Below are 46,185 nucleotides of genomic sequence, written 5' to 3'. Positions count from 1 at the left end.
TTCGTTTCTCTTTCCCCCGCGATGCGTTACTGCCTGGACTCCACCCCCAGTTCATCCCACACCGACTCGGCCAGATGGAACGTGGCATTGGCCGCCGGGATCCCGCAGTAGATCGCGCTCTGCATGATCACTTCCTTGATCTCCTCACGCGTCACGCCGTTGTTGGCGGCTGCGCGCAGGTGAAGTTTGAGCTCGTCGTTGCGGTTCATGCCGATCAGCATGGCGATGGTGATCAGGCTGCGGGTGTGCCGGGGCAGGCCGGGGCGGGTCCAGATATCGCCCCAGGCGTGCCGGGTGATCATCTCCTGGAACTCGCCGTTGAAGTCATTGAGCTTTTCCAGGCTGCGGTCCACGTGGGCATCGCCGAGCACCGCGCGGCGCACCTGCATGCCGGCATCGTAACGTTGTTTCTCATCCATGGCAGGTTCCTCAGCGGGCCAGCAGGAAATCGAGCACACGGGCGCTGAAGGCCGCGCCGATCTCGACGTTGGACAGGTGCGCCGCCGGGAATTCGGCATAGGTCGCGTTGACGATGCGGCGCTGCATGAAGCGGCCATGCTCAGGCGTGGTCACCACGTCCGCAGAGCCCGCCACCACCAGCGTCGGCACCTGGATGCGCCCCAGCTGTTCGCGGTAATCGGCATCACGTACCGCCGCGCAGTTGGCGGCATAGCCTTCTGGATTGGTGCGCGCGAGCATCTGGCAGATGCGCTGGGCCTCGTCCGGCCGCGCCTGGGCGAAGGCCGGGGTGAACCAACGGGGGATGGAGCCGTCGCGCAGGTCCGCCATGGCCTGCTGGCCACCCTTGAGCACCGCGTCGATGCGGGAGTTCCAGACCTCGTCGTTGGCGATTTTTGCCGCAGTGTTGCACAGGGTCAGGCTGTGCAGGCGCTGGCCGGCGTTGATGCCCAGCCACTGGCCGATCAGGCCGCCCATGGACAGGCCGACGAAGTGTGCATGCTCGATGTCCAGCGCCTCGAGCAGGGCCAGCACGTCGCCCCCCAACTGCTCGATGCTGTAGGGGCCTTGAGTGACCAGCGAGCCGCCATGGCCACGGGTGTCGTAGCGCAGCACGCGAAAGTGTTCGCTCCAGGCGGGAATCTGCTCATCCCACATGCCCAGGTCGGTGCCCAGGGAGTTGGAGAGCACCAGCACCTGCGCATCGGCCGGGCCATCGAGTTGGTAGTTCAGTACGCCATCGGCCAGTTGCAAATGCGCCACAGCGGTCTCCTTTCAGGCAGTGAAACGTTGATGTTCGGCCACGGCGCGCGCCACCCAGACGCGGGCCTGGCCCAGGTAATGGGTGGGGTCGAGCAAGCGGTCGAGCTCCTCGCCGGACAACTCGGCGTTGACCTGCGGCTCATCACCAAGCACTGCACGCAGATGGCGCCCTTCGGCCACGGCGCGCTGGCAGCACTGCTCCAGCAGGTGATGGGCCCGGTCGCGGCCCAGGCGCTGGGCGAGGACAATACTGACCGCCTCGGCCAGCACCAGGCCCTGAGTGAGGTCGAGGTTGCTGCGCATGCGTTCGGCGTCCACCTCCATGCCCTCGGCGATCACCTGGGCCTGACGCAGGGCACCGGAGACCAGGCAGCAGATCTCCGGCAGGGTTTCCCACTCGGCATGCCACAGGCCAAGGCTGCGTTCGTGCTCCTGGGGCATCGCGCTGAACAAGGTCGAGAGCAGCCCGGGCACACGGGTGGCGGCGCTGATCAACACCGCCGCCCCGACCGGATTGCGCTTGTGCGGCATGGTCGAGGACCCGCCCTTGCCCGGCGCGGCGGGTTCGAACAACTCGCCCGCCTCGGTCTGCATCAGCAGGCTGACGTCACGGCCGAACTTGCCCAGGCTGCCGGCGACCAGGCCCAGCACCGAGGCAAACTCCACCAGGCGGTCACGCTGGGTGTGCCACGGCTGTTCGGGCAAGGACAGCTTCAGTTGCGCGGCCAGGGCCTCGGCCACCGGCAGCGCTTTGCTGCCCAGCGCCGCCAGGCTGCCGGAAGCGCCACCAAACTGCAGCACCAGCAGGCGCGGACGCAGTTCCTTGAGGCGTTGGCGATGGCGAGTGAGGGCGCCGAGCACACCGGCCAGCTTCATGCCCAGCGTCACCGGCGTGGCATGCTGCAACCAGGTCCGCCCCACCAGCGGCGTGTCGGCATGCTGCAATGCCTGATGCGCCAGGGTGTCGGCCAGCTTGCCGAGATCGTTTTCGAGCAATCCCAGCGCATCGCGCAGTTGCAGCACCAGGCCGCTGTCCATCGCATCCTGGCTGGTGGCGCCCAGGTGCACGTAGCGCTCGGCCTCGGGTACGCCACTGGCGACCACCTTGCCCAGGGCCTTGACCAGCGGGATCGCCGAATTGCCGGCCACCGCTATGGCGTCGGCCAGCGCCCGGGCATCGTAGCGCTCGGCCTTGCAGGCCGCCTCGATGGCAGCCACCGCCGTGTGCGGCACCAGCCCGGCGGCCGCCTCGGCGCGGGCCAGGGCCGCCTCGAAGTCGAGCATGCCCTGCAACCGGCCCCGGTCGGAGAAAACCTCGCGCATGGCCGGGGCGGTGAAGTAGGCGTCGAACAGTTGGTTGCTCATGCAACGTCCTTAGTGATCGTGGTGCAGGTACGCCGCCTGCTTCGGCAGGCGCAGGCTGAACAGGAAGGCCACCGCCATCATGGCGGTTACGTACCAGTAGAAGGTGTTCTCCATGCCCAAGGTTTTCAAGCCCAGTGCCACGTATTCGGCCGAGCCGCCGAACACCGCGTTGGCCACGGCGTAGGCCAGCCCCACGCCCAATGCGCGAACCTGTGGCGGAAACATCTCGGCCTTCACCAGGCCGCTGATGGAGGTGTAGAAGCTGACGATGCACAAGGCCAGGCTTACCAGCACGAAGGCCATGAACGGGCTGGTCACGGTCTTCAGCGCCATCAGCAAGGGTACGGTGAAGAGCGTCCCCAGGGCGCCGAACAGCAGCATCGAGTTACGCCGGCCGATGCGGTCGGAGAGCATGCCGAACAGCGGCTGCAGGATCATGAACAGGAACAGCGCGCCGGTCATGACGAAACTGGCGCTCTTGGCGTTCATGCCGGCGGTGTTGACCAGGTACTTCTGCATGTAGGTGGTGAAGGTATAGAAGATCAGCGAACCACCAGCGGTATAGCCCAGCACCGTGATAAACGCGGCAGCGTGATTGCGAAACAGCCCGCTGATGCTACCGGCATCCTTGTCCTGGCGGGTCTCTGCGCTGCTGGTCTCCTTCAGCGAACGGCGCAGCATCAGCGAGATCAACGCGGCAATGGCACCGACCACGAACGGGATGCGCCAGCCATAGGCGCGCAGTTCGTCCTCGGTGAGCAGTTGTTGCAGGATCACCACCACCAGCACCGCCAGCAACTGGCCGCCGATCAGGGTGACGTACTGGAACGAGGCGAAGAAACCGCGCTGGCCACGCAGCGCCACTTCACTCATGTAGGTGGCGGTGGTGCCGTACTCACCGCCCACCGACAGCCCCTGGATCAGCCGCGCCAGGAGCAGCAGCGCTGGCGCCCAGGTGCCGATGCTGGCGTAGGTGGGCAGGCAGGCGATGATCAGCGAGCCGCCGCACATCATCAGCACCGAGATCATCAGCGAGTTCTTGCGCCCGTGACGGTCGGCCAGGCGGCCGAAGATCCAGCCACCGATGGGGCGCATCAGGAAGCCCGCGGCGAACACGCCGGCGGTGTTGAGCAACTGCACCGTGGGGTCGTCGGAGGGGAAGAAAGCCGGGGCGAAATAGATGGCGCAGAAGGCGTAGACATAGAAGTCGAACCATTCCACCAGGTTGCCCGACGAGGCGCCGACGATGGCGAAGATACGCTTGCTGCGTTCTTCGCCGGTGTAATAGGTTGAGGTCATGGTGCGTTTGCTCCTGGAGGGTCACAGGTAATTCTAGACATACCTGGTTACACACTCGTTCCGCCTTGCCCGTGCGTCATGGCTACCGGCCTCATCGCGGGGCAAGGCCGCTCCCACGCTGCCTGGCAGGCATGCTCGTGCAAGCGGAGGGTTCCAAAGGATCAGATCCTTTCTATGGCCAACGCCAACCCCTGCCCAACGCCCACGCACATGGTCGCCAGGCCCTTGCGCCCGCCGCTCTTCTCCAACTGATGCAACGCCGTCAGCACCAGACGTGCCCCGCTCATGCCCAGCGGATGCCCCAGGGCAATTGCGCCACCATTGGGGTTCACCTGCGGTGCATCGTCTGCCACACCCAGCTCGCGCAGCACTGCCAGGCCCTGGCTGGCAAAGGCTTCATTGAGTTCGATGACATCGAAGTCGGCCACGGCAATGCCAAGGCGCTCGGTCAGCTTGCGCACCGCGGGCACCGGGCCGATACCCATCACCCGTGGCGCCACACCAGCGCTGGCCATGCCCAGCACCCGGGCACGTGGGGTCAGACCGTGCGTCTTCACCGCCTCGGCCGAAGCCAGAATCAGCGCGGCGGCACCGTCGTTGACACCCGAGGCGTTGCCAGCGGTAACGGTCTTGTCCGGGCCGTTGACCGGCTTGAGCTTGGCCAGCGCCTCCAGCGTGGTCTGCGGGCGCAAATGTTCGTCGTGCTCGACCACCGTCTCACCCTTGCGGTGCTGGATACGCACCGGGACGATTTCCTCGGCGAAAAAGCCGGCGGCCTGCGCGGCGGCAGCCTTCTGCTGGCTGCGCAGGGCGAAGGCATCCTGGTCGGCACGCGATACCTGGTAATCATCGGCGACGTTGTCGGCGGTCTCGGGCATCGAGTCCACACCGAACTGGGCCTTCATCAACGGATTGACGAAGCGCCAGCCGATGGTGGTGTCCTCGAGCTTCATGTTGCGCGAGTAGCCGCTCTCGGCCTTGCCCATCACGAACGGTGCGCGGGACATCGACTCGACGCCACCGGCAATCGCCAGCTCCATCTCGCCGCTGGCGATGGCCCGGAAGGCGCTGCCAACGGCGTCCATGCCCGAGGCGCACAGGCGGTTGAGGGTCACGCCTGGGACGCTGTGCGGCAAGCCGGCCAGCAACAGCGCCATGCGCGCCACGTTACGGTTGTCCTCGCCGGCCTGGTTGGCACAGCCGAAGAACACTTCGTCGAGCTGATCCCATCGCACATCCGGGTTGCGCTCGATCAGCGCCTTGAGCGGCACTGCCGCCAGGTCGTCGGCGCGCACGCAGGCCAAGGCCCCGCCGAAACGACCGATAGGAGTACGCACAGCATCGCAGATAAAGACGTCTCGCATCAGGCTTCTCCTGCCGTCTGGCCATGGGCGGCGGCGGTGCGCGCTTCGAGGTCGCGCAGGGCGGCCAGTTCTACCTCGCTCGGAGCCGTGGTTTGCCGCACGTCGTCGGCGAAACGGATCGCCCAGCCAGTGGCAGCGATGATCTGCTCGCGGGTCACGCCTGGGTGGATCGAGGTGACCACGAACTCATGGCTACCCGCCTCCGGCTCCATGATGCACAGGTCGGTGATGATGCCGACCGGACCTTCACCCGGCAGCCCCAGGCGCTGACGTGAATCGCCGCCTTCGCCATGCCCCACCGAGGTGATGAAGTCGAGCTTGTCGACGAAGGCCCGCGGCGACTGCTTGAGGATGATCAGCACCTGCTTGGCGGAACCGGCGATCTCCGGGGCGCCGCCGGCACCTGGCAGCCGGGTCTTCGGCGCGTGGTAGTCACCGACCACGGTGGTGTTGATATTGCCGAAGCGGTCAACCTGGGCAGCGCCGAGGAACCCTACATCGATGCGCCCACCCTGCAGCCAGTAACGGAAGATCTCACCGGTAGGCACCACGGTGTCGGCGGTCTCGGCCAGCTCGCCGTCACCGATGGACAACGGCAGCACGCTGGGCTTGGCACCGATCGGACCGGACTCGTAGATCAACACCACGTCCGGCGACGAGGTCAGGCGCGCCAGGTTGGCGGCCTTGGAAGGCAGGCCGATGCCGACGAAGCAGACGGCGCCATTGCGCAGGCGACGGGCGGCGGCGACGGTCATCATTTCGGAAGTGGAGTAGCTCATTGCGCGGCCTCCGCGGTGCTGGCCAGCCTGGCCTGGAATTCGGTGAAGTCGGCGGTGCCACGGATATAGGTGTCGACCCAGGCGGTGAACGACTCACGGTTGCGGGCAATCGGGTCCCAGGCCTGGTAGAAGCGGTTGTCGCGCTCGTAGTAGCCGTGGGCGTATGAAGGGTGGGCGCCGCCAGGCACCAGGCATACCGCGCTGAGGGCCCATGTGGGCAGCACACAGGCATTCATCGGCGCCTGCAGGTCATCGACGATCTCCTCGACGGTGACGATGCAGCGCTTGGCTGCCAGCGCCGCTTCCTTCTGCACACCGAGGATGCCCCACAGCAACACATTGCCCTTGCGATCGGCCTTCTGCGCATGGATCACGGTGACGTCCGGGCGCACGGACGGTACCGCGGCAAGTACTTCGCCAGTGAATGGGCAAGTGACGGACTTGATCAGCGGGTTGACCTTTGGCAGATCGGAACCGGCGTAGGCGCGCAGCACCGCGAATGGCAGGCCGGAGGCACCGGCGACATAGGCGTTGGCCAGGTCGGCGTGGCTGTGCTCCTCGATCTCGATCGCGTGGGGCCACTGTTTCTCCACCGCGTCGCGCAGGCGATGCAGCGAGCCCACGCCCGGGTTGCCGCCCCAGGAGAAGATCAATTTGCGCGCGCAACCGGCGCCGATCAGCTGGTCGTAGATCAGATCCGGGGTCATGCGCACCAGGGTCAGGTCGCGCTTGCCCTGGCGGATGATCTCGTGGCCGGCGGCGGTCGGGATCAGGTGGGTGAAACCTTCGAGGGCGACACTGTCGCCATCCTGGATGAACTGCTTCACGGCCTCGTGAAGCGAGAGGATTGCTGCCATTGGAGACTCCTGGTCAGGTCGAGTCGGGTCAGTGAGCAGCGGGCCGATGCATCGCTGCGATGGGCCCAGATTAAGGAGACTGAGGGGGTTATCTCAATCCGATAATCGCACTTTTGTGCGATTATCGAACAATTTGTTACCCTGCTATTTATACGATCCTGCAGGAGCGAGCCACCAGACCTCAGGTCGCATCCGCGTGGCTGACCAACCCTTTCACCACGACAGCCACCGCGGCCAATGCCGCCGGCACCAGCAGTGCCGTCAGCACCTGCTCGAAATTCCAGCCCAACCCCAGCAGCGTAGCCCCGCTCCAGGCGCCGAGAATCGCGCCGAAGCGGCCGATCCCGAGCATCCAGGAAACGCCTGTGGCACGGCCTTGGGTCGGATAGAAGCGCGCCGCCAGCGAGGGCATGGCCGATTGCGCGCCGTTCACGCACATGCCGGCAACCAGCACCAGAGTCGCCAGCAAGGTGATGTTGCCCAGGCTCTGTCCAACGGCGTAGGCGAACACACCTGCCAGCAAGTAGAAGATGCCGATCACCTTGTGCGGGTTGAAGCGGTCCATGGCCCAACCCACTGCCACCGCGCTGAGCACCCCGCCAAACTGGAACAATGCGCCGATAAAGGCGGCCTGCTCCATGCTTGCGCCGCTGTCTCGCATCAGTGTCGGCAGCCAGCTGGTCAGCAGGTAGACGATCACCAGGCCCATGAAATAGGTCAGCCACAGCAATACGGTGCCCAGGCCATAGGTACCCGAGAAGATCACCGCAAACACGTTGCGCGCCGCCACCGCCTTCTGTTCCGGCACGCTGAAGCTCGATGCCTGGGCCACCTGTTCAGGATTGATCGGCGCCAGGGTCTTGCGCACCTTGTCGGCGCCGCGGTTGCGCACCACAAGGAATCGCGCCGACTCCGGCAACCAGGCCAAGAGCACCACTGCCAGCAGCAGTGGCAGGACACCGCCGATCACCAGCAGGCTGTGCCAGCCATATGCCGGGATCAGCTTGGCCGAAATGAAACCGCCGCCGGCCATGCCCAGGTTGAAGCCACAGAACATGCTGGTCACCAGCAGCGACTTGAGGCGCTCCGGAGTGTATTCCGACAGCAAGGTGGTGGCGTTGGGCATGCCAGCCCCGAGGCCCAGGCCGGTCAGAAAGCGCAACACCAGCAATTGGTCGACATTGCTCGCGTAGGCCGAGGCCAGACTGAAGCCACCGAACACCAATACCGCGCCCACCAGCACGCCCTTGCGTCCGAAGCGGTCGGCCAGCGGGCCGGAGCCGAGGGCGCCGAACACCATGCCGATCAGCGCGGCGCTCATCACCGGGCCGAGGCTCGCCCGGTCGATGCCCCATTCCTGAGACAGCGCCGGGGCGATGAAGCCCATGGCGGCGGTGTCCAGACCGTCGAGGAAGACGATCAGGAAACACAGGATCACCACCCGCCATTGATAACGGGACAGCGGCTGGGCATTGATGAAGGATTGGACGTCGAGGCAGTTGCCGACAGCGGATTGTGGCTTGTTCATTATTGTTATCCGGGAGTTGGGCGCAGGCAGGCTACCGCGCGGGGCGGATGCACTGGAACAGAAAACAGCGGATAGGTCGGCCGTGCTCAGCCGGAGTGCAGCAGCACCGTGCGCGGGTGCGACCGCGACAGCGAAGGGACAGTGGTCATGGGGATGCCCTCGGGCCTGTTGTTATTATCCGGTCGGCGCAGCCGACAGGTGCGACAGACATTAATCAGCGGGCGTGGGCGGCGCAATTCGTCGAGAGCGACATTGTGCGTTTATCGAACAGGAAACGGTATGGCGTGTTCAACGTTTCCGCGTATGAGCAACTGTCTTGTGTTGTTCGTAATCGCCTCATCGCTGGCAAGCCAGCTGAGCACGGTCGGTGTGGGAGCCGGCTTGCCGGCAATGGGGCGCAACGCGCCCCGGCGGGCTCAGCCAAATAGCTGATGGCACAAGTCCCTGCTGGCCGCCAGCAGGATCGGCAGGAAACGCTGCTCCAGTTCCCCGCGGCTGACGCGGCCGACATGGGTACTGACATTCAGCGCCGCCAGCACTTGACCCGACGCGTCATAGATCGGCACGGCAATCGAACGCAAGCCTTGCTCCAGTTCCTGATCCACCACGCACCAGCCCTGCTCACGCACCTGCTGGATACACGCGAACAACGAGGCCGGGTCATGCAGGGTACGGCTGGTACGGGCCTTGAGGTCGGCGCGTTCCAGGTATTCGTGCAGGCTGGCATCGTCCAGTGCCGCCAGCAGGATACGGCCCATCGAAGTGCAATAGGCCGGCAAACGCCCACCGACCGAGAGGTCCACCGAGATCAGCCGTTCGACCGTGGCGGAGCGCGCAATATAAAGGATGTCATCGCCTTCCAATGTGGCCATGTTGGCCGCTTCGTGGAGCTGGTCGCTGATGCGATCCAGGTAAGGCTGGGCCGACACCGCCAATGGCGTGGATGACAGGTAGGCATGACCAAGGGTCAACACTTTGGGCAACAGCGAATAGGTACGCCCGTCAGTGGTCGCGTAACCCAGCTTCATCAGGGTATGCAGGCAGCGCCGCACCGCGGCCCGCGGAATCTCCGTTCGATGGCTGATCTGGGCGATGGTCAGGTGGCGCTTGCGCTCCTGAAAGGCTTGGATCACTGCCAGGCCACGGGCCAGGGAGGTCATGAAATCAGGGTCACCGGTGAATGCCTGGATACGCTTGGCAGCCGACGCCACGATCGGGGGTGCCAGGGTGGGGCTGGTACTGCGTGCGGGCTCGTTGGCTGACTGGCCGCTGGTTTCTTCGCTCATGGACATGCCTCAAAAAAATCGCTACCTCGTGCGATTATCGAACGAACGGCCGATAATCGCAATTGACCGCTGACACTTTTGCTTATACCTTTCCCCTGCCACATGTGGCTTCTTTGGAGAGACTGGTCAGGTACCCACCGTAGAAGTCCCAGGCAACGGCCTCGCCCCTCAGCGAGGCCGTTTTCATTTCTGACAGTAGACGGCGAACTTGCTTGGCACATCGGCTTGAACCTTTTGAATGCCGGCACGACAAAGGGTTTATAGACTGCACAATAAACTTAAGGTCTATTGTCAGTTGCAGGTAAAGAACGATAGCCTTCAACCGGGCGATTGCTATAATTGCCGGTGTTGATTGCAAGCACCGTTTAACGGATCCAATCAACGCACTTTCGTTGCCTTGCGACTGCCAGCCCTGTCTTTGCAGTGGCTTGCCGTGCGCTGCACAGCAGCTTGCCAACTCATGCATTGCCATTTCGGTGCAATGAATTGTTGGGCTTGCCGACATATCCGCATTCTGCGTGTGTATTTAAAGGCTGACGCCCCACTTCAACCTATTCAGGTATTACTGTGACGAAAGAAGAACTGCGCGCGGAACTCGAGCGCCAGGCTGAACGTTACAAGGATGTTTACGGTGGTGAAGTCACCACGTATGCCGCACAACCCGACCCGGAACGCAAACCCTGGCGTAAGCGTGCCAGCGTTCTCGACCAGGCGTTCGCCCAGGAAATCGAGAAGATCGAAAAGGAGCTGCGCAGCGACGACAATTGAAGCCGCTCAGTGCCAATGCGCCATCACCCAGGAAGGGTGTGCGGCGAAGCATGCCGGCGAAAAACTGTGATATGAAATGGAATCACACAAATTTCATACAGTCGTTTTAATTGCGCAAGCCCAGTAAAAATCACTTCAAATAGCTGATTTTTCTGAATTTTATCGATTTTTAACGGCGTTTTTTTGCGATTACCCGGCACGTGAGTGCTCGTGCCATGCCGGCATTCTCCTGCCATCGGTCAGCGGCAGGTGCATCGATTGCCATGGTTTTCTGGCATAATCCGCCCCCCCTAAGACCGCCAGACAACCTTCATGATCGATTTATTCAGCGGACTGGATGCCTGGGTTATCGTGAGCTTGACGCTCGCTCTGACCTTCGTGCTCGCCTTCGAGTTCATCAATGGCTTTCATGACACCGCCAACGCGGTAGCCACCGTCATCTATACCAAGGCCATGCCACCGCACCTCGCCGTGTTCTTCTCTGGCGTGTTCAACTTCCTCGGCGTTCTGCTCGGTGGTGTCGGGGTGGCCTATGCCATCGTCCACCTGCTGCCGGTCGAACTGCTGATCAATGTGAACACCGGCCACGGCCTGGCCATGGTCTTCTCGTTGCTGGCCGCCGCCATCACCTGGAACCTGGGCACCTGGTACTTCGGCATTCCGGCGTCCAGCTCGCACACCCTGATCGGCTCGATCCTCGGCGTCGGCCTGGCCAACGCCCTGCTCAGCGACATTCCGCTGGGTGACGGCGTCAACTGGCAGAAGGCCATCGATATCGCCATGTCCCTGGTGCTCTCGCCAATGGCCGGCTTTGCTGTCGCAGCCCTGGTGCTGATTGGCCTGAAATGGTGGCGCCCGCTGTCGAAGATGCACAAGACCCCTGACCAGCGCCGCAAGCTCGACGACAAGAAGCACCCGCCGTTCTGGAACCGCCTGGTGCTGGTGATCTCGGCCATGGGCGTGAGCTTCGTGCACGGCTCCAACGATGGCCAGAAAGGCATCGGCCTGATCATGCTAGTACTGATCGGTATCGTCCCGGCCAAGTTCGTCCTCGACCTGAACAGCACCACCTACCAGATCGAGCGTACCCGTGATGCCACCTTGCACCTGAGCCAGTTCTACCAGCGCAACGCCGCCACCCTGGGCGAGTTCCTGGCACTGGGCAAGGCGCAGGCAAGCGACCTGCCGGAGCAGTTCAGCTGCAATCCGCAGCAGACCGAGCCGACCATCGCCGCGCTGCAATCGTCGCTCGCCGGTGTGACCGACTATCGCGCCCTGAGCGCCGAGAAGCGCGTCGAAGTGCGCCGCTACCTGCTGTGCCTGGACGACACGGCGAAGAAGGTCGGCAAGCTGCCAGGCCTGGAGCCTCGCGAAAAGGCTGACCTGGATAAACTGCGCAAGGACCTGACCGCCACCACCGAATACGCCCCGTTCTGGGTGATCGTCGCTGTCGCCCTGGCCTTGGGCCTGGGCACCATGGTCGGCTGGAAACGCGTGGTGCTGACCGTTGGCGAGAAGATCGGCAAGCAGGGCATGACCTATGCCCAGGGCATGTCGGCCCAGATCACCGCGGCCTGCGCCATCGGCATGGCCAACGTGTTCAGCCTGCCGGTGTCCACCACCCACGTGCTGTCGTCTGGTGTCGCCGGTACCATGGTCGCCAACAAGAGCGGCCTGCAGGGCGGCACCGTGAAGACCATCCTGCTGGCCTGGGTACTCACCCTGCCGGCGTCGATGGGCCTGGCGGCTGGCCTGTTCTGGCTGGCCACCAAGGCCATTAGCTGAGTGCTGATGCAGTACTGAAAAAGGCGCCCCTTGCAGGGCGCCTTTTTCGTGGGAGCGGCGGTGCGCCGATGCGATTTGTCCCGAGATAGGCCCATTGAGGTTTAACGTTTCTTCCCACCCAACAGCGACCCCATCAACCCACGCACCAACTGGCGCCCCAGCTGATTGGCCGCCTGGCGCACCGCCGACTTTATCGCCTGCCCCGCCGCGCTCTGCAAGAACTCGCCGGCCTTGTCGGCGAAGCTGTCGTCCTCGGCCTTGGCCTGGGGTACCGGCTCCACAGGCTCACCCTTGCGCTGCGTGAGCATTTCATAGGCCGACTCACGATCGATCGGTTTGTCATAACGCCCTGACAACGGTGACGCCGCGATCAGCGCACTGCGCTCAGCCGCGCTCAAGGGTCCGATCCGCGACTGTGGCGGCGCGATCAACACCCGCTGAACCATGGCTGGCGTGCCCTTCTCCTCCAGGGTGCCAACCAAGGCTTCGCCGATACCGAGCTCAGTGAGCACCGCCAGGCTGTCGAACGCCGGGTTCGGCCGGAAACCATCAGCCACGGCACGCAATGATTTCTGCTCCTTGGCGGTGAAGGCGCGCAGGCCATGCTGGATACGCAACCCCAACTGAGCCAATACCGCATCCGGCAGATCTCCCGGCGACTGGGTGACGAAGTACACCCCAACGCCCTTGGAGCGGATCAGCCGCACCACCTGCTCCAGGCGGTCCTGCAACGCTTTGGGCGTACCATTGAACAGCAGATGCGCCTCATCGAAGAACAGCGCAAGCACGGGCTTGTCGGCATCGCCGCGCTCCGGCAATTGCTCGAACAGTTCAGCCAGCAACCACAACAGGAACGTCGCATAGACCTTGGGAGCGTCATGCACCAGACGGCTGGCATCGAGCAGGTGGATGCGGCCGCGCCCGTCGCCCTCCGGGCGCAGCAGATCTTCGAGCTGCAGCGCCGGTTCGCCGAACAATGCCTCGGCCCCTTGTTGTTCCAGCGTCGCCAACCGGCGCAAGAGCGCCTGCGTGGAAGCGCTGGTCATCAACGCGCTGTCCTCGCCCAGCAATTGCGGGTTGTCCTTGAGGTGCGCGAGCAGGGCCTTGAGGTCCTTCAGGTCGAGCAGCAGCAAGCCCTCCCGGTCGGCCACCTTGAACGCCGCATACAAGGCAGCCTGCTGGCTGTCGGTGAGCTCCAGCAGGTTGCCCAGCAACAGCGGCCCCATTTCACTCATCGTGGTGCGCAGGGGGTGCCCCGATTGCCCCGCGACATCCCACAGGCTTACCGGGTAGCCCCGGGGCGTGTGATTCAGCCACGGCATGCCGGCGATCCGCTCGGCGACCTTGCCCTGCGGCGCGCCCGCCGCTCCGAGGCCACACAGGTCGCCCTTGACATCCGCGGCGAATACCGCCACCCCGGCGTCACTGAACAGCTCGGCGAGGTGCTGCAGGGTCACCGTCTTGCCGGTGCCCGTGGCTCCGGCCACCAGGCCATGCCGGTTGGCCAGGCGCATGGCCTGGGATACCGGCTGACCATCCGGCCCCGCCCCTACAACCATTCGTAAGGAATCTGACATCTTCTTTCATCCCCTGCTCAAGTTCTGCCGCGTGACAGCCGATATTTCAAAATGATTCTTACCAGAAAGACAGTAACAACCCGAAAAGGACCCACGGGACTTGTTGCACTGTTTTCCAGCCGTGCTTTGTGCGAACGACCCGATAAAAACCTTAGCGGACACGATCACGTTATGAACAAAAGCCTTCGTTTCAGCCACAAGATTCTTCTGGCGGCATCACTGATCGTGATACTCGCCTTCAGCCTGTTCACCCTGTACAACGACTATCTCCAGCGTAACGCCATTCGCGAAGACCTGGAGAACTACCTGGCCGAGATGGGCGAGTCCACCTCCACCAACATCCGCAACCTGTTCGAAGGGCGCATCAAACTGGTCGACAACGTCGCCCAGAACCTCGCCCAGTTCCCACAGAACACCGGCACCCTGCTGGGCCAGAGCGCGCTCACCTCAAGCTTCCTGACCATCTACCTGGGCCAGCCCGACGGCACCTTCACCGTGCGCCCCGACACCAAGATGCCTGACGGCTACGATCCGCGCGTGCGCCCTTGGTACAAGGACGGCCTGAACGCCAGCGGCCCGATCCTCACCGAGCCCTACATCGACATGGCCACCAACAAGATGGTCATCTCGATCATCAGCACCGCGTCGCGCTCGGTTGGCGTGGTCGGCGGCGACCTGGCCCTCGACGGCCTGGTGGAGATCATTAACTCGCTGAACTTCGGCGGCATGGGCTATGCCTTCCTGGTCAACGACCAGGGCAAGATCCTGGTGCACCCGGACAAGAACCTGGTGATGAAATCACTGACAGACCTGTTCCCGCAGAACACCCCTCGCCTGTCCCGCGACCTGACCGAAGTCACCCTCAATGGCGAAACCCGCCTGCTGACCTTCACCCCGGTCAAAGGCCTGCCATCGGCCAACTGGTACATCGGCCTGTCGGTGGACAAGGACAAGGCATTTTCGATGCTCAGCACCTTCCGCACCTCGGCAGTGATTGCCACAGTGGTGGCGGTGGTGATCATCATCGCCCTGCTCGGGCTGTTGATCCGCGTGCTGATGCAGCCACTGCACACCATGACCCGCGCCATGTCGAACATCGCCGAAGGCGAAGGCGACCTGACCCGCCGCCTGGAAATTCACAACCACGACGAATTCGGCATTCTCGGCACCGCTTTCAACCGCTTCGTCGAACGCATCCACGGTTCGATCCGCGAGGTGTCATCGGCCACCGAGCAGGTCAACGAAGTGGCGCTGCGCGTGATCAGCGCCTCGAACTCGTCGATGGCCAACTCCGACGAGCAGTCCAATCGCACCAACAGCGTCGCCGCCGCCATCAACCAGCTCGGTGCCGCCGCCCAGGAGATCGCCGGCAATGCCGCCCAGGCCTCGCAGCATGCCAGCTCCGCGCGGCTGCTGGCCGAGGAAGGCCAGCAGGTGGTGCAGCGCAACATCGATGCGATGAACCGCCTTTCGGACCTGATCGTCACCTCCAGCGAGCATATCGAGACGCTGAACAACAAGACCGTGAACATCGGCCAGATCCTCGAGGTGATCACCAGCATTTCCCAGCAGACCAACCTGCTCGCCCTCAACGCCGCCATCGAGGCTGCACGCGCCGGTGAGGCCGGGCGCGGCTTCGCCGTGGTCGCCGACGAGGTACGCAATCTGGCGCACCGCACCCAGGAGTCGGCGCAACAGGTGCAGACCATGATCGAAGAGCTGCAGGTTGGCGCTCGCGAGTCGGTCGATACCATGGGCCAGAGCCAGCGTCACAGCCAGGACAGCATGGACATCGCCAACCAGGCCGGCGAGCGCCTGGGCAGCGTCACCCAGCGTATCGGCGAGATCGACGGCATGAACCAGTCGGTGGCCACCGCCACGGAAGAGCAGACCGCCGTGGTCGACTCGATCAACATGGACATCAACGAGATCAACATGCTCAACCAGGAAGGCGTCGAGAACCTGCAGGCCACCCTGCGCGCCTGTTCGGACCTGGAACAGCAGGCCGGTCGCCTCAAGCACTTGGTCGGCAGCTTCCGCATCTGACCCTGCGCCCGCTCCCACTTTTGCAGTGGGAGCGGGCCGCGCCAAACCTCGATCGAACAAACTATCCTTCAAGTAGGTCAACCCTAAGGCGCGTCATCGTCGGCCCCGTGCCGCCTGGTGACACACCCGAGGACGATCCCGGAGGGATGCTGATCGTGCACATCGCCGACATCACCATGTTCTATGCCCCGGCCAGCGGCGGGGTAAGAACCTATCTTGATGCCAAACACCGCCGCCTCGACGCCATGTCCGGCGTTCGCCACAGCCTGTTGATTCCCGGCGCCAGCGCCAGCCAGACCAATGGCGTCTACCATGTTCCCGCGCCGCCCCTACCCTTCGGCAACGGCTACCGTTTCCCGGTGCGCCTGGCCCCTTGGTGCAAGGAGCTGCGTCGTCTGCAGCCCGACCTGATCGAAGTCGGCGACCCCTACCTCACCGCCTGGGCGGCCCTGGAAGCGCGGCGCAAGCTCGATGTCCCGGTGATCGGCTTCTATCACTCCGACCTGCCGCTGCTGGTGAGCAACCGCATGGGCAATTGGTTCACCCCCAATGTCGAGGCCTATGTCAGCAAGCTCTACGGGCATTTCGACCGGGTACTCGCGCCCAGCCAGGTGATGGCCGACAAGCTGCGCAGGCTGGGGGTCGAGAATGTGCATGTGCAACGCCTGGGGGTGGACCTGATGCAATTTCACCCTGACAAGCGCGACCCCGGCCTGCGTCGCGAACTGGGCATCGCCGATACCAGTCGACTGCTGGTGTTTGCCGGCCGTGGCTCGCGGGAAAAGAACCTGCCGGTACTGCTCGACTGCATGCAGGCACTCGGGCAGCCCTATCACCTGCTTTTGGTGGGCTCGAACATGCCGATCGGGGTGCCAGACAATGTCAGCGTGATCGACCACTTCTGCCCCCCCGATGAAGTCGCTCGGCTACTGGCCAGCGCCGACCTGCTGGTGCACGCCGGCGACCAGGAAACCTTCGGCCTGGTCATTCTCGAGGCCATGGCCAGTGCCACGCCCGTGGTGGCCGTGCACGCTGGCGCCTTCGGCGAAATCGTCAACGAACAGTGCGGCCGCCTGTGCCCACCTAACGACGGCCGCGCCATGGCCGCCGCCGTGCGCGAAGTCTTCGACCACGGCGTGCGCCAGCTTGGCAGCCAGGCGCGTCGCCACGTGGAACGCCATTACAGCTGGGACAACGTGGTCAGTGGCCTGCTCCAGCATTATCAGGCGGTGCTGGGCCACCCGCTACCGGTGCGCGCCCATGGCTGAGCCCACCTCCACCCGACGCAGCCTGATGCTGGTGCTGCACGACGTGGCGCCGGAAACCTGGCCGGACTACCAGCCCTTCGTCCAGGCGATCGATGACTTGGGGGACGTGCCCATGACCTGGCTGGTGGTGCCGGATTTCCACCACCGCAATCCGCTCACGCATTCGCCCACCTTCTGTCGCCTGCTCGACCGACGCCTGGCCCGTGGCGACGAACTGGCCCTGCACGGCTACTACCATGCCGACGACGGTCCGGCGCCTCGCGGGCCGCGCGAATATTTCATGCGCCGGATCTACACCCACGAAGGTGAGTTCCACGGCCTGGAACAGGCCAGCGCACTTCAGCGCCTGCAAGCCGGGCTGGCATTGTTCGGGCAACAAGGCTGGCCAGTGGCGGGGTTCGTCGCCCCCGCCTGGCTGATGAGCGAAGGCACGCGCCAGGCGCTGCGCCAGCTGCCGCTGCGCTACACCAGCACCCCAAGGCACCTGTACCGGTTGCCGGACTTCACCGCCTTTGATGCCCCGGGGCTGGTATGGAGTGCGCGCAGCGCCTGGAGACGAGGGTTGTCCAAGGTAGTCAGTGACTGGCAGTGCCGGCGCTGGCGCGAGGCCGACACTCTGCGCCTGGGCCTGCATCCGGTGGACATGCGCCACGCCAGCTCACGCAATTACTGGCTCGAGACCTTGCACCAATTGCTGGCGCAGGGGCGTGAGCCACTGACCAAGTCGGCCTGGTTGGAGCGCCAGGCCGCGCCATGAGTCGCCTGGGCTGGCTAGGCCTGGCCTTGCTGCTGGCAGTGTCAGTGCCCGCCCTGCTGGGCGGCCGCGATTTGCTCCCACGCCTGCAATCCTTCGCCCCCGGCCTGATGGCGCTGCTGCTGGGCATGATCCTGCTGTGCTGGACGCTCAATGCCCTGCGCCTGCGCCTGCTGCTCGGCGAACAGGGCGCCCGGGTGGGCCGGCTCCGCAGCCTGGGAGTGGTCATGGCCACCGAGTTCGCCATCTGTACCACTCCTGGCGGTACGGGGGGCCCACTGACGCTGATGACCCTGCTGAAACGCGAGCGTATCGCGCCTTCGCTTAGCGGCGCGGTATTCGCCATGGACCAGTTGAGCGACCTGCTGTTCTTCTTCTGCGCCATGCTGGCGATAGCCGCGTACGCCCTCTTCCACAGGCTCGGCCACAGCCAGACGCAAATGTTGATGGGCAGCGCGTTGCTCTTGTGCACCGCGCTGGCGGGAATCGTCCTGCTGCTGCGTTATCGACGCGGGGTGATGCGCGGCAATGGTCGGCTGTTGCGGCGCCTGGGCATGTCACCGGCACGGCGGCGACGCTGGGCACGCAAAGTGCTGCGCTTCATCCATGCCCTGGGCGATACCTGGCGCATGCCACGGCGCACACTGGCTGCGGTGTTCTTCCTGACCTGCGCGCACTGGTGCCTGCGCTATAGCGTGCTGTACCTGGTGTTGCGCGGATTGGGCGTGGAGCTGGCGTGGATTCCGAGCTTCCTGGTGCAGATGCTGTCGCTCAGCGCGGGGCAGTTCAGCCTGCTGCCGGGCGGCGCCGGCGCGGCGGAGCTGACTTCGGCGACCTTGCTGTCACCGCTGGTGGGCAGTTCGACGGCAGCCGCGGCCATTCTGATCTGGCGCGCGGTTACCTACTATTTCTATCTGTTGGCCGGGGGGCCGGTGTTTCTATATCTGCTGGCGCGGCCATTGCTGGATCGTCGGCGCCGACAGACGGGTTGAGCCGCCCCCAGAGTTCGACAGCACCAGGGAACTCAGTGCCGTCTTCGTCGCTCAGGGCTTCGGGATCGAAGCGGGCCAGGCAACCCTCGCCCAAGGTCGCTGGCGCCGAGGCGCCGGCCTTGTCACGTGGATCCGCCATGCACCGGCCCTCGACTCAGTTGAACACCACGGTCTTGTTGCCGTGCACCAGCACGCGGTCTTCCAGGTGATAGCGCAGGCCACGGGCCAGGACCATCTTCTCCACGTCGCGGCCGAAGCGGACCATGTCCTCGATGCTGTCGGCATGGCTGACCCGTACCACGTCCTGCTCGATGATGGGGCCGGCGTCGAGCTCCTCGGTCACGTAGTGGCAGGTCGCGCCGATCAGTTTCACGCCACGCAGCGCCGCCTGGTGATAAGGCTTGGCGCCGACGAACGACGGCAGGAAGCTGTGGTGGATGTTGATGACCTTTTCCGCGTATGCCTGGCACAGCTGCGGCGGCAGGATCTGCATGTAGCGCGCCAGCACCACGGCATCGGCACCACACTCCTCGACCAGGCGCGATACCTCGGCGAACGCCGGCTGCTTGTCCTTCGGATCGACCGGCACATGATGAAACGGAATGCCGTGCCATTCGACCATGCTGCGCAGGTCGTTGTGGTTGGAGATCACACACGGGATCTCGCAATCCAGCTCGTCGGTGTGCCAACGGTGCAGCAGGTCTGCCAGGCAGTGCGATTCGCGGCTGGCCATCAACACCACGCGCTTCTTCTGTGCCGAATCGGTGATCCGCCAGGTCATGGAGAACTCTTCGGCGATCGGCGCGAACGCCTCGCGGAAAGCCTCGATACCGAACGGCAGGGACTCGGCGCGAATCTCATGGCGCATGAAGAACCAACCGCTCTGCTCGTCGGAATGGTGGCTGGCTTCGTTGATCCAGCCATTGTAGAGGGCCAGGAAATTACTGACTTTCGCCACGATGCCGACACGGTCGGGGCAGGCAATCACCAGTCGATAGGTGCGCATGAGAGAGACTCCAGAACTTCGCAAAGGCGCATATTCTAGCGGCCTGCCGGGGAAAACGCAGTAATCATCTTTACCTGAGCGCCTTGCCTGAAGGGCTCGATCACACAGGTCCATAGCCTTTTTCCCAAGGGGGTAATCGGCATTGCCCCAAGAAATTTGTAAATTTTTCTTAACCTAATGACCGTGAAGTCATGCCCTACTATTAATTGAGTCTTCAATTTTAAATTGTTTACTTGAGAGTATCGTCTGTCTATTATTGCCCCCACTGTCTCTCTCCCTGAACATGTACTAAGGAACACACCATGTCCCTGATCAACGAGTACCGCGCCACCGAAGAAGCTATCAAGGAACTTCAGGCCCGTCTGGCCAACCTGTCGCAAGACGGCAAACTGCAAAAAGAGCTGGAGTTCGAAAAGAAGCTGCGCGAGCTGATGGCCGAAAACGGTAAATCGCTGCGTGACGTGATCGCGCTGCTCGATCCGGAAAGCAAACTGAGCAAGGCGCCGCGTGGCGCAGTCAAGACCACCGGCACCAAACGTGCACGCAAGGTCAAGCAATACAAGAACCCGCATAACGGCGAGGTTATTGAAACCAAGGGTGGCAACCACAAGACCCTGAAAGAGTGGAAAGCCAAGTGGGGCGGCGACGTCGTCGAAAGCTGGGCCACCCTGCTGGACTGATACGCTTAACGGGCGCATTGGTTTCAACATGAAAACGCCGGCAGTTGCCGGCGTTTTTGTTTATCTGCACATTTCAAAGCTGGTATTGCACTTTCAGTTGTCGGATATGGCCCTGCCAGGCTTCCAGTACCTGACGCCCCGCCTCGCTGGCGTCTAGCAGGCTGCTTTGGCATGCCAGCTCGAAATCGGCCAGGGTGTTCGGTGCACCAAAGGCAGGGTCTGTAAGACGTTGCTGACAGAACGCATGCCAACGTGCGCGCTCTTGTTCATCAAGGGTGTCGGAAAAGTTTCGCGCCCGATAGCGGAACAACAATTCCGGCATGCGCGGATCATCGAACATCCACTGCCCCTTGGCCAATTGCGCCGGATCGGTACACCGCACTTGCTCGCTCAGGCGTTTGTCGCGGTCACCGAGGAAACCGTCATACAACTGTTGCTCCGGGTCTTCACTGGGTGCAAAGCCCTCTTCCTGATAGATGATGCCCAGCTTGTCTCGCCAAACAGTTTGCTGGTTGGCCAACTGCTGCGCCTGCGCCTGCAACACCGACAATTCAAGCCCCAACCGTTGTTGATCGGCCGGGCGCAGTACCGATAGCGGCGCCAGCACCGGGCACCGATTGATATGCACCAACTTCAGCGGTACCGGTAGTTCGCCCTCGGCCATATCTTCGTGCCGCGTGTACAAACGCTCACGCAATGCTTGCGCACTCTCCTCGAGCAGCGGCGAACTATCCTGCTGCAAGTCGCAGACGATCAGCGCGTTGCGATTACGCGGGTGCCAGGCCAATGGCAACACCACACCGATATAGTTACGCTGCGCCGAGAAACGTCCGGATACATGTACCAGGGGCTGCAATAGGCGGATCTGCTCCATGACCTTGTGCTTGCTGCGCAACTGGAACAACCAGTCATACAACCTGGGCTGCCGGTCCCGAATCAACCGGGCCAGGGCAATGGTCGCCCGCACGTCGGAAAGCGCTTCGTGGGCATGGCCATGGTCGATGCCATTGGTCTTGCTCAACAACTCCAGACGCAAGCTGGTGCGTCCATCCTGCTGCGGCCAGACGATGCCCTCGGGGCGCAGCGCATAGGCAGTACGCACCACATCGATCAAGTCCCAGCGGCTGTTGCCCCCCTGCCATTCACGGGCATAGGGGTCGAAGAAGTTGCGGTAGAGGCTGTAGCGGGTGACCTCATCGTCGAAGCGCAACGTGTTGTAGCCGGCGCCACACGTGCCAGGCCGGGCCAGTTGCGCATGGATGCGCGTCATGAATTCGGCCTCGCACAGCCCCTGGCTGGCCAGCTGCTGTGGAGTAATGCCGGTCACCAGGCAGGCCGCCGGGTGCGGCAGGATATCGTCGGAGGGCCGGCAATAGAGGCTGATCGGCGCCTCGATCTCGTTGAGATCGAGGTCGGTGCGCACGCCGGCCACCTGCAGGGGGCGATCGCAGCGTGGATTGATGCCGGTGGTTTCGTAGTCGTGCCAGAAGATGCTGGAGCTCACGGGGTCTTCCTGTAACAAGGTCGACCAGAGTCTAACGGCACGCGCGAGGGCTGGGCCAGCCTTACGCAGAGGCGTTCATGGGCCGGAAGCTGAAGAAATCGCGCAGCGAGCGGACAAAGTCGTCGTATTCCTGCGGCGCCTGCAACAACATGAAACCGGCATCGAAATGCCCGGGCGTTTCATCTTCGCGGCACCACAGGCAACTGGCGGTCAGGTTGATGAACTGCAGGCCACCGCCGGCAAGGGGAACACGCAGTTGCAGCTCGAAGTCCGGCCCCACCAGCACCGGCAACTGGCTTATCAGCATCAGGCCGTCTTCGGAGGCATTGCCCAGATAGCCGATCTGCTGGTCGGTGCAGCGGTTGAAGACCTTGAGCACGCAAGGCAGTTGATGACGCTCTATATGTCGCTCGATAAACATGATCGCAGTGAAGTCCTGTACCTGGAGCCAGGAAGACAAGGTACTGGCGATGATCGTTACAACTCTCCAACAGATTAGCCCAGTCCGACGGACGGACTACATGAAATCATCGACACCTTGGGATTAACGCCAAGGTGTAGTGTTCACCGGGCTGGCCATCGCCGCTTCGCTGCCACGCAGGTGTCCGAGCTTCTCCAGCGTCTGCAGGCGCGCCTGCGCGCGGTAGGCGTATTCGTTGCGCGGGTACTGCTGGATCAGGTACTGGTAGGTCTGCGCCGCGTCGACGTAGAGCTTCTGGCGCTCCAGGCACTGGCCACGCAGCAGCGATACTTCCGGGTGGATGAACGGCCGGGCACGGCTGGTGCGGTCGACCTGCGACAGCTCCAGCATCACCTTTGCACAGTCACCACGGTCATAGGCGCGATAGGCATTGTTCAGGTGGTGGTCCATGGACCAGCGGGTGCAGCCGACGACACTGGCCGCCATGGTCAAAACGATCAGGGTGCGCATGGGAATTCTCCTTTGATGGCAGTGTATCGGCCTTTCACGGCAAATCTTCACAGCCTTTTGCAAGCATACAGCGACCGTTCAAACGCCACCCTCGCAACCGTACAGGTAGTGCAACGGAACAATGACTACAGCGCAATTGAGGAGTAGCCTTTCGCTGCGCTTCACTATAGGAGTCTGTGCATGACCATCCGCCGTACCAAAATCGTCGCCACCCTAGGCCCCGCCAGCAACTCGCCGGAAGTGATCGAACAGCTGATCCTCGCCGGCCTTGACGTGGCACGCCTGAACTTCTCCCACGGCACTCCGGACGAGCACAAGGCCCGCGCCCGCCTGATCCGCGACATCGCCGCCAAGAACGGCCGTCACGTCGCGCTGCTGGGGGACCTGCAGGGTCCGAAGATCCGCATCGCCAAGTTCGCCAACAAGCGCATCGAACTGAAAGTCGGTGACAAGTTCACCTTCTCCACCGCTCACCCGCTGACCGAAGGCAACCAGGATATCGTCGGCATCGACTACCCCGACCTGGTCAAGGACTGCGGCGTCGGTGACGAACTGCTGCTCGACGACGGCCGGGTGGTCATGCGCGTCGAAACCGCCACCGCAGACGCCCTGCACTGCGTGGTGATCATCGGCGGCCCGCTGTCGGACCACAAAGGCATCAACCGCAAAGGTGGCGGCCTGACCGCACCGGCCCTGACCGAGAAGGACAAGGCCGACATCAAGCTGGCCGCGGAAATGGACCTGGACTACCTGGCCGTTTCGTTCCCGCGCGACGCCAGCGACATGGAATACGCCCGCAAGCTGCGTGACGAAGCCGGCGGCAGCGCCTGGCTGGTGGCCAAGATCGAACGCGCCGAAGCGGTCGCCGACGACGAGACGCTCGACCAGTTGATCCTCGCTTCCGACGCAGTCATGGTTGCCCGTGGCGACCTGGGCGTGGAAATCGGCGATGCCGAGTTGATCGCCATCCAGAAGAAGATCATCCAGCACGCCCGCCGCAACAACAAAGCGGTGATCGTGGCGACCCAGATGATGGAGTCGATGATCCAGAACCCGATGCCGACCCGCGCCGAAGTATCGGACGTGGCCAACGCCGTGCTCGACAACACCGACGCAGTGATGCTGTCAGCCGAAAGCGCCGCCGGCAGCTACCCGATCGAAGCCGTACAGGCCATGGCCCGTATCTGCTCGGGCGCCGAGAAGCACCCGACCAGCCAGAAGTCCAGCCACCGCCTGCACACCACCTTCGAGCGCTGCGACGAGTCCATCGCCCTGGCGGCGATGTACACCGCCAACCACTTCCCCGGCGTCAAGGCGATCATCGCCCTCACCGAAAGTGGCTACACCCCGCTGATCATGTCGCGCCTGCGTTCGCACGTGCCGATCTTCGCCCTGTCGCCGCACCGTGCTACCCAGGCCCGTGCCAACATGTTCCGCGGCGTCTACCCGATCGCCTTCGACCCGGCCTCGCTGCCGGCCGACAAGGTCAGCCAGGCGGCGGTCGACGAGCTGCTCAAGCGCGGCCTCGTAGAGCAAGGCGACTGGGTCATCCTGACCAAGGGTGACAGCTACCACACCATCGGTGGCACCAACGGCATGAAGATCCTGCATGTCGGTGATCCGCTGGTCGGCTGATCCCTCAGCAGCACCTATCGCGGGGCAAGCCCGCTCCCACGCCGGTGTCGGCATTGTGGGAGCGGGCTTGCCCCGCGATGCTTTTCAGCCCTCAAACATGCTCGGTAAACACGTCCGCAAATATCTGACTACGTGGCACCCCAGCAATGAACAGCCGTCGGGCAAAGCGCTCCACGCTCCCAGGTGACCCGCACACCAGCGCCATGGTCTGACGCGACATCAGCTTCAACCCAGCCAGCGCTTCATCCATCTGCGCCGCCAACACCCATTCGACCGTCACTCCGTCCAGCGCCTGTAACGACTGCGCCAGATAGTGCCCCTCAGCGGTGTGTGCCACGTGCAGCACCCGAATTTCCCCCTGATGCCCCTGTCGCAATGCCTCACGCAGGATGCCCCACAACGGCGCCAGCCCGGTACCCGCCGCCAGCAGCCAGAGCGGCCGCGCCTGCCAGTCCGGGTCGTAGTGCAACGCACCGCCCCGGAGTTCGCCGAGCCTCAGCACATCCCCCAGCCGAAGTTGCCTTGCCTGGTCGCAGAACGCGCCGGAACGGTGGCAATCCAGGTGAAATTCGAGAAAATCGTCCTCGCCCGGCAGGCTCGCCAACGAGTAGGGTCGCGCAACGCCGTCGCTCCACAACACCAGGTGCTGCCCGGCCTCGTAGCGCAATGGCCGCTCCGGTCGCAGCCTCAGACGCAGCACATCGGCGAACCAGTCCAGCCCGATCACCGTGGCCGGCAGGCCATCGTTTCGGGGGTCGAACAGCGCCACCCGCAGGTCACTGGTGACCGAGCACTGGCAGGCCAGGCGCCAGCCCTGCTCGCGTTTTTCCGCCGCCAGCGCCTCGGGTTTCGCGTCGAGGGGAATACCGTCCAGGCAACGCACCAGGCAGGCGTGGCAGCTGCCGGCGCGGCAGCTGTAGGGCACGTTCAGGCCTGCCTCGTTGAGGGCATCCAGTAGGTTGCTGCCGCCTGGCACTGCCCATTGGCGCTCGCCCACGCAGAGTTCGGGCATGGTCAGGTTTCTCGTCCGATTAAAAGTATTACTGGCGCCACTTTGCGCTACCGATGCCACAGCATCGCATGTCATCAGCAAAAAGGATGCCCCTTCCCTGCCGACCTTGGTCCAGACCACGTGCAGGTGTTTCCGAAGACGGGGGCACGGTATACTGCCGCGCCTTTTTTGTGCCGGCCCGACCAGCCGGCGCCTTGCCAGGCGTTCCTGACATACAGGTGTGCACTGTCGGAATGCCTTTTCGAATGTTCCCGTCTTTAAGAGGAGCGCGCTGCATGACCGTGATCAAGCAAGACGACCTGATTCAGAGCGTCGCCGACGCCCTGCAATTCATCTCGTACTACCACCCCGTCGACTTCATCCAGGCGATGCACGAGGCCTACCTGCGTGAAGAGTCGCCTGCCGCGCGTGACTCGATCGCCCAGATCCTGATCAACTCGCGCATGTGCGCCACCGGCCACCGCCCGATCTGCCAGGACACCGGCATTGTCACCGTGTTCGTGCGCGTCGGTATGGACGTGCGCTGGGACGGCGCCACCCTGAGCGTCGACGACATGATCAACGAAGGTGTGCGCCGCGCCTACAACCTGCCCGAGAACGTCCTGCGCGCCTCGATCCTGGCCGACCCGGCCGGTGCCCGCAAGAACACCAAGGACAACACTCCGGCAGTGATCCACTACTCCATCGTCCCCGGCGACAAGGTCGAGGTGGATGTCGCGGCCAAGGGCGGCGGCTCGGAAAACAAGTCGAAGATGGCCATGCTCAACCCGTCCGACTCGATCGTCGACTGGGTGCTCAAGACTGTCCCGACCATGGGCGCTGGCTGGTGCCCGCCTGGCATGCTGGGCATCGGCATCGGCGGCACCGCCGAGAAAGCCGCGGTGATGGCCAAGGAAGTGTTGATGGAATCCATCGACATCCATGAGCTGAAAGCCCGTGGCCCGCAGAACCGCATCGAAGAGATCCGCCTGGAGCTGTTCGACAAGGTCAACCAGTTGGGCATCGGCGCCCAGGGCCTGGGCGGCCTGACCACCGTGCTCGACGTCAAGATCATGGACTACCCGACCCACGCCGCCTCCCTGCCGGTGTGCATGATCCCCAACTGCGCCGCTACCCGTCACGCCCACTTCGTGCTCGACGGTTCCGGCCCGGCCGAGCTGGAAGCGCCATCGCTGGACGCCTACCCGGAAATCGTCTGGGAAGCCGGCCCAAGCGCCCGCCGCGTGAACCTGGACGCGATCACCCCGGAAGAAGTCGCCAGCTGGCAGCCCGGCGAGACCATCCTGCTCAACGGCAAGATGCTCACCGGCCGCGACGCCGCGCACAAGCGCATGGTCGAGATGCTCAACCGCGGTGAAGAACTGCCGGTGGACCTCAAAGGCCGCTTCATCTACTACGTAGGCCCGGTCGACCCGGTCGGCGACGAAGTGGTCGGCCCAGCCGGCCCGACCACCGCCACGCGGATGGACAAGTTCACCCGCCAGATCCTCGAGCAGACCGGTCTGCTGGGCATGATCGGCAAGTCCGAACGTGGCCCGACCGCCATCGAGGCGATCAAGGACAACAAGGCCGTGTACCTGATGGCCGTCGGTGGCGCCGCCTACCTGGTAGCCCAGGCCATCCGCAAGTCGAAGGTCCTGGCCTTCGCCGAGCTGGGCATGGAAGCGATCTACGAGTTCGAAGTGAAGGACATGCCGGTCACCGTCGCGGTGGACAGCAAGGGTGAATCGGTGCACATCACGGGTCCTGCGCTGTGGCAGAGCAAAATCGCCGAAAGCCTGGCGGTGGAAGTGAAGTAATTTCAACATCACCGTAAGAAAAAAGCCGCTCCCTCGAGGAGCGGTTTTTTTTGCTCGCAAGAAATTATGGAGGCTCCCACAGCCAGCAATAAATACCGCTCTCATCGCGCACTTTCCTACTCAAATGAAGCCTCACTTCCTTCAGAGGCAAACCTTATGAGCAGTACTGTAAAAGCCAATCAATGGCTACGCCGCTTCCAACTGGATATCACTTCCAACTCCCGTCGCGTGTATGCCAATGGCCGCCAACAAGTGGAGATCACCGTCACGCTCGAACCTCGTAACGGCCAGACGATCTCTCGAGAAAGTCTCGACTCGCTAACCTTGGTCCAGATCGATGACGAAGGCATCCCTCGAGTATTGGATCAGCCGGACCTCTACGCGCACACACAGCGCGATGAGCGATTCATCTACCACAACGCCACCGGCAGTGCCCCCAGCGCACTGCTGGCGTCGTCGTCCAAATCCATTCACCGACGCTTCTATGTGACATCGAAGCGTCCTGGCGGTACGCTGTGCTCTATCTACGGGGCGATCTGGATGGATGAAGATCATCTCTTCGTCACCAATGCCGAACCCTTCAAGTCCTCGGTCGTCATTGAGTCCATTGCCCCTGCGCTGGGTCATAAGGAGCTCTTCCAACTCAGCGTCGAGTCACCCCTCAAGTACAAGCTCCCCAGCGACAATCTGAATTACTGGGATGACGAATTCGAAGAATCGGTCGGCTATTTCGGATTTGCCGATCCGAGAACCATGGTGGTCCAAAGCGAGGCGCTGGCCACACCTTCATCTCACCCTATCTATGAAATGAACGCCTGGGATCACGCATTGATCTCTTTCCAACTTACCAATGACTACAGCCAGCACCGTAAGGTGACGGTCTATGAGGCAGGCCAGCCATTCACGGTGAAATCTCCAGAGTCGGACCGAGTCCATCACCAGCGTCCGGGACACCTGCTGATCCATATGTACGCCAAACGCTTCTATAACCGTCACTACAGCAGCTCCCAGACGAAGCGCAGTATCTGGAAGGTGATCGACCAGCATGGCAATGGCTATGAAGTCGAGTTCTTTGTTGCAGAAGCAGGAAAGCATGTGTCCTTCAAGGTAAATGCGAGCCAGGCCTGACCTTCCTGGAAACTCGGTGCCCGTGAAAAGGGGCACCGACCTCTCCCTGCGACAGGAAACACCCAATGTCTACGATACATACCCAAGCCAGCAATTTTCTGGACTTCATGAAAACCGGCGTGGACAACCGTACCGGCCAGTTCACCCTCGCGGTCGCCCTGCCGCTCCCCCCCGCCAACCAGCTGAGAGGGCCGGCGCTCTCGATCACCCTGGTCTTCAGCGTGCTGGGCTCAAGTGTCAACAAAGGCTACGGACTAGGCTGGACCCTCGGGCTGTCCGAGCTCGACGGGAACACCCTGAGGCTCGCCTCCGGCGAGCAGTACGCCATTGATCAAGATGCTTCCACGTTCGCACCCGACACGCCATTGACCTTCACCGATCAAAAACTCCCGACGCTGTGGGTCACCCCACAACACAATGGTGATTTCCGGGTAGACAAGAAGTCCGGAGAACGCGAAATCCTGCGGGAACAGGAAGACAGTGGCCGCTATCTGGTCGAGGAAATGCACTCCCCGGAGGGCCATCGCCTGTTCATCAACTGGGCGCCCTACGGCAATGACGGCCAATTCATTCTGCGGCGGATCAGCGATGAACAGCGCGCGCTGCTGAGCGTGGATCAGCTGGAGGAAGAAGTTCATCTCATCTTCAACCCGGATACCACGCAAGCGCTCATGTTGCGTCTGGTGTTGAGCAATGACCGACTCAGCGAAATCCACGTTCCCGGCATCCAGCGCCCTTTCAGCATCGAGTACGACACCCTGGCCCTGGACAATGGAGCCCACCTGCTGCTGCCCACCACCCTGCACAGCCCGCTGGGCGCCCACGACATCGTCAAGTGGGCGACCGGGGCCGACGGCCATCAGCTGCCGGCCAACGCACCGTTTTCCCACCTGCCGCGGGTCGAGTCATGGATCCACAGCGCCGGCCCCCCCGACACCGAAAGGATGCACCACTACCGATGGATCGGCACGGCCAATTTCCTTGGCTTCGGCAGCGCCCAGGCGTTTTCCTGGGAACATGGACGAGACAACCTCTATCAGGTCGAAAGCGACTACCAGTACGAAGTGGTCGAAACGGTCAGCGATGCACAGGGCACGATCCTGGATACCATCACCCGCACCTGGAACCGCTTTCATCTGCCCCTCCTGGAAAGCTCGCGTCGAGGCAATTGCGAGATCAGCACGCATACCCGCTACGGTATCGACCCTGGCAGAACCTGGGAGGAGCAATCCAGTACCTGCCAGCTCCCCCATCAGGTCTCGACCACTTACACAGACCATGCCCGCCCAGGGGCCAGTCGCACCGAAACGACGGTTTATCAATACGACAACTACGGCAACATCACCCAGGTCGACTACCCAACCGGCATCAGTGAGATCAATTGCTACTATCCCGCCGAAGGGGGAGAAGGTTGCCCAGCAGATCCCTTGGGGATGGTGCGCTTCCTGCGCAAGAAAACTACCCGGCCAGCCAAGGCTGACGGCTCAGCTCCAATGTTGAGCAGCACGTACACCTATGCGCCACTCCCTTCACTGATCGTGGATGCCCCAGCGCATATCGTGGTCGAGCGTGAGCAGTTGCTGGACGAGCTGGACAGCCGCTTGCTGGAGGAGACCCGCCACATCTATTTCCATCAGCCCCACATCTGCTACGGGCGCATCCAGCGAAGCGTCACGACGCTCAACGGCAGGTCTACCGCTACCGAATACCACTATGGGCACGCAAACGGAGCGTTGGTTTTACGGAGCACGATCATCGGCTTCGAAAATGACGACGTGAACCGCTCAACCCACAACAGCGCGCAGTCCCTGCTCACAGGCCAGACCATTTGGGAACGTAGCGAGAGCGGGGCGCTCACCCGCTACGAGTATGACCAGATTGGCCGTATCGTCCGTACACTCAACACAACCGGTAGCCCGTACCAGACACAGCGTCTGGTGCGTTACCACCTGGGAGACGCACTAGCCGTGAACCTGCACGGCACCAGCGTCCTGCCAGCGATGATGGTCGAACAGGTGGAGGTCACCGGTCGACGCCAGCGTCTGTGGCTCGACGGCGACGGACGTACCCGGCGTATCGAATTGGAAGACCTGGACAACGAACCCGGTCGCTTCCTTGAAATCATGCGCTGTGAATTCGATGCCCTGGGCCGGCAGATACGCCGGACAACCCAGGACTGGTTGTCCAAGGATTCGCCTGTTCCGCTGTCCCTGACCACCACCACCGTCTTCGACGACTGGGGCCAAGCCACCCTTACCATCGACGCCCAAGGCATATACACACATACGGTCCAGGACCCAATCACTCGTCGCTGCGAGCAATGGCAAGCTGCGGGCGGACTCTCCAGCCCTCGGAATGTGACCCTGAAAAACCTCGCGGGCAGCCCCATCGAAGAGCAGCGCTACGATTGCGAAAACAAACTAGCCCGTACATTGAAGTGGGTGCGCGATGGCCTGGACAGGGTAGTCGAAGAGCGGCTCAGCGTACCGAACATGTCCACTACCGTTACCCGCTACCGATATGACCACTATTCGCGGGTCATCGAAAAAGTCTTGGAAGATGGCACTACCCTCGCGTGGCAATTCGCGCCCCACAGCGATGGACAGCATCCCGAATTGATTACCACCACTGCCCCTGCGCAGGAGGAACAACGATGAACGCCATCACCTTGGGGCGGCAGACTTTCGACGGCCTGGGCCGCCAGCGCTCGGTCGAAGTGGCCGGGCGCCCCACCCACTACCACTACCGCCCGGGCCAGTTGCCTCCCCACGCCAATACGCTTGCCGATGGAAGGCGCGTGGACTTCGCCTACGAACCACAACTGCATGACGTGCTGCTGTCTTCCACTGCCGAGGGCGGCCACAGCGAACAACTGCATTATCACCCTCGCCTGGGTCATCCCACCGAGGCCAGTGGTGCCCTGGGGACGCTGAAGTGGAGCTTCTCACCCGCCGGCTTGCCGCAGCAGGAGTCCTGGGTCATCGAGGGCGCCGAGTACAGTACCCTTTGGCATACATCGTTGGGCGGCAGGCCACTGGGTTTCGTGGACGCCTACGGCACCAAACAACAACGCCATTACGATGCATTCGGCAGGCTCGCGCAAATCATCGCAGGCAAGGTCAGTACGCGCATCACCTATGACGCCCTTTCGCGTGTGAACCAAGTCACCACTCAAGATCAAGACGCCCGCGTTCTGGTCAGGCAACTGACCTACGATGCCATGGGGCGAGAAGCCAGCAGCACCTTCACCCTGACCGAAAACGGTGCAACTCGGACCTTCACCCAAACCCTCGGCTACAACACACTCGATCAGCTCATCCGACGTACTGGCAATGACGGCCAGCAAAAGGCTGACGAGCGCTTCGCCTACGATTCGCGAGGCCGCTTGGTGCGCTTTACCGCGAACACCAATGCCGCACCACGGGATCCGTTCGGCAACGCCATCGTCGAACAACGCTTTGTCTTCAATGAGCGCGACGGCTATCGACAAGTCACCAGCCGTTTCAACGACGGCAGCGAAGATGTCGCCCACTTCCACTACGCAGCCGATGACCCCTGCCAGATCGTGGCGATCGATCATAGCCACTCCAGCTGGCCAGCGCGGATCGAGCTGACCTACGACGCCCACGGACGCGTCATCGCCGACAGCCTGGGGCGCAAGCTCACGTGGGACGCCCACGAACGTCTGCAACGCGTCGAATATGAGGGCAGGACGTGCGAGTACCGCTACACCCCGAATGGCCAACTACGCGACCGAATTATCGATGGCACGCTCAACCGCAGCTTCTTCAGCGGCAAGCAACTGACCCATGAGCACCAGGGAAACACCACACTTGAGGTGATGGGCGACGGCAGCACTCTGTTCGCGGTGAGCGCGATCACCGAAGGTGTACGCCAGACAACGTTGCTAGGCTGCGACGGCCAAGGCTCGATACGCATCAAAGCCGGCGCCCAGGCGCACATGCTGCAATACACCCCACATGGCAGCGAACAGGGCAACGACCAGCTACAGCCGTTCGGGTATGCAGGAGAACGCCGTGAACCACTGACCGGCTGGTACATCGCCGCAGGCTATCGGCCCTACGACCCCTTGTTGATGTGTTTCCTCGCGCCCGACAGCGAAAGCCCGTTCGGTCATGGCGATATCAATGCCTACACCTACTGTGGCGGCGACCCGGTCAACCGCATCGACCCAGATGGGCACAGCTGGCAGACCTGGGTCATGGCCGGCATTGGTCTGGCGGTCGGAGCACTGGCAACGGTCGCCAGCTTTGGCGCCGCCGGCGCCGCGCTTGCCGCGAGCGGTATGCTCAGCGCAAGCGGCGCACTGTCCGTGGCGACGGCGACGCTCAACATCGTGTCCATGGGCACGGGAGCGGCAGCGATGGCCATGCAAGCGCAAGGCAAGAATGAGCAAGCCGCCAACGTGCTCGGCTGGATATCTTTAGGCACAGGGGTATCCAGTCTTGCAACGGGGGGCTTGGCACGGATGGCTGGAAAATGCGTCAGCACACTCAAGCGCAGCAATGCACTGAGAAAGCCCGCAGCTCACGCCCCCAAGACCCCTCAGCATTCAATTGACGTCATGTTCAGAAGCCCCAGAACCAACCAAGCAGAGGTCGTCTGGTACGACGATGCATGGGGCAGAGGGATAAAAGCTTTTGAAACACATGGGGGCAAGAACGGTATCTTGATGAATGCGGCCGGCCAATACGAAGACGCAGCACGCATCGCGCTGCGCGAAATAGCCCCGCGCCTGGCCCATACGCCAGCTGGCGAGCCCATCGTCCTGCTGGCCTGCTGGGGCGGGAAAAGCGGCGCGGCGCAACGAATCGCCGATGTGCTGCAACGCCCGGTTTATGGCACCGACAAGATCACTTACGTCCCAGGTGTAAGCCGTATGGACAGGCTGGACGTCGGCAATCTCTGGTCGACCGTGCCCATGCAGAAGATCTCTAGATACCGTCGATTGCTAGGAGCCAAAGGTCCGTACGACTTCGACAGTACCCTGGAGCCGGCAACTGGACGAATGTACTTCCCATCATGAGGCCTCTACCTGTAGACACACCGTCAGGCAGATCATATCGGTAGCGCCTTGAGCCAGAACGACATGATCTTGTCGCTGCTTTCCTGCTCGTCCCGATCGCGCCAGGCACGACGGGTACGCAATGAAGGGTCCTGCAGGAAGCCGCGGTTACGCCAGAAACCGTGCAATGGTTTGTAATTGGCAGGCCGCAGCGGGTGTATGCCTGGGCGCTCGACAACGCAGAACGCGCAGTAATCGAACCCGGCCAACTTGTGTGCATACGATTCGCGCTCGATGAAAAAGCGCACGCCCAGGCCCTGACTGCGATAAGCAGGTAGCAACACCGAGCCACCAAAGTAGTACACCGACGTCGGATCACGTCCCTGGGCAAGGAACGGTTGCTGGAAGAGAGGCGTCTCGTCTGTCAGCGGCAGGCCGGTGGAGGCACCTACTAATTGGCCACCGTCCAATGCCACCACCATCAGGCTGCGACCAGAATCGGCGTAGGTGGCCAAGTGATTCGTCTCATGCTCCAGCGAACCGTCATAGAGGTAGGGATACTCGCGAAACACCGTCAGGCGCAAGCGCGCAAGCTCATCGATATAAGGCGCAATCGCCGCGCCATGCAGCAAGCGTATTTCCATGGGGAAGCAGTCGTCTGGTCGCGGTGGATAACGCGCTCGGGCAAGCCGGCCTGAGGGGAAACCCTACCATCGGCATCGCAACCTGCCGTTGTCCCTGCGCGACAGGTGCTTCTCCAGGACCGCTACCGACAGCCTGCTCACGACCTTACTGAATGCGCGTCCCAAGCACCTTGAGAAACGCCGCAAGCCACGCCGGATGAGCAGGCCAGGCCGGCGCCGTCACCAGGTTGCCGTCCACATGGGCCTGGTCCACCGCGATATCGATGAACCGTCCGCCCGCCAGCCGTACCTCGGGCGCACAGGCGGGATAAGCGCTGCACTCACGCCCTTCGAGCACACCTGCCGCCGCCAGCAACTGCGCCCCATGGCACACCGCCGCGATCGGCTTGCCGGCCAGGTCGAACGCCTTGACCAGCTCCAGCACCTTGTCGTTCAGGCGCAGGTATTCCGGCGCACGCCCACCGGGGATCAGCAACGCGTCATAGCTCTCGGCCCGCACCTGAACGAAGTCGTAGTTCAACGCGAAGTTGTGCCCGGGCTTCTCGCTGTAGGTCTGCTCGCCTTCGAAATCGTGAATCGCCGTGCGCACCGTCTGCCCGGCGATCTTCTCCGGGCACACGGCATGGACGGTATGGCCGACCATGGCCAGGGCCTGGAACGGCACCATCACTTCGTAGTCCTCCACATAGTCACCCACCAGCATGAGAATCTTCTTCGCCGTCATCGCATCCACTCCATCGGTTGTCTGGGAACAGTTCCAGCACGATAGTCTGCTTTGCGTGACGGCGATATACGTCGCTAGTCGCGGCGATCCAGCAGATTGGCCACCAGCCGGTCCAGCCAGCCCCACAGGCGCTGTTGCACCCGACGCCACAGTGGACGGGCATGCCAGCGCGCCAGGTCGACCTCCAGGCTCTGGGCGAAATCGCGCTCGAAGCTGGCGGCGACAGCAGCACTCAGCGGTGGATCGATGGCTTCGACGTTGGCCTCGAGGTTGAAGCGCAGGTTCCAGTGATCGAAGTTGCAGGAGCCGACGCTGACCCAGTCGTCCACCAGCACCATCTTCAGGTGCAGGAAGCATGGCTGGTATTCGAATATCCGCACCCCGGCACGCAGCAGCCTTGGGTAATAGCGGTGCCCGGCATAGCGTACCGCCGGGTGGTCGGTGCGCGGGCCGGTGAGCAGCAGGCGCACGTCGATGCCCTTCTGCGCGGCACGACGCAGCGAGCGCCGCACGCTGAAGGTCGGCAGGAAATAGGGCGTGGCCAGCCAGATGCGCCGCTGGCCGCTGTTCAGCGCGCGCACCAGCGCATGCAGGATGTCCTTGTGCTGGCGGGCGTCGGCATAGGCCACCCGGCCCATGCCCTGGCCCTGCGCCGGCACCTGGGGCAGGCGCGGCAGGCCGAAGCCCTCAGGCGGGCGCCAGGCGGTGCGGCGCTGGTTGGCGTGCCACTGGCGGTCGAACAAGAGTTGCCAGTCGGTGACGATCGGCCCCTCCATGCGCACCATCACCTCGTGCCACTCGCTGGTGTCGGCATCCGGTGTCCAGAACTCGTCGGTGACCCCGGTACCGCCGACCACCGCCCAACGTTCGTCCACCAGCAACAGCTTGCGATGATCGCGATAGAGGTTGCGCAAGCCCCGGCGCCAGCGCAGGCGGTTGTACCAGCGCAGCTGGACACCCGCCGCCAGCAGGCGCTCGCGCAACGACACGGTAAAGGCCAGCGAACCGTAGTCGTCGAACAGGCAGCGTACCCGCACGCCGCGCCGAGCCGCCTGCTCCAGGGCGTCGACCACAGCCTCGGCGCAGGCGCCGGCCTCGACCAGGTAAAGCTCCAGGTCGACCTGGAACTCGGCACGCACGATCGCCAGGAGCATGCGCGGGAAGAACTCGGGGCCGTCGATCAGCAGTTCGAACTGGTTGCCATCCCGCCAGGGGAAGACCGGCCCCGGCATGTCAGCGGGCGGTGAAGATCAGCACCGCGCTCACCGGCACCGAGGGGTTGATCGACTTGAGCCCGGCCAGCTTGCGCAGGTTTTCCAGGCCCGGCAGCAGTCCGAACGCCGAGGCGCGCAGGATCAGCGGCTCCAGCGTCACCACCTGGAAACGCCGCTCGTCCAGGCGTGTGGCCAGCAGCAGGGTGTTGTAGCTGCGGGTCTGGCCGTGCAGGGTCACGCTCACCGGCAAGCGCAGTTCCAGCTGCGCGCCGTTGGCCAGGTCGTTGATCGGGCGCAGGTCGATCTGTGCCTGCACCGTGGCCTCGGGGAACTGCTCGAAGGCGAACAGGCTGTCGCGCATGCGCTCGTCACGCAGTGGGATGCCGCTGCTGATCGAGTCCATCTCGATGCTGACCTCGGCCGCGCCCTTGCGGTCGACCTTGCCATGCAGCACCAGGAAACGGTTGACCTCGGCGATATTGCCATTCTTGCCGGTGACGAAGGACAGGCGCGAGGACTCGCCATCCAGGTGCCAGTTGGCATGGGCGGGCAGGCACAGGGCGAGCAGGAGGGCGGGCAGCAGGCGGGACGGCTTGAACATGTGAAATCCTGTGAATCAAGGCCGTCAACCTTACCTGCACGGTTTCACGGCAGCAAGCGGCAGCCTTCGCGGTTGCCCTGCCAGGCCGCCTGGTTGCGCCGACCTAGGCCCTCGGCGGTGACCAGACGCCGGGAGCTGTCCTCTTCCAGCAGGCCCAAGGGCAGGTACTGGCGCACATAGCCCCGGCAATAGGCCTCAGCGAAACCCATCACGAACCGGCACGAGCAGTACTCTTTCGCCGAGTAGGCCGAAAGGATATCCGGGAAGTCCGCCAACGCCTGGCGCTCGTGCCAGCCCCAGGCCGACAGGGCCAGTACCAGCAGAAGCACGACCCGCTTCATGCCCCCTCCCCGGCGACGGCCGCCAGCACCCGCTTGAGCAGTTCGTTGTGGCTGAAGCTGCCATCGCGGTCATCGGCGTAGCGCACGATCACCAGCTTTTGCGTGGGCAGCACATAGAGCGCCTGGCCCCAGTGGCCGAGTGCGGCGAACGTGTTGCTCGGCGCATCCGGCCACGGCACCGGCTGGCCGGGCAATGACTGGTTGAGCCACCAGTGCCCGCCGGGGTTGGCTTCACCCGGCACAGGCTGCGCGGCGCTGAACAAGGTGCGGTTGAACGCCACCCACTCGGCCGGCAGCAACTGTTGCTCGCGCCAATGCCCGTCACGCTGCATCAACAGGCCGATGCGCGCCAGATCGCGCGCACTGAGATAGAGGTACGAGGAACCTACATAAGTGCCCTCGCCATCACGCTCCCAGACCGCACTGTCGATCCCAAGTGGGGTGAACAGGGCTTGCCAGGGATAGTCCGCATAGCGCTCAGGTGCGAGCATGCCGCGCAGGCTGGCGGCCAGCAGGTTGCTGTCACCGCTTGAGTAGACGAACTGCGTGCCAGGCGCACTGGCAGCGGGCCTGGATGCCGTGTAGGCGGCCATGTCGGTGCGGCCACGGGTGTAGAGCATGGCCACCACCGACGACTTCAATGGCGCATATTCGTAATCTTCCTGCCAGGCCAGGCCACTGGCCCAGTGCAGCAAGTCGGCCAGGCGCAGTCCGGCATGCCGCTGCAGGGCCGGGTAGTAGCGGGCAGCCGGGTCATCAAGCCTGAATCGCCCCTCGCCGTAAGCCACGCCCATGACCGTGGCCAGCACGCTCTTGCTCACCGACCAGGTCAGGTGGGGTGTGTCGACACGGGTCGGCTCGGCGTAGCGTTCATGGAGAATGCGCCCGTCGCGGATGATCAACAACGCATCGGTGCGAATGCCACCGCGCACGGCATCGCGTGGCGCGAAGGCGTAGGTGTCTACGGCTTGCCAGTCGATGAGCGTGTTGTCGACCGGCCACTGCGCCGCGGGCCAGTCTTCGGCCCTGGCTGAAGCTACAGCCAGGGCACAGGCAAGGAACAGTGACTTCATGGGAGGCCTGTGTGGGGGCTCAAAGACCATCGAGCGTCTCAGGCTTTCATGACAGTCCAGCGGCAGCCCAGGCCTTGGCCAGGCGCTTGTCACGGGCGGCGCCGGCCAGCGCCAGCACGCCCTGGTCACGTTGCCACAACTGCGTCCAGTGCGCCGGCCCGGCGGCGAGCGCCTGCTCGATCTCGCCCCGCAAGCCCTGGAACTGGGCAAACAGGCCCCCCAGCAGCAAATGGCAGGCCACGCTGTCCGGGCATTGACGACTGCCCTCGGCGCACCCGGCGAGCAGGCCGATCAGTTTCAGACGGAGTGGCTGCGGCCAGGCGCACTCCTGGGCAACGCCATGCAGCCAAGCCACCAGCGCGGCGAGCACATACAGGTCTTCGAGGGAGCGGAACGGCTTGACGTAGGCATCCCAGCCATCGCCGGCGAGCAACTCGCACGCGGCGTCCTTGAGCTGCAGGCGGCCATGGCCGACCTCGGGCATCAACGGCAGGGTCGGCAAGGCTTCAAGGTTGACCCCCGGCTCGCCCGGATAGACCACCGCCAGTTGCAAGCGCGGCGCCTCATCCGCGCCTTCGTGGCGCGCGGCCACCAGCAGCCATTCAGCGTCCAGCCCGGCGGTGACGAAGTCCTTGCTGCCGGTCAGGCGCAGGCCGTCCAGGCGGGTGTGCATGTCCGCCGGGCGCACGCTGCGCCGCTCGGTGGCACACAGCGCCCCCAAGCTGGCCGGTGCGCTGGGCCACAGCACCCGCAGTGCCGCCTGGTAGCCGAGCAGGAAGGCCAGACCGGGCGTGGCCATGGCACGCCCGCCCAATACCGCCAGCTCGAACGGCGCCACCGCCCCCAGGCGCTCGAGCACCGCCGCATAGGTTTCGCCCAGGGTCGCCGCCAGCGGGTGGCGCAGGGGATCGTTGAGTCGTTGCAACCAGGCCATCGCAAGCTCCTTTGAGGGGTGTCACGCAAGCATCACCAAAGATTCACGGGGGTGACACCGGGCGTACCTAGGCTGACTTTGCACAACAAAGCCGACCGGCCGCAACCCTTTGGCTGGCTTATGGAGACTCGCAATGACTCGGATCGCTCGCTCTGGCGACAACAGCACTGAACGCCGTCTGCAAGCCGAGCGCCTGGTCGGCGCCGTGGCCCTGCAGGAAGCACAGGCCCTGCGCTTCAAGGTGTTCAGCGCCGAATTCAAGGCCAAGCTCAAGGGCGCCGAACACGGGCTGGACATGGACGACTACGACATCCACTGCCGCCACATCGGCGTGCGCGACCTGGCCACCGGCCAGCTGGTTGCCACCACCCGCCTGCTCGACCACCAGGCCGCCAGCAGCCTGGGCCGCTTCTACAGCGAAGAGGAGTTCAGCCTGCACGGCCTGTTGCAGCTGCAGGGGCCGATCCTCGAGCTGGGCCGCACCTGCGTCGACCCGGCCTACCGCAACGGCGGCACCATCGCCGTGCTCTGGAGCGAACTGGCCGAAGTGCTCAACGAGGGCCGCTACAGTTACCTGATGGGCTGTGCCAGCATCCCCATGCAGGACGGCGGCGTGCAGGCCCACGCCATCATGCAGCGCCTGCGTGAACGCTACCTGTGCACCGAGCACCTGCGTGCCGAACCGAAGAAGCCGCTGCCCAGCCTGCCGCTGCCGAACAACGTCATCGCCGAAATGCCCCCGCTGCTCAAGGCCTACATGCGCCTGGGCGCGAAGATCTGCGGCGAGCCGTGCTGGGACGAGGATTTTCAGGTTGCCGACGTGTTCATCCTGCTCAAGCGCGACGACCTCTGCCCGCGCTACGCCCGTCACTTCAAGGCGGCGGTCTGATGCGGCGCCTGCGGGCCGCTGCCCGCCTGCTGCGGCTGTTTCTGGTGCTGACCCTGGGGCTGGCCATGGCCTGCGTCATCGCCCTGGGCGAGCGTCTGGGGCTGAACGCCCCGATAGAACAGCGCCAACGCTGGACACGGCTGTTCATGAGGTATCTGGTCGCCGCCCTGCCCTTCGACGTGCAGGTCAGGGGCAAGCTGCCGCAACAACCGATGCTGTGGGTCTGCAACCATGTGTCGTGGACCGACATCCCGCTGCTGGGCATGCTCACCCCGCTGTCGTTCCTGTCCAAGGCCGAGGTACGCCACTGGCCGCTGGCCGGCTGGCTGGCCGAGAAGGCCGGGACACTGTTCATTCGTCGCGGCGGCGGCGATGCACAACGTCTGCGCGAGCAGATCAGCGAGCAACTGGGCAAACAACGCCCCCTGTTGATCTTCCCCGAAGGCACCACCACGGACGGTCGCAGCCTGCGCACCTTCCATGGGCGCCTGCTGGCCGGGGCGATCGACCAGGTCACGCCGCTACAGCCTGTGGCAATCCAGTATCTGCGCGCGGGCCAGACCGATCCGATCGCGCCGTTCATTGGCGAGGACGACCTGGTTTCCCACTTGATGCGGCTGTTCGCGCAGGACCGCGGACAAGTGCTGATCCACCTGTTGCCGCCAATCGGCAGCGCGGGCAAGGAACGCGCGGTACTGGCTTTCGAAGCGCAACAGGCGGTCCATCTTGCGCTGTTCGGCGTAGAGAATGTCGAGGTGGCACCGAGGCGACAGGCTCGGGCAGCCTGAATCCGCGATTGCGGACTCAAGCCGATTGCTGTGCCTGGGCAAATGCCTGCAACTGCGGATAGAACTCGCGAAAGTCCGCCAACAACGGCTCGTACAACCGCTCCAGTTCCACCATCACCCCTGCCATCCCCTCAGGCCGCGACAGGCGCCGGGCAATCCCGGCAAACACCTGCTCCAGGGTAGCGAAATCGCCATACGCTCCCAGCCAGTCGTCGGCCGCCATCAACGGCGCAATGCGCGCCAACCGGCCCGGCAACTCCGGCTCGGCGAGCAATACCTTGTAGAAGTCATCGGTGAACCGCGCCAGCGGCTGCTCGGCATACGCCGCCCAATGCCGCGCCAGGCAGTGGTCGAAGAACACATCCAGGACGATCCCGGCGAACCGCCGCCGCTCGCGCGGGAAACGCGCCAGCGCCGCCAGCACCAGCGGGTGGCTGTCGGTGTAGCGGTCGATGTGTCGGTGCAGCCGAATCGAAGCCTCCAGCGCAGGCGGGAAGCGCCCCGCGAGCTCGCCCTTGACGAAATCGCCATACAGGCTGCCAAGCAGTTGCTGCGGCGCGGGGCCGCCCAGATGAAGGTGCGCGAGATAGTTCATGGCGCCAGTCTAGCACCGCTGTCAGCTATATCGTCACAAGACGATATAGCTAATGCTACCGACCTTAGGATCACTTCATATTTGTATATCGCGATGCAGCGATTTATATTTCGATCCATCGCGATATACCGCTACACGCCACGAGCCCAACCATGCCCCTCGATCTCGACGAAATAATAAAAGCCCTGGCCCATCCGGTTCGGCGCGACATCCTCAACTGGCTGAAAGACCCGGCCGCGCAGTTCCCCGACCAGCACCACAGCACCGAGCACGGTGTGTGTGCCGGGCAGATCGACCAACGCTGCGGCCTGTCGCAATCGACCGTGTCCGCCCACCTGGCCACCTTGCAGCGCGCAGGCCTGATCAGCAGCCAGAAGATCGGCCAGTGGCATTTCTTCAAACGCAACGAGGCGACCATCAAGGCGTTCCTCGAGCACATGAGCCAAGAGCTCTGACCTGATCCAAGCGAGGCTTTGCACATGACGACGTTGTTCGACCCGATCACACTGGGCGACCTCGAGCTGCCCAACCGCATCATCATGGCCCCACTGACCCGTTGCCGCGCCGACGAAGGCCGCGTGCCCAATGCGCTGATGGCCGAGTACTACGTGCAACGCGCCAGCGCCGGGCTGATCCTCAGCGAGGCGACCTCGGTCACGCCGATGGGCGTCGGCTACCCCGACACCCCCGGTATCTGGAGCGACCGGCAGGTGCGCGGCTGGCACAACGTGACCAAGGCCATCCATGGCGCAGGTGGGCGCATCTTCCTGCAATTGTGGCACGTCGGGCGCATCTCCCACCCGTCCTACCTCAATGGCGAACTGCCAGTGGCCCCCAGCGCGATCCAGCCCAAGGGCCATGTCAGCCTGGTGCGCCCGCTCAGTGACTACCCGACCCCGCGCGCGCTGGAAACCGAAGAGATCGCCGACATCGTCGAGGCCTACCGCAGCGGCGCCGAGAACGCCAAGGCCGCCGGCTTCGACGGCGTGGAGATCCACGGCGCCAACGGCTACCTGCTCGACCAGTTCCTGCAGAGCAGCACCAACCAGCGCACAGACCGTTATGGCGGCTCGCTGGAGAACCGCGCGCGGTTACTGCTGGAAGTGACCGATGCCGCCATCGAGGTATGGGGCCCGGGCCGTGTGGGTGTGCACCTGGCACCACGGGCCGATGCCCATGACATGGGCGACGCCGACCGTGCCGAGACATTCACCTATGTGGCCCGGGAGCTGGGAAAACGCGGCATCGCCTTCATCTGCTCGCGGGAGAAAGAGGCTGACGACAGCATCGGTCCGCTGATCAAGGCAGCGTTCGGCGGCCCCTACATCGTCAACGAGCGCTTTGACAAGGCCGGCGCCAATGCTGCCCTGGCCAGCGGCAAAGCCGATGCCGTGGCCTTCGGCATTCCGTTCATCGCCAACCCCGACCTGCCAGCGCGCCTGGCCGCCGATGCACCGCTCAATGCGCCGCATCCGGAGACGTTCTATGGCAAAGGCCCGGTCGGGTATATCGACTACCCGCGGATGTAAGCGAATGCTGAGCCTGTAGAATCGGGCTCCAGCAAGTGGATGCCGGCGGGCGATCAGAAGTTGTAGCGCAACCCCAGGTTGACCCCGTACGGCTGCTCGATATGCTCGCCATTGCTGTACTGGAACTCGCCGTGCAGCTGCAGCACTTCCGAGACCTGCGCCACCAGGCCCACGGCCACCTCGCCACGGGTGCCGGAGAGGTCGTTGGTGAAGTGGTTGTCGTTGACCTTGACCTTGTTGCTGTTGATGAACTCGTGGGCCGCCGCGACCTTCAGGTACGGTTGCAGGACGCTGCCGTTGTCCAGCGCCAGGCTGCGCCCGACCTGCGCACCGACCTTGCCGAGCAACGAGTTGGCGCCATCGCTCTCGGCCCGCAGGCCGTTGTCCAGGGTGTAGCTGTCGCCATCGACCCACAAAGCGGACAGCTGGGTGAACGGTTCGACATACCAGCCATCATCCAGCTTGAAGTGCCGGCCAACCTCAACCGAGGCCCCGAGGCCGTCGTTGTGATACTCGCCCTTGGTCTTGCGGCCATCGCTCATCACCACATCGTTGCGGTTACGCAAGCGGTTGTACTTGAGCACCGCGTCGATGTAGTAACCACTGTCGGTCATCCAGGTGCTGTAGGCGCCGACATAGTAGCTTTTGATCTTGCCGGAAGAGCCGAGGCTGTAATCCAGGTTCGACTCGCTGTAACCGCCCATCACCCCGAGCAACCAACGGCCATCGTAGCCAGGCAAGGCGCCGTCGGCGCCGAAGCTCACACCGTTCTGGTCCTGCTGGTAGGCCACGGCGCTGCCCGCCGACAGGTTGTAGCGGTTGCCATAGCTGCGCATCCACAAGCCCTGGCCCTGGCCCAGGCGCAGTTCGCCCATGCGGCTGCGCAGCGACGACAGTTCACCATACCAAACGGTCGGCGCGGCGCTGAACATGCCCAGCACCGCATGGGCGCTCGGAGTCAGCACGTTGCCGGGCTTCTGCTTCAGGTACCAGTTGTCCTCGCCGTCGCCTTTTTCCAAGGTGTAGAGGAAGGTGCCGAAATCGATATCGTGCAACAGGCCGAAGGTGGCGTCGCCCCCACCGGTCTCGATGATGCGATGCGGCGCCTGCCCTTCCACCGGATCGACACCGGTGCTGGCAATGCTCAGTTGATGATTGCCCTCTGCCGCACCAGTGACTTTCAGCATGTCGCCGGTGCCGCTGGCCAGGTCGATGTCCATCACGAAGATGCCCGAGCCCTTGAGGTTGTCTACCGTCAGGGTCTTGAAGCCAGTCATTGTGTCCCGGTCGGTGAAATCGACCGTGCCATTGTCGAGCGTCAGGTCGCCAACCTCGCCATCCTTGGTCAGGATCCAGCGGCCACCGCTCTCCAGGGCCAGGCTCTGGACATTGACCAGGTTACCCCTGAGCGAGGCATTGTTGCGCAGTACCAGGTTGGCGCTGCTGGTGCCATCGACCACCACGTCGCCGGACAACTGACTGTTATCGGCCGTGAAGTCAGTGCTCATGCCTCTGGTGACCTCAAGGATCGTGCCGTTGCCACCTACCAACTCGCTGCCGTTGCTTACCTCGATGGTTGCCGTGCCGGTGGTCCCGTCGCTGGCAGCCCGAACCAATATGGCGCTTCCGGTTTCACTCATGACCTTGGAACCATCCAGCTTCACCTGCGAGCCGCCACCTCCGTCGGCGGCCAGGTCCTGGGTTACATTCAGGCCATTGGTCTTACCGCTGATGACGCTACCGCCAGAGGCGATCAGGGTTGAGCCATTGAGGTAGGCGCCCATTCGTCGGGTGCCAGTCAATGAGCTGCCTATGAGCTCAAGCACGCTACCTTGGCTGAGTGCCGCGCCGCTGCCGCCACTGATCGTGCTGCCCTTGGCGACAATGGTGGAGGTAGTGCTCGCACTGACCCCGTAGCCGGACGTTCCGCCGGTGACCGTCGCCCCGTCAAGTGACGCCTGGGTACCTTCGCGCATTGCAATGCCCACCCCCGCACCGGATGTCGTTACCTGCCCACCGTTCACTGTGACCGTCGAACCGCTCAACGCGGTGATCCCCTTAGTACTACCACTGGCCGTGATCAGCAGGTTCGATCCATTTCTCAGGGTGTAATTGTCCGAGACGGGCGTGCTGACCGTTTCATCCTGGCCATCGAGGTCCTTCGCCTCGGCCAGCCCCGTCCCGGCCATGGCACTGAACAGGCCCACCGCAACGCTCAAGGGCATGGCAGAAATCATCGATTTCACATTGCTCTCCTGTTTCAACTCGTTAACCGAGCGGTGGGCAGTCGCAAGACCTGGGCACCGCCAGAAAGGAGCGCGCAGTGTCGGCAAGAAGCCAATAAACTTCTGTAGGACTTTTCTTTACTTGAGAGAAATGCGCCGTATTTTCCTAATCAGGCTGGAAGCTCGAGACGGGTGAAAACTGCCTGGTTTCAGGCTTGCTTGCATCCACGAGGAAGGAGTAGTTGGCAAGTACGGTTTTTCTGCTGTCGGCCTCGGCCCAAGACGGGTCGACGAGGACCTTGAAGTACCGACCGTCCTGGTAGACCTTGACGGTTGCCCGCCTGAGCTCACCGCCTTCAGCCTGCCAATGAAGATCGACTTGGTCCCCGTCCTTGATGCGGTCATAACGCAGGGAGAACTTGGGTGTATCACCGCCATACGACATGTAGTCCGGCGCCTGCAGATCGTCGCGATCCTGCTGCCTCACGTTTAGAGCGAGTACATCGGAATACTCTTCGTCCCCACCTTTAGCCGGCCTGACCAGGTAACTGACCGACACGGTCTTGCCGATGAAGGCCATCAGCACGCCAATGGGCACTTCGAAAACCAGATCGCCCGGTGTTACGACCCTCTTCCAGGGTGACTGATAGGTGAAGGCGACGCGTGCCCAAACACCGCGCTCTTCCTCCTCACCCACCCAGCGAACGGCAATCTCTTGGTCATTGTTCATACTGGAGTATCGGGCCACGGTGACCTTCACATGGGTTGCATCGAGGAAGTCCTTATGAAAATCCAACTGGTCCTTGTCCTCACCGGATGCCTTCTCGACTTCCGGTCGGCGCAATACATTGGGCACTCGCCAGCCGTTTGTCGGTGAACGGGAACTCGCCCCGCCCGCAGTGACCAATGTGTAGAACAGCTTCAGACTGCCGCCCCGTAATGCTTCGACCCTCTCCTTGAACACCACATGCTCGACGGCGCCTACACCATCGACCACCAACGTCCATTGGCCGTTGTC

At 63.3% G+C, this 46,185-nt stretch carries 41 protein-coding genes and 1 pseudogene (1 of these 42 only partly in view); 17 read left to right on the top strand and 25 right to left on the bottom strand.

What is annotated here, in order from left to right:
- Positions 1-26: 26 nt before the first annotated feature.
- From pcaC to pcaR, 9 genes are all read right to left on the bottom strand, one after another.
- Positions 27-419 carry a 4-carboxymuconolactone decarboxylase gene (pcaC, locus tag ACQ4OD_RS10180; protein ID WP_070093782.1) on the bottom strand — a complete coding sequence of 131 codons (393 nt, stop codon included), beginning with the start codon at positions 417-419 and terminating at the stop codon, positions 27-29.
- Between the two features lie 10 nt (positions 420-429).
- Positions 430-1,221: a 3-oxoadipate enol-lactonase gene (pcaD, locus tag ACQ4OD_RS10175; protein WP_430944236.1), complete on the bottom strand. Its 792-nt coding sequence runs from the start codon at positions 1,219-1,221 to the stop codon at positions 430-432.
- Between the two features lie 12 nt (positions 1,222-1,233).
- The gene (locus ACQ4OD_RS10170) at positions 1,234-2,586 is read right to left on the bottom strand and encodes a 3-carboxy-cis,cis-muconate cycloisomerase (RefSeq protein ID WP_277503027.1); all 1,353 of its coding nucleotides are present in this window, start codon (positions 2,584-2,586) and stop codon (positions 1,234-1,236) included.
- Between the two features lie 9 nt (positions 2,587-2,595).
- Positions 2,596-3,885 (bottom strand): MFS family transporter, encoded by a 1,290-nt coding sequence (locus tag ACQ4OD_RS10165; protein ID WP_102682775.1) that lies wholly within the window; start codon positions 3,883-3,885, stop codon positions 2,596-2,598.
- Between the two features lie 161 nt (positions 3,886-4,046).
- Entirely contained in the window at positions 4,047-5,252 is a 1,206-nt protein-coding gene (gene pcaF, locus ACQ4OD_RS10160; protein ID WP_258701620.1) for a 3-oxoadipyl-CoA thiolase, read from the bottom strand.
- The gene (locus ACQ4OD_RS10155) at positions 5,249-6,028 is read right to left on the bottom strand and encodes a CoA-transferase subunit beta (RefSeq protein WP_198755703.1); all 780 of its coding nucleotides are present in this window, start codon (positions 6,026-6,028) and stop codon (positions 5,249-5,251) included. Before ACQ4OD_RS10155 ends, pcaF begins: the two co-directional genes overlap by 4 nt.
- Complete coding sequence (locus tag ACQ4OD_RS10150) at positions 6,025-6,885, bottom strand: CoA transferase subunit A (protein WP_102682778.1); 861 nt, start codon at positions 6,883-6,885, stop codon at positions 6,025-6,027. Before ACQ4OD_RS10150 ends, ACQ4OD_RS10155 begins: the two co-directional genes overlap by 4 nt.
- A gap of 181 nt (positions 6,886-7,066) precedes the next feature.
- Entirely contained in the window at positions 7,067-8,413 is a 1,347-nt protein-coding gene (locus ACQ4OD_RS10145; protein ID WP_046856926.1) for an MFS transporter, read from the bottom strand.
- Positions 8,414-8,829: 416 nt separating this feature from the next.
- Positions 8,830-9,699, bottom strand: a complete 870-nt coding sequence (pcaR, locus tag ACQ4OD_RS10140) for a pca regulon transcriptional regulator PcaR (protein WP_102682779.1) — start codon at positions 9,697-9,699, stop codon at positions 8,830-8,832.
- Positions 9,700-10,266: 567 nt separating this feature from the next.
- Between pcaR and ACQ4OD_RS10135 the strand changes: the two genes are divergently transcribed.
- Positions 10,267-10,467 carry a hypothetical protein gene (locus tag ACQ4OD_RS10135; protein ID WP_023629966.1) on the top strand — a complete coding sequence of 67 codons (201 nt, stop codon included), beginning with the start codon at positions 10,267-10,269 and terminating at the stop codon, positions 10,465-10,467.
- Between the two features lie 312 nt (positions 10,468-10,779).
- Entirely contained in the window at positions 10,780-12,252 is a 1,473-nt protein-coding gene (locus tag ACQ4OD_RS10130) for an inorganic phosphate transporter (protein ID WP_023629967.1), read from the top strand.
- Between the two features lie 101 nt (positions 12,253-12,353).
- On the opposite strand, the gene ACQ4OD_RS10125 is transcribed toward ACQ4OD_RS10130, so the two are convergent.
- Complete coding sequence (locus tag ACQ4OD_RS10125; RefSeq protein ID WP_430944235.1) at positions 12,354-13,829, bottom strand: helicase HerA-like domain-containing protein; 1,476 nt, start codon at positions 13,827-13,829, stop codon at positions 12,354-12,356.
- Positions 13,830-13,880: 51 nt separating this feature from the next.
- On the opposite strand from ACQ4OD_RS10125, the pseudogene ACQ4OD_RS10120 reads away from it, so the two are divergent.
- The 5 genes and pseudogenes from ACQ4OD_RS10120 to ACQ4OD_RS10100 form a co-directional block, all read left to right on the top strand.
- Positions 13,881-15,017: pseudogene (locus ACQ4OD_RS10120) on the top strand (HAMP domain-containing protein); the annotation flags it as partial.
- A gap of 93 nt (positions 15,018-15,110) precedes the next feature.
- Entirely contained in the window at positions 15,111-15,875 is a 765-nt protein-coding gene (locus ACQ4OD_RS10115) for a methyl-accepting chemotaxis protein (RefSeq protein WP_371041571.1), read from the top strand.
- Positions 15,876-16,021: 146 nt separating this feature from the next.
- Positions 16,022-17,143, top strand: coding sequence for a glycosyltransferase family 4 protein (locus tag ACQ4OD_RS10110; protein ID WP_102682782.1), 1,122 nt, complete (start codon positions 16,022-16,024; stop codon positions 17,141-17,143).
- Positions 17,136-17,900, top strand: coding sequence for a DUF2334 domain-containing protein (locus ACQ4OD_RS10105; protein WP_198755705.1), 765 nt, complete (start codon positions 17,136-17,138; stop codon positions 17,898-17,900). The genes ACQ4OD_RS10110 and ACQ4OD_RS10105 overlap by 8 nt, the downstream gene beginning before the upstream one ends.
- On the top strand, positions 17,897-18,889 hold the full coding sequence (locus tag ACQ4OD_RS10100) for a lysylphosphatidylglycerol synthase transmembrane domain-containing protein (RefSeq protein WP_102682784.1): 993 nt from the start codon (positions 17,897-17,899) through the stop codon (positions 18,887-18,889). The genes ACQ4OD_RS10105 and ACQ4OD_RS10100 overlap by 4 nt, the downstream gene beginning before the upstream one ends.
- A gap of 154 nt (positions 18,890-19,043) precedes the next feature.
- Here the strand turns inward: ACQ4OD_RS10100 and purU are convergent, their stop codons facing one another.
- The gene (gene purU, locus ACQ4OD_RS10095) at positions 19,044-19,895 is read right to left on the bottom strand and encodes a formyltetrahydrofolate deformylase (protein WP_046856933.1); all 852 of its coding nucleotides are present in this window, start codon (positions 19,893-19,895) and stop codon (positions 19,044-19,046) included.
- A gap of 302 nt (positions 19,896-20,197) precedes the next feature.
- Here purU and mvaT point away from each other — a divergent pair, with 302 nt between their 5' ends.
- Positions 20,198-20,575: a histone-like nucleoid-structuring protein MvaT gene (mvaT, locus tag ACQ4OD_RS10090; RefSeq protein ID WP_028690229.1), complete on the top strand. Its 378-nt coding sequence runs from the start codon at positions 20,198-20,200 to the stop codon at positions 20,573-20,575.
- Positions 20,576-20,648: 73 nt separating this feature from the next.
- On the opposite strand, the gene sbcB is transcribed toward mvaT, so the two are convergent.
- From sbcB to ACQ4OD_RS10075, 3 genes are all read right to left on the bottom strand, one after another.
- The gene (sbcB, locus tag ACQ4OD_RS10085; RefSeq protein ID WP_430944234.1) at positions 20,649-22,079 is read right to left on the bottom strand and encodes an exodeoxyribonuclease I; all 1,431 of its coding nucleotides are present in this window, start codon (positions 22,077-22,079) and stop codon (positions 20,649-20,651) included.
- Between the two features lie 61 nt (positions 22,080-22,140).
- Complete coding sequence (locus tag ACQ4OD_RS10080) at positions 22,141-22,500, bottom strand: PilZ domain-containing protein (RefSeq protein WP_430944233.1); 360 nt, start codon at positions 22,498-22,500, stop codon at positions 22,141-22,143.
- 123 nt (positions 22,501-22,623) lie between these two features.
- A complete protein-coding gene (locus tag ACQ4OD_RS10075) occupies positions 22,624-23,010 on the bottom strand; it encodes a tetratricopeptide repeat protein (RefSeq protein WP_198755706.1) in 387 nt (128 codons plus the stop codon).
- A 180-nt stretch (positions 23,011-23,190) separates the two neighbouring features.
- Between ACQ4OD_RS10075 and pyk the strand changes: the two genes are divergently transcribed.
- A complete protein-coding gene (gene pyk, locus ACQ4OD_RS10070) occupies positions 23,191-24,645 on the top strand; it encodes a pyruvate kinase (protein ID WP_023631128.1) in 1,455 nt (484 codons plus the stop codon).
- 91 nt (positions 24,646-24,736) lie between these two features.
- Here pyk and ACQ4OD_RS10065 read toward each other — a convergent pair whose 3' ends face one another.
- Positions 24,737-25,657, bottom strand: coding sequence for an iron-sulfur-binding ferredoxin reductase (locus ACQ4OD_RS10065; protein WP_430944232.1), 921 nt, complete (start codon positions 25,655-25,657; stop codon positions 24,737-24,739).
- A 275-nt stretch (positions 25,658-25,932) separates the two neighbouring features.
- Between ACQ4OD_RS10065 and ACQ4OD_RS10060 the strand changes: the two genes are divergently transcribed.
- The 4 genes from ACQ4OD_RS10060 to ACQ4OD_RS10045 all read left to right on the top strand — a co-directional run bounded on the left by ACQ4OD_RS10060 (position 25,933) and on the right by ACQ4OD_RS10045 (position 33,631).
- The gene (locus ACQ4OD_RS10060; protein ID WP_102682788.1) at positions 25,933-27,456 is read left to right on the top strand and encodes a fumarate hydratase; all 1,524 of its coding nucleotides are present in this window, start codon (positions 25,933-25,935) and stop codon (positions 27,454-27,456) included.
- Between the two features lie 156 nt (positions 27,457-27,612).
- Positions 27,613-28,584: a hypothetical protein gene (locus ACQ4OD_RS10055; protein ID WP_430944231.1), complete on the top strand. Its 972-nt coding sequence runs from the start codon at positions 27,613-27,615 to the stop codon at positions 28,582-28,584.
- A gap of 65 nt (positions 28,585-28,649) precedes the next feature.
- Complete coding sequence (locus tag ACQ4OD_RS10050; RefSeq protein ID WP_430944230.1) at positions 28,650-31,241, top strand: hypothetical protein; 2,592 nt, start codon at positions 28,650-28,652, stop codon at positions 31,239-31,241.
- Positions 31,238-33,631, top strand: coding sequence for an RHS repeat-associated core domain-containing protein (locus tag ACQ4OD_RS10045; protein ID WP_430944229.1), 2,394 nt, complete (start codon positions 31,238-31,240; stop codon positions 33,629-33,631). Before ACQ4OD_RS10050 ends, ACQ4OD_RS10045 begins: the two co-directional genes overlap by 4 nt.
- A gap of 32 nt (positions 33,632-33,663) precedes the next feature.
- Here ACQ4OD_RS10045 and ACQ4OD_RS10040 read toward each other — a convergent pair whose 3' ends face one another.
- The 7 genes from ACQ4OD_RS10040 to ACQ4OD_RS10010 form a co-directional block, all read right to left on the bottom strand.
- Positions 33,664-34,254, bottom strand: coding sequence for a GNAT family acetyltransferase (locus ACQ4OD_RS10040; protein ID WP_430944228.1), 591 nt, complete (start codon positions 34,252-34,254; stop codon positions 33,664-33,666).
- Between the two features lie 145 nt (positions 34,255-34,399).
- Entirely contained in the window at positions 34,400-34,978 is a 579-nt protein-coding gene (locus tag ACQ4OD_RS10035) for a DJ-1/PfpI family protein (protein ID WP_139669400.1), read from the bottom strand.
- Positions 34,979-35,052: 74 nt separating this feature from the next.
- Entirely contained in the window at positions 35,053-36,210 is a 1,158-nt protein-coding gene (locus tag ACQ4OD_RS10030) for a phospholipase D-like domain-containing protein (protein ID WP_198755682.1), read from the bottom strand.
- A 1-nt stretch (position 36,211) separates the two neighbouring features.
- Positions 36,212-36,793, bottom strand: a complete 582-nt coding sequence (locus ACQ4OD_RS10025; RefSeq protein ID WP_102682795.1) for a YceI family protein — start codon at positions 36,791-36,793, stop codon at positions 36,212-36,214.
- 44 nt (positions 36,794-36,837) lie between these two features.
- Positions 36,838-37,134 carry an amidase gene (locus tag ACQ4OD_RS10020; RefSeq protein ID WP_139669396.1) on the bottom strand — a complete coding sequence of 99 codons (297 nt, stop codon included), beginning with the start codon at positions 37,132-37,134 and terminating at the stop codon, positions 36,838-36,840.
- A complete protein-coding gene (locus ACQ4OD_RS10015; protein ID WP_198755680.1) occupies positions 37,131-38,207 on the bottom strand; it encodes a serine hydrolase domain-containing protein in 1,077 nt (358 codons plus the stop codon). The genes ACQ4OD_RS10020 and ACQ4OD_RS10015 overlap by 4 nt, the downstream gene beginning before the upstream one ends.
- A gap of 46 nt (positions 38,208-38,253) precedes the next feature.
- Positions 38,254-39,141, bottom strand: a complete 888-nt coding sequence (locus ACQ4OD_RS10010; protein ID WP_198755679.1) for an acyl-CoA dehydrogenase — start codon at positions 39,139-39,141, stop codon at positions 38,254-38,256.
- Between the two features lie 133 nt (positions 39,142-39,274).
- Between ACQ4OD_RS10010 and olsB the strand changes: the two genes are divergently transcribed.
- Positions 39,275-40,030 (top strand): L-ornithine N(alpha)-acyltransferase, encoded by a 756-nt coding sequence (olsB, locus tag ACQ4OD_RS10005; RefSeq protein ID WP_430944227.1) that lies wholly within the window; start codon positions 39,275-39,277, stop codon positions 40,028-40,030.
- Positions 40,030-40,818 (top strand): lysophospholipid acyltransferase family protein, encoded by a 789-nt coding sequence (locus tag ACQ4OD_RS10000; RefSeq protein WP_430944226.1) that lies wholly within the window; start codon positions 40,030-40,032, stop codon positions 40,816-40,818. Before olsB ends, ACQ4OD_RS10000 begins: the two co-directional genes overlap by 1 nt.
- A 16-nt stretch (positions 40,819-40,834) precedes the next feature.
- On the opposite strand, the gene ACQ4OD_RS09995 is transcribed toward ACQ4OD_RS10000, so the two are convergent.
- Positions 40,835-41,413, bottom strand: a complete 579-nt coding sequence (locus tag ACQ4OD_RS09995; RefSeq protein WP_139669386.1) for an ACP phosphodiesterase — start codon at positions 41,411-41,413, stop codon at positions 40,835-40,837.
- 152 nt (positions 41,414-41,565) lie between these two features.
- On the opposite strand from ACQ4OD_RS09995, the gene ACQ4OD_RS09990 reads away from it, so the two are divergent.
- Positions 41,566-41,868, top strand: a complete 303-nt coding sequence (locus ACQ4OD_RS09990; RefSeq protein WP_110697584.1) for an ArsR/SmtB family transcription factor — start codon at positions 41,566-41,568, stop codon at positions 41,866-41,868.
- A gap of 24 nt (positions 41,869-41,892) precedes the next feature.
- Entirely contained in the window at positions 41,893-42,942 is a 1,050-nt protein-coding gene (locus ACQ4OD_RS09985; protein ID WP_198755677.1) for an alkene reductase, read from the top strand.
- 53 nt (positions 42,943-42,995) lie between these two features.
- On the opposite strand, the gene ACQ4OD_RS09980 is transcribed toward ACQ4OD_RS09985, so the two are convergent.
- Both ACQ4OD_RS09980 and ACQ4OD_RS09975 read right to left on the bottom strand, forming a co-directional pair.
- Positions 42,996-45,167, bottom strand: a complete 2,172-nt coding sequence (locus ACQ4OD_RS09980) for an autotransporter outer membrane beta-barrel domain-containing protein (RefSeq protein ID WP_430944225.1) — start codon at positions 45,165-45,167, stop codon at positions 42,996-42,998.
- Positions 45,168-45,333: 166 nt separating this feature from the next.
- On the bottom strand, positions 45,334-46,185 hold the end of the coding sequence (locus ACQ4OD_RS09975) for a hypothetical protein (RefSeq protein ID WP_430944224.1). The gene runs 1,290 nt beyond the window's last position; 852 of the gene's 2,142 nt are visible here — the last part of the coding sequence; its start codon lies beyond the right edge, outside the window — the gene reads right to left on this strand; its stop codon occupies positions 45,334-45,336.

This window comes from Pseudomonas sp. WC1 (assembly GCF_050586565.1).
Taxonomy (GTDB): Bacteria; Pseudomonadota; Gammaproteobacteria; order Pseudomonadales; family Pseudomonadaceae; genus Aquipseudomonas.
This window is presented reverse-complemented; position numbering and strand designations above follow the sequence as displayed.

Bases quoted from the DNA above. Each gene is read 5' to 3' on its own strand.
- pcaC (WP_070093782.1), bottom strand. From the start codon at position 419: ATGGATGAGAAACAACGTTACGATGCCGGCATGCAGGTGCGCCGCGCG.
- ACQ4OD_RS10170 (WP_277503027.1), bottom strand. From the start codon at position 2,586: ATGAGCAACCAACTGTTCGACGCCTACTTCACCGCCCCGGCCATGCGC.
- ACQ4OD_RS10165 (WP_102682775.1), bottom strand. From the start codon at position 3,885: ATGACCTCAACCTATTACACCGGCGAAGAACGCAGCAAGCGTATCTTC.
- ACQ4OD_RS10155 (WP_198755703.1), bottom strand. From the start codon at position 6,028: ATGAGCTACTCCACTTCCGAAATGATGACCGTCGCCGCCGCCCGTCGC.
- ACQ4OD_RS10150 (WP_102682778.1), bottom strand. From the start codon at position 6,885: ATGGCAGCAATCCTCTCGCTTCACGAGGCCGTGAAGCAGTTCATCCAG.
- ACQ4OD_RS10145 (WP_046856926.1), bottom strand. From the start codon at position 8,413: ATGAACAAGCCACAATCCGCTGTCGGCAACTGCCTCGACGTCCAATCC.
- pcaR (WP_102682779.1), bottom strand. From the start codon at position 9,699: ATGAGCGAAGAAACCAGCGGCCAGTCAGCCAACGAGCCCGCACGCAGT.
- ACQ4OD_RS10130 (WP_023629967.1), top strand. From the start codon at position 10,780: ATGATCGATTTATTCAGCGGACTGGATGCCTGGGTTATCGTGAGCTTG.
- ACQ4OD_RS10125 (WP_430944235.1), bottom strand. From the start codon at position 13,829: ATGTCAGATTCCTTACGAATGGTTGTAGGGGCGGGGCCGGATGGTCAG.
- ACQ4OD_RS10115 (WP_371041571.1), top strand. From the start codon at position 15,111: ATGGCCAACTCCGACGAGCAGTCCAATCGCACCAACAGCGTCGCCGCC.
- ACQ4OD_RS10110 (WP_102682782.1), top strand. From the start codon at position 16,022: ATGCTGATCGTGCACATCGCCGACATCACCATGTTCTATGCCCCGGCC.
- ACQ4OD_RS10105 (WP_198755705.1), top strand. From the start codon at position 17,136: ATGGCTGAGCCCACCTCCACCCGACGCAGCCTGATGCTGGTGCTGCAC.
- ACQ4OD_RS10100 (WP_102682784.1), top strand. From the start codon at position 17,897: ATGAGTCGCCTGGGCTGGCTAGGCCTGGCCTTGCTGCTGGCAGTGTCA.
- purU (WP_046856933.1), bottom strand. From the start codon at position 19,895: ATGCGCACCTATCGACTGGTGATTGCCTGCCCCGACCGTGTCGGCATC.
- mvaT (WP_028690229.1), top strand. From the start codon at position 20,198: ATGTCCCTGATCAACGAGTACCGCGCCACCGAAGAAGCTATCAAGGAA.
- ACQ4OD_RS10080 (WP_430944233.1), bottom strand. From the start codon at position 22,500: ATGTTTATCGAGCGACATATAGAGCGTCATCAACTGCCTTGCGTGCTC.
- ACQ4OD_RS10075 (WP_198755706.1), bottom strand. From the start codon at position 23,010: ATGCGCACCCTGATCGTTTTGACCATGGCGGCCAGTGTCGTCGGCTGC.
- pyk (WP_023631128.1), top strand. From the start codon at position 23,191: ATGACCATCCGCCGTACCAAAATCGTCGCCACCCTAGGCCCCGCCAGC.
- ACQ4OD_RS10065 (WP_430944232.1), bottom strand. From the start codon at position 25,657: ATGCCCGAACTCTGCGTGGGCGAGCGCCAATGGGCAGTGCCAGGCGGC.
- ACQ4OD_RS10060 (WP_102682788.1), top strand. From the start codon at position 25,933: ATGACCGTGATCAAGCAAGACGACCTGATTCAGAGCGTCGCCGACGCC.
- ACQ4OD_RS10055 (WP_430944231.1), top strand. From the start codon at position 27,613: ATGAGCAGTACTGTAAAAGCCAATCAATGGCTACGCCGCTTCCAACTG.
- ACQ4OD_RS10050 (WP_430944230.1), top strand. From the start codon at position 28,650: ATGTCTACGATACATACCCAAGCCAGCAATTTTCTGGACTTCATGAAA.
- ACQ4OD_RS10045 (WP_430944229.1), top strand. From the start codon at position 31,238: ATGAACGCCATCACCTTGGGGCGGCAGACTTTCGACGGCCTGGGCCGC.
- ACQ4OD_RS10040 (WP_430944228.1), bottom strand. From the start codon at position 34,254: ATGGAAATACGCTTGCTGCATGGCGCGGCGATTGCGCCTTATATCGAT.
- ACQ4OD_RS10035 (WP_139669400.1), bottom strand. From the start codon at position 34,978: ATGACGGCGAAGAAGATTCTCATGCTGGTGGGTGACTATGTGGAGGAC.
- ACQ4OD_RS10030 (WP_198755682.1), bottom strand. From the start codon at position 36,210: ATGCCGGGGCCGGTCTTCCCCTGGCGGGATGGCAACCAGTTCGAACTG.
- ACQ4OD_RS10025 (WP_102682795.1), bottom strand. From the start codon at position 36,793: ATGTTCAAGCCGTCCCGCCTGCTGCCCGCCCTCCTGCTCGCCCTGTGC.
- ACQ4OD_RS10020 (WP_139669396.1), bottom strand. From the start codon at position 37,134: ATGAAGCGGGTCGTGCTTCTGCTGGTACTGGCCCTGTCGGCCTGGGGC.
- ACQ4OD_RS10015 (WP_198755680.1), bottom strand. From the start codon at position 38,207: ATGAAGTCACTGTTCCTTGCCTGTGCCCTGGCTGTAGCTTCAGCCAGG.
- ACQ4OD_RS10010 (WP_198755679.1), bottom strand. From the start codon at position 39,141: ATGGCCTGGTTGCAACGACTCAACGATCCCCTGCGCCACCCGCTGGCG.
- olsB (WP_430944227.1), top strand. From the start codon at position 39,275: ATGACTCGGATCGCTCGCTCTGGCGACAACAGCACTGAACGCCGTCTG.
- ACQ4OD_RS10000 (WP_430944226.1), top strand. From the start codon at position 40,030: ATGCGGCGCCTGCGGGCCGCTGCCCGCCTGCTGCGGCTGTTTCTGGTG.
- ACQ4OD_RS09995 (WP_139669386.1), bottom strand. From the start codon at position 41,413: ATGAACTATCTCGCGCACCTTCATCTGGGCGGCCCCGCGCCGCAGCAA.
- ACQ4OD_RS09990 (WP_110697584.1), top strand. From the start codon at position 41,566: ATGCCCCTCGATCTCGACGAAATAATAAAAGCCCTGGCCCATCCGGTT.
- ACQ4OD_RS09985 (WP_198755677.1), top strand. From the start codon at position 41,893: ATGACGACGTTGTTCGACCCGATCACACTGGGCGACCTCGAGCTGCCC.
- ACQ4OD_RS09980 (WP_430944225.1), bottom strand. From the start codon at position 45,167: ATGCCCTTGAGCGTTGCGGTGGGCCTGTTCAGTGCCATGGCCGGGACG.